Source organism: Planobispora rosea (assembly GCF_014648175.1).
GTDB classification, from domain to species: Bacteria; Actinomycetota; Actinomycetes; order Streptosporangiales; family Streptosporangiaceae; genus Planobispora; species Planobispora rosea.
Genome location: NZ_BMQP01000025.1, coordinates 55,882 through 113,552, shown reverse-complemented (window position 1 = coordinate 113,552; position 57,671 = coordinate 55,882). Strand labels below are relative to the sequence as shown.

The following is a 57,671-nucleotide window of genomic DNA, read 5'->3' as shown; positions in this document are numbered from 1 at the left end:
GAGCGCGTCCAGCAGGATCGCGGGCGGGTGGTCGCTCGGCAGGCGCTCCACGAGCGTCGAGCGGGTCAGCAGCAGGGTGGCGCCCGAGTCGGCGAGCATGAAGCGGAGCCGTTCGGCCGGGTAGTCCGGGTCCAGCGGCACGTAGCAGCCCCCGGCCTTCAGCACCGCCAGCAGGGCCACGATCAGGTCGGGGTCCCTCGGCAGGCACACCGCCACCGGCGTCTGCGCGCGGACCCCGCGCTGGCGCAGCCGGCGGGCCAGGGCGTCGGCCCGCTCCTCCAGCCGGGCGTAGGTCAGCGTCACCGTCCCGGACGCTCCGCCCGCCACGACCGCGGGGGCGTCCGGCGTCCGCGCCGCCTGCTCGGCGACCAGCTCGTGCAGCGGGCGCCGCGGGTACGGTGTCGCCGGGCCGTGCCCCGCGGCCAGCGCCAGGGCGCGCTCCTCCTCCCGCATCAGGGGAAGCCGGGAGACCGGCAGGCCGGGGTCGCCGAGGGCCGCCTCCAGGAGGGTCAGGAAGCCGGAGACGAGGCGGCGGACGGTCGCCTCCTCGAACAGGTCGGTGCTGTACTCGACCCAGCCGCTCAGGCTGCCGCCGCCGGGGTTCTGCACCTCCAGGGTGAGATCGGTCTTGGCCGTCCCGGTGGCCAGCTGGCGGCCGTGCGCCTCGATCGGCAGCTGGTTGAACCCGATCTGGTAGAGCGGGGTCCGGCCGGGGTCGCGCGGCGGCCGGAGCGCCTCCACCAGCTTGGCGAACGGCACCTCCTGGTGGTCGAGGGCCTCCAGCACGGTGGCGCGCACCCGCTCCAGCGCCTCGCCGAACGCCGGGTCGCCGCCCAGGTCCACGCGGAGCGGCAGGGTGTTGACGAACATGCCGATCAGCGGGTTCAGCTCCGGCAGCTCGCGACCGGCCACCGGGGAGCCCACGACGATGTCGGACCGGCCCGTCCAGCGGGCCACCAGCGCCGCGAACGCGGTCAGCAGCACCATGAACGGCGTGGTGCCCGTCCGCCTGGCGAGATCGGCGACCCGCTCGGCCGTGCCGTCCGGCACGGAGAATCCGACGGTGGCTCCCGCGTAACCGAGCTCGGCCGGGCGGGGACGGTCCGCGGGAAGCTCCACCGGGACGCTCCCGGCCAGCTGCTTGCGCCAGTAGTCCAGGTCGGCGTCGAGCGTCCCGCCGGTGAGCCGGTCGCGCTGCCAGACGGCGTAGTCGGCGTACTGGATCGTCAGTTCCGGCAGACGCGGCGGCCGCTCCTCGCGCAGCGCCGCGCAGAGCTCGGTCAGCTCCTCGGCGAAGATCTGCGCGGACCAGGCGTCGTAGACCGTGTGGTGGGCGACGAAGAGCAGCCGCCACTCGTCCGGCCCCAGGCGCACCAGCCGGGCCCGCCAGAGCGGGGCACGGTCGAGGGAGAACGGCGCGGACGTCTCCTCGGCGGCGATCCGGTCGAACTCCGCCCCGGGGTCGGCCGCGCCCGAGACGTCGCTGCGGGCGAGGACCACCGGGACGTCGGCGGCGATCACCTGGACGACCTGCCCGTCCCGGAAGGCGAGCGCGGTGCGCAACGGCTCGTGCCGGCGCACCAGCAGGCCGAGCGCCCGTTCCAGCAGCTCCGGGTCCACCGGCCGGATCAGCGGCAGGGAGGAGCAGGTCGCGATGTTGTAGACCGCGAGGCCGGGCTGGAGCGAGGTGAGGAACCAGATCCTCTCCTGCGCGAACGAGGCGGGGAAGACGTCGCCGGTCAACGGCCCTCCTTCACGGGGTCCTTCAGGCATTCGCGGATCTCTCCGGTGATGGGGACCAGCGCGTCGGTCTCACCGATGGTGGCCAGCCAGCCCCACTGGTCCAGCGCGTGGTAGAGCCGGTAGAGGGCGACGCGCTCGGCCCAGTCGGCGGGCAGCTCGCCGTACCCGGCCAGCAGCTCCCGGCGGCGCACCGGGTCGCCCCGGACCGCGAAGTAGTCGGTCTTCGCCAGGTCCATGAGCGGGTCGCCGCCCAGGGCGTTCTCCATGTCGATGACGCCGGTCAGGTGCCACGACCCGTCGCGCTCGGCGACCATCACGTTCCGCTCGTGGAAGTCGTGGTGGCACAGCACGGGGGTGCGGCAGCGGGCGAGCAGGTGCCGCCGGGCCGCGACGTACTCCACGATCTCGGCGTGCAGGGCCGGGTCGCCGCCGAACTCGGCGAGCTGGGCCGTCCGCAGGTCGAGCTGGCCGCCCAGATAGGCCTCGTTGGACGGCTCGCGCACCCCGTCGAGCGGGCCGAACTCCCGCAGCTCCACCCCGTGCAGGGCGCGCAGCGCGGTCCCCATCTCCCGGTACAGGCCGGCGACGGCCGCCTCGGGCAGGGAGCCGGACACCTCCGACAGCGGCCGTCCCTCCACCTTCGTCATGACCAGGTAGGCGCGGGGCAGCTCGCGCCTGGACTCGTCCCACTTCACCACCTCGGGCGCCGGGACGCCGCTGCCGCGCAGCAGGTCGTAGACGAGCATCTCCTTGTGGAGCCTGGCGGTGAACAGATCGGGGTAGATCTTCACGATCAGGTCCGGGTGCGGCAGGCTCCGGTCGGCGCAGCGGACCTCGTAGACCGCGCTGATCTCCCCGCCGGTGCGCAGCACGACCCGCTCGACCTCGGTGTCCAGCAGCTCGGAGGCCTTCTCCGCCGGCAGCGGCATGGTGAGCGCCTTGGCGAACGCGGGCGCGCTCCAGGCCAGGCTGACGCGGTTGCCTGCGCGTTCGCGCAGGGCCTGGGCCCCGACCAGGTCGTCGGGCACGGCCTCGGGGACCTCGTCGTCGAACCGGGCGAGAACCGGGATCCGCATCGAGACGAGCACGTGTACGGCGATGCCGAGGCCGAGCACGATGTACATGAGGGCGATGCCCCGGCCCTCGCCCACGCCGATCACGGCGCCCACGGTCGGGGCCAGCGCGCCCCCCGGGACCAGCAGCGGCTCCAGCAGGCGCTCGCCCAACGGCGCGACCACCGCCATGCCCAGCGGCAGCGTGGACCAGGAGATCATCTGGTTGACCGCCATGACCCGCCCGTGGAAGCGCTGCGGCACCTTCACGTGCACGATCGTCATGAAGATGCCGTTGACGATCGACAGGCTGCACCACAGGCCGAAGGCGCCGACCCCCACGACCAGGGGGGAGGCGTGCAGGCCGGTGACGACCGCGAAGAAGCTCAGCAGCAGCGTGGCCAGGAGCACCCCGCGCATCCGGCGCCGGCGCGGGCCGCCCCACAGCGCGACCACCAGGCCGCCCAGGGTGGCGCCCACGCCGCCGGCGAAGGAGATCTGCCCGGCGGTGGAGAGCGGGGCGAAGGACAGCACCAGCGGCGAGATCGACAGCAGCAGCGCCGCCAGCATCACGTTCAGAGCCGCGAAGTACAGCAGGGCGGCCCGCAGGTGGCGGTTCCCGAACGACATCCGGAAACCGTTGGCGATCTCCGCCGTCAGCGTCTCCCGGCGCACGTGCGCCATCGTGGCGGGGAAGCGGACGAGCGCGAGCACGCCCAGCAGCACCCCGAAACTGGCCACGTCGACGACGAGGATGCCGCTCAGGCCGATCGAGGACAGCAGCGCCACGGCCACCAGCGGCGCGACGAACTGCGAGGTGCCCATCACCATCTGCACGACACCGGCCGCGTGGCCCAGGTACTGCTTGGGCACCAGCTGGGGCAGGGCGGTGGTGAAGGCCAGGCGCTGGAAGATCAGGGCGATCGACAGGCAGGCGGTCAGCGGGTAGAAGTGCCAGATCTGCAGGCTCCCGCTCCACAGCAGCGCGCCCAGGACGAGCTGCACCCCGCCGGCCAGGCAGGCGCCCGTGACCATCATCCGGCGCTTGCCCGCCCGGTCCACCAATGCGCCGATCAGCGGCGCGGCCACCACACCCGGCATGATCGACAGGGCGGTGAACAGCGCGAAGTCCACCAGCGACCCGGTCGTCAGGTAGATCCAGACGGGGATGGCGAAGTCCGTCACCGCGGTCCCCGTCATCGAGACCAGCTGGGCCAGGGCGACGACCATGAACCGCCGCATGCTGGGGTCCGGCGCGGGCCGCCCGCCCGTCCGGCGTTCCCGCGTGCGGGTCTCCGGTGCCGTACGGCCGCCCGCGGGCTCCCCGGCCCAGGACCCCTCGGCCCCGGACTCCGGGGTCCCGCGGGACAGGACGGAGGTCTCCTCGATCCACCAGCCCGCGGCCGGGCCCCGCGAGGTCCGGTCGAGTGTGTGCGCGGCGCCGTAGCCCATCGCGATGTGGGTGTTGGTCAGGATCTCCGCCAGGTCCTCGGCCCGGTACTTCAGGAAGTAGTGCCCGGCCTCGTCGAGGATGACCAGCGCCGTCTCGGGGCTGAGGAAGTGCCACTCCCGGTAGCGCTCGCGGTAGTAGTCCGTCGCGGGGTCCTGCTCTCCCACCACCGAGACGACCGGCGCGCGGAGCGGGGTGATCTCCTCCCGCAGCAGCCGGGTGAAGGTCTCCTCGGCGATCAGGGTGTCCTGGCGCTGGTTGCGGACCATGAACCTGATCTGTTCCTCGTCGAGCCCGGAGACGTCGTTGCCCATCGACTTCATCCGGTTCTCGTAGGCCCGGTCGCCGCGCAGCCGGTCCGTCCGGAGCAGCCGCCCGAGCGGGCCGGCGATGCGGCCCGTGGGCCGGGCGAACGGGAAGATCGCGCCGATGTAGACGGCCTCCAGCTCCCGGCCGCGCGCCTCCAGCCGCCTGGCGACCTCCACGGCGAGCGCGCCGCCGATGCCGCAGTGACCGTAGATCGCCAGCGGGCCGTCGATGCCCTCCAGGATCTCCGTGACGCACTGGTCGGCGATCTCGTCCAGGGGCTTGGTCTCCTCGTCGGGCAGACCGGGGTCGTGCCCGGGGAAGGCCATGGCGTACAGCGCGCACTCCTCGGGCAGCGCGTCCGCCAGCGGCTGGAAGACCATGGCCTGGCCGCCGCCGTACGGGATGCAGACATAAGTGATGCTCCGCTGCGGACCCGGCCGGGTCAGCTCGTACAGCAGGGAGCGGGGCCCCTGCGGCGCGTCGGGCCGCTCCACCAGCTCCGCCAGGGCGCGCACCGTCGGGTTCTTGAACAGGTCCATGACCCCGATGGCGCGCCCTCCCCCCAGATCGGGCAGCGCCTTGCGCAGGCGGGCGACCACCTGGATGGCCACCAGGGAGTGGCCGCCGAGTTCGAAGAAGTCGTCGTCGGCCCCGACGCTCTCCACGTCCAGCAGTTCCCGCCACACCCCGGCGATGGCGCGTTCGGCGGGCGTGGCCGGTTCCGCGCCCCGCCCGCCGGTCTCCCCGGGCCGCGGCGGGGCCGGCAGCGCCGCCCGGTCCAGCTTGCCGTTGGGGCTCAGCGGCAGCGCGTCCAGCACCACGATCGCGGAGGGCACCATGGCGTCGGGCAGGGCGGCTCTGAGCGCCGCCCGCAGCGCGGCCGTGTCGGGCCCCGCGAGCTCCGCGTCCGGGACGACGTAGGCCACCAGCCGCCGGTCGCCGGGCGCGCCGTCCTCCCGGACGACCGCCACCGCCTCGCCCACGCCCGGCTGCTCGCGCAGGACCGACTCGATCTCGCCCAGTTCGATCCGCTGACCACGGATCTTGACCTGGGTGTCGATCCGGCCCAGGAAGAGGATCGACCCGTCCCGGCGGAGCCGTACGAGGTCCCCGGTCTTGTACAGCCGCGCGCCCGCAGGGCCGAACGGGTCGGGAACGAAGCGCTCGGCGGTCAGGCCGGGCCGCCCGTGGTAGCCGGTGGCCAGCTGGACCCCGCCGATGTGCAGCTCGCCCGGGACCCCGAAGGGCACGGGCCGCAGGTGCCGGTCGAGGACGTACAGCTCGGTGTTCTGCACCGGGCGCCCGATGGGCACCGCCGCGTCCCCCGGGACGCAGCGCCACAGGGTGACGTCCACGGCCGCCTCGGTCGGACCGTACAGGTTGTACAGCTCGGTGCCCGGCAGCCGCGCGAAGAACCGCTCGGCCACGTGCGCGGGCAGCTCCTCGCCGCTGCACACGACCCGCCGCAGCGAGGAGCAGCGCTCGATCTCCTCCTCGGCCAGGAACGCCGCCAGCATCGACGGCACGAAGTGCATCGTCGTGACGCCTCGCGAGGCGATCAGATCGCGCAGGTAGGCGGCGTCCCGGTGGCCGCCGGGGCGGGCCAGCAGGAGCCGGGCCCCGGTGATCAGCGGCCAGAAGAACTCCCACACCGACACGTCGAACCCCGCCGGGGTCTTCTGCAGGACGACGTCGCCGGAGGTCAGGCGGTAGGCCCGCTGCATCCAGTCGAGCCGGTTGACGATGCCCGCGTGCGTGTTCGGCACCCCCTTGGGGCGGCCCGTCGAACCCGAGGTGTAGATCATGTAGGCGATGTCACCGGAGGTCGCGGAGCGGGGGAGCGCCGGGGAGGACGACGCCGCGCAGGGGCAGTCCGGCGGATCCTCCTCCAGCGACACGGTGACCGCGTCCGCCGCCGGCAGGCGGTCCCTGACGGCCTCCTGGACGAGCAGGACCGCGGCCCCGGCGTCGGAGAGCATGAAGGCCAGCCGGTCGGCGGGGTAGTCCGGGTCCAGCGGGACGTAGGCCGCGCCCGCCTTCAGCACCGCCAGCAGACCGGTGACCAGCTCGGGGGAGCGTTCGGCGCAGATCGCCACCCGGGAGCCGGGACCTGTGCCCAGCTCGCGCAGCCGGTGGGCGAGCCGGCCGGCCCGCGCGTCGAGCTCGGCGTAGGTCAGCCGCACGTCCTCGAACTCCACGGCCACGGCGTCCGGGGTCCGCGCGGCCTGCGCCTCGAACAGCGCGCCGAGCGTGGCCTCCCGGTCGTACGGCACCCGCGGCCCGGCGGCCCGTGCGAGGATCAGCTCCCGCTCGTCCGGTGAGAGGATCTCCAGCCGGGACAGAGGGATGTCCGGCTCCGCGACGGCCGCGCGCAGCAGCGTCCCGAAGTGCGCGGCCAGGCCCGCGACCGTGTCCGCGGCGAAGAGATCGCGGTTGTAGACGAGGGTCCCGCGCAGCCCCTCCGGCTCCTCCTCCAGGAAGAGTTCGAGGTCGAAGCGGGCGGCGGGGGCGTCGAGGCCGAGCGGCTCGGCGGTCAGGCCCGGCCAGGGCGGGCGCTGCGCGCCGCGGTAGCTCTGGAAGGCGAGGCCGACCTGGAAGACCGGCGGCCGGGACACGTCCCGGGCGATCCCCAGCTCCCCGACCAGCCGTTCGAAGGGCAGTTCCTGGTGGGCGTAGGCGTCCGTGGTGCTCCTGCGGACCCGGTCCAGCAGCTCCCGGAAGGCCGGGTCGCCGCCCAGGTCGGCGCGGACCGCCAGGACGTTGATGAACAGGCCGATCACGCCCTCCAGCTCGCGGCGCGGGCGCCCGCCCACCGGGGAGCCGACCGCGAAGTCGTCCTGACCCGAGTAGCGGCCGAGAAGGGCCTGGAACGCCGCGAGCATCGCCATGTGCAGCGTGGCATCCTCCCGCCTGGCGAGCCCGGCCACCGCGTCCACCAGCTCGCGGTCCAGGAGGAAGACGTGGGAGGCGCCGGCGTAGGTCTGCTCGGCGGCGCGCCTGCCGTCGGCGGGCAGCTCCAGCGGCGGGACACCGGCCAGTCGCTCCCGCCAGTAGTCCAGATCCGTCTCGGCGACCGGGCGCTCACGCTGCCACAGAGCGTAGTCGCCGTACTGGATCTCCGGTTCGGGCAGGTCGGCGCCGCTGTAGAGCGCGCGCAGCTCCTCGGTGAGGATCTCGACGGACCAGCCGTCGGCCACGATGTGGTGGACGGCCACCAGCAGCGCGTGGTCGTCCTCGGCCAGCCGGACGAGCGTCGAGCGGATCGGCGGGCCGGCGGCGAGGTCGAAGGGGCGGGCCATCTCGGCGCTCAGGATCTCCACGGCGGCCGCCTCGCCGTCGGCCGCGGCGCGGCGCAGCTCGATCTCGGCCTCCTCGCCGACGACGACGTACGGGCGGCCGTCCTCGTCGCAGGGGAAGCGCATCCGCAGGCTCTCGTGCCGGGCCACGACGGCGCGCAGGGCGAGCTCCAGCCGGTCGGGGTCGAGGGAGCCGCGCAGCCGGAGGGAGACCGGGATCGTGTAGGCGGCGTTCCCCGGGGCGAACTGGTCCATGAACCACAGCCGCTCCTGCCCGAACGAGAGCGGGACCGGCCGGTCCGGAGGGCGCGCCGGGATGGCGCGGACCGGCGCGGAGGCCCGGCGGCGCAGGCGCTGCTCGAGGAGGGCGCGCTTGGCGCCGGAGAGTTGGACGTTGCTCGATGACAGACCGGGCGACGATGTCACACCAAGTTCACTTTCGGGTGGGTGGCGCGTTACACCTGATGAAGGACATTCATGCATATCCGCCCGTGCTGAGTCGAGATGGGAAGACTGTCACAAATGAATCATTTGTGAATTAGGATGTCCGAAATAGGCAATATTTACGACCGTAATTTATGTTGACGCCGTCTTGGAGCGGTAGATATAAGGGGATTTGTCATATGGATTAACCCCCCCTCTGAGCCTCCTTGCGCTTGAATCCCTCCTGTGAACCTGTCTCTCTCTGAACCCGTCCGATGCAGTACGGCCCCGCAGAGGAGCGCCCGTTAGATGGCGATCGAGCCCCTCTCGATGACGCGACCACTCCCCTCCCCGCCCGCCCCTCCCACGCTGTTCTGCCTTCCCTACGCGGGAGGAGCGGCCGGCGCCTACTACGGCCTCCGCGGTGTTTCGGACACCGTTGAGGTCGTCCCCATCCAGCTCCCCGGCCGGGAGAACCGGATCGCCGAGCCGCCGGAGTTCTCCGTGCCGGAGATCGCGGACGAGATCGCCCCGCGCACGGGGCGGCCGTACGCCCTCTACGGGCACAGCATGGGGGCGCGGATCGCCTTCGAGGTCGCCCGCGAGCTGCGCCGCAGAGGGCTGCCCCCGCCCCTGAGGCTCTACGCCGCGGCCGCCCACCCCCCGGACCGGAGGGTGCCGCTGGCCGCCGCGGCGGACCTGCCCGACGACGCGTTCGTGGACCAGCTCGTACGGCGCGCGGGGGCTCCGGCGGAGCTCAAGGACATACCGGAGCTGCGGGAGCTGCTCCTGCCCGTGCTGCGGGCGGACTTCGCCTGGATCAAGAGGTACCGCTACGTGCCCGGGCCGCCGCTGGAGGTTCCCGTGGTGGCGTTCGCGGGCCTCGACGACGGCGAGGTGCCGCCGGGCGACATGCTGGGCTGGGCCCGGCACACCCGCGCCGGATTCGGGCTGCGGACCCTGCGCGGCGGCCACTTCTTCCTCAGGGACGCGCCCGCGGAGCTCGCCCGGTTGATCGCCGAGGACCTCTCCGGCCCGTCGGATCCCGCCTCGGGACCGCCGTCCGCGGAGGACGACGAGATCCGCATACGCGTGGCCCCCGCCGGGGACCGCTCCGCGCCGCCCCCCAGAGATGAGGACGGGCCCGTGGACGGCTACCCGGGGGTGCCCGGCGGCGGAGCGGGACGGCTCTCCCGCTCCGTGGACCGGGCGGACGGCCTGGTGGCCGAGGCGGTCATCCGGGGCGGCGCCGTCGGGGTGGCCGTGGGACGGCTGGAGACGCGGTCCCCGGACGACGGAGCCGAAGAACTGCGGGAACCCTCTTCCGGCGGCGGGCTCGGGCCGGGGGAGTGGGAGCAGATAGCGGACGCGGCCGAGGAGGACCGGCCCTGGCTGGCGCTCCGCGCCCAGACGGCCAGGCGGGCGCTGCTCCACGCGGGCGCGCGGGACCTGGCCGCGAGCGGGTTCCCGGACCTGGCCGCCCCGGGGCCGTGGCACGTGGGCGGCGACTGGTGGATCACCCATCTGTCCCTGCCCACGCCGCTGGGCGAGGCGGTCGCGGCGATCGCCGCGCCGCGCGGCCGGATGCGGCTGAGAGCCGACATCCGGACCGGGCGATGAGAAGCGGTGACGGAAAGGGTGGGCGGATGACCTCGGGGCAGCTCCTGCACGACCTCGTCGTGGAACAGGCCGCCCGCACCCCGGACGCGACGGCCGTCCGGCAGTGGGACCGTACACTGACCTACCGCGAGCTGACGGACGCCGCGGGCACGCTGGCCGGCCGCCTGCGCGAGGCGGGCGTCGGCCCGGAGACCAGGGTCGGCGTCTGCGGGCGCCGCACGCCCGACCTCCTCGTGTCGGTGCTGGGGATCATGATGGCGGGCGGGGCCTACGTGCCGCTGGACCCGTCGCACCCGCCCGCCAGGCTGCGGACGATCATCGAGGACGCGGGCATCGGCACGGTCGTCGCCGACGCCGCCGGGCACGAGCTGCTCGCCGGGGTCCCGGTACGGCTGCTGGGAGCGCGCGACACCGGCCCGAGCGGCTCGGGTGGCCTGGGCGGTTCAGGCGGTCCGGGCGGCGCGGAGGGTCCGGCGGCATCCGGCGGCCCGGCCGGAGCGCCCGGCGGCCCTCCCCGGACCCTGCCGGGGCACGCCGCCTACGTCCTGTACACCTCCGGGTCCACCGGGCGGCCCAAGGGCGTCGTGGTCTCCCACGCCGCCGCCGTGTCCTTCGTCCGGATGGCCGGCGACCTGTTCGGCCTGGACGCCTCGTGCCGCAGCATCGGCTTCGCCGCGCTCGGGTTCGACGTGTCGGTCCTCGACGTCTTCGCCCCGCTGGCCAGGGGCGGCTCGGTGATGTTCGTCCCCGACGGGGACCGGGTCGATCCGGTCCGCCTCCAGCGGTTCCTGGAACGCCACGAGGTGACCTGGGGGACCGTCCCGCCCGCGCTGCTCCCGCTGCTCGACCCGGACCGCCTGCCCCTGCTGCGCGACCTGCTCACCGCGGGGGAACCGGCGGGCCCCGAGCAGGTGGCCCGCTGGGCGCGGCCGGGACTGCGGCGCTTCCACAACTGGTACGGCCCCACCGAGACCACGGTCTGCGTGGTCGGCGGCGAGCTGACCGGCACCTGGGACCGGCCGCTGCCGATCGGCCACGCGCTGCCCGGTTGCACCGCGCACATCCTCGACGACCGGCTCGCCCCCTGTCCGCCGGGCACCCCCGGCGAGCTGTGCATCGGCGGCCCCCAGCTCGCCCGGGGCTACCTCGACCGGCCCGGCCTGACCGCCGAACGGTTCGTCGCCGACCCCTACGGCCCGCCCGGCTCCCGGCTCTACCGGACCGGCGACCGCGTCGTGCTGGAGCCGGACGGCCGGATCGGATTCCTCGGACGGCTGGACCGGCAGGTCAAGGTGCAGGGCCAGCGGGTGGAGATCGGAGAGATCGAGTCGGTGCTCCGCGCCCACCCGGACGTCCGCCACGCGGTGGTGGACCTGGCCGCGGGCCCCGGCGGGCTGGCCGAGCTGACCGCCTACCTGGCGCCCGAGTCCGCCCCCGGCCTCGACGGCGTCCGCGACCACTGCCTGGCCAGGCTCCCGTCCTACATGGTCCCCACCCGGGTGGTCCGCCTGCCGCTGCTGCCGCTGACCGTGGCGGGCAAGGTGGACCTGGACCGCCTGCGCTCCCGCGACGACGGGGACGGCCCGGTGCGGGCGCCCCGGAGCGAGACCGAGAAGGCGGTCGCCGCGGTCTGGGCGAGGACGTTCGAGACGCGCGAGCCCGGCCTCGACGACGACTTCTTCGCCTCCGGCGGCCACTCCCTACTCGCCATGCACCTGGTGGCCGGGCTCCGGGCCGAGCTGCGCAGGGAGATCGCCGTCGAGGACGTGCTGGCCGGCCGCACGGTCGAGGGCCTCGCCCGCCGGGTGGCGCAGGCCCCGCCGGTCGCGGACATCCCCGCCGGGACCGCTCCCGAGCTGTCCGCCACCCAGCGGCGGATGTGGTTCGTGGAGCGGCTGGCCCCCGGCACCCCGGTGCACAACATCGCGATGGCCCAGCGGCTGACCGGTCCGCTCGACACCGGGGCCCTGCGCGCGGCGCTGACGGCGGTCGCCGCCCGGCACGAGGTGCTCCGCTGGCGGATCGAGGAGTCGGGGGGCGTCCCGCGCGTGGCCGTGGACCCTCCCGGCGAGGTGCCGCTGCCGGTCAGCGACCCGGCCGATCCCTCCCCGGGGGAGGCGCCGCAGGCGGACGGCGGCCCGGGGACGCTCGCCGGGGCGTGGCCGGACGGCGACGTGCCGGAGGAGGTCGCGGCGTGGCTGGAGGCGGAGGCCCGCACGCCCTTCGACCTCGCGGCGGGGCCGCTGTGGCGGGCGCGGCTGCTCCGGCTCGCACCCGACGATCACGTGCTGGCCGTCACGGCCCACCACATCGTGTTCGACGGCTGGTCGCAGGAGGTGCTCCGCGCCGATCTCGCCCGCGCCTACCGGGGCGAGCCCCTGGCCCCGCTCACCACCGCCTTCGGCGACTACGCCGCCTGGCTCGCCGGGCGGGAGGACTCCGCGTCGCTCGACTGGTGGGCGGATCACCTCGCCGGGGCGCCCGCCGTACTGGATCTGCCGCGTGACCTGCCGCGGCCCGCCGTGCAGACCTTCGAGGGCGCGGCGGCCCGGACCGAGGCGGGCGCGGAGACCGGCGCCCGGGTCCGCGAGCTGGCCGCCCGGCTGGGCACGACGCCGTACGCCGTGCTGCTCGCCGCGTTCGCCCAGGTCATGCGGAGGCTCACCGGCCAGGCCGAGATGGTCGTCGGGACGCCGGTCGCCGACCGTCGCGATCCCGCGTTCGAGCAGCTCATCGGCTGCCTCGTGCAGGTGCTCCCGGTACGGCTGGCGGTGCGGGACGACGAGGCGTTCGCCGGCCACGTGGCCGCGTGCCGCCAGGAGCTGTCCGACGTCTTCGCCCACCTGGACCTCCGCCTGGAACGTCTCGTCGACCGGCTGGGGGCGGGGCGCGACCTGTCGCGCAACCCCCTGATCCAGGTCCTGTTCAACATGTACGACCTCACCGGACCCGGCCTGGACCTGGCCGGGACCACCGCCCGCCCGCTCCCGCCCGGACTGCCGGGCTCCCTGTTCGACCTCACGCTCTACGTCGGCGAGCACGGCGGCGGCTACGTGTTCCAGGCCGTGTACAACCCCCGGTTGTTCCGTTCCGAGCGGATCGAGGCGCTGCTGGCCGGATACGTCCACCTGCTCGGTGAACTGGTCGCCGAGCCGGAGGCGCCCGTACGGCTCGCGTCGATGCGCCCGCCGGGCACTCGGCTGCCCGGCGACGGCGCGGTCCACCCGTCCGGCGGTGCGACCGCCCCGTCCGCCGGTTCCGACGCCGGCGTCGAGGGCGTCGAGGGCGTCGTGGAACGTGTCCTGGCGAGGGCGGCTGAGCACCCGGACCGGGTCGCGGTCACCGGAGCGGGCGGCGAGCTGACCTACGGCGAGCTGGCCGCCCTGGTGAGGTGGACCGCCGCCGCGACCGCCGCCGAGGCCGCTCCCGGCCGGGCCGTCGCGGTCCTGGCCGACCGGCGGTGCGAGCTGCCCGCCCTGCTGCTCGGAGTGCTGGCCGCCGGAGCCCGCTGGGCCGTACTCGATCCGGCCCTCCCGCCCGCCCGGCTGGCCGCCCAGGCGGCGGCCGTGGACGCCCGCGCGCTGCTGTGCTGCCCCGGCACGGCTCCGCCCCCCGAACTGGCCGGGCTCCCGCCGGTGCGGGCCCTCCCGCCGGAGGGGACTCCGGTGGCGGGACCCGGGCCGATCGTCCCGGCGCGGGAGCGCGGATACCTGGCCTTCACCTCCGGCAGCACGGGCGACCCCAAGCCCGTGCGGGCGGCGGAGGAACCGCTCGCCCGCTTCCTCCGCTGGTATCCCGGAGCGTACGGCCTGACCCCCCAGGACCGGTTCGCCCTGCTCGCCGGGCTCGCCCACGACCCCCTGCTCCGCGACGTCTTCACCCCGCTCGTCCTGGGCGGCTCGCTCCACGTCCCCCACCAGGACGACATCCGCGACCCCGCCCGCCTGGCCGCGTGGCTGCGCGACCGCGCGGTCACCGTCGCCCACCTCACCCCGCAGCTGGCCATGCTCGTCGCCGCCGCCGGGATCAGGCTGCCGGACCTGCGGCTGGCCGTGTTCGGCGGGGACCGGCTCACCTGGGCGCAGGCCGCCCGGTTCCGGCGGGCCGCACCCGGCGCGCGTCTGGTGAACGCCTACGGCACCACCGAGACACCCCAGATCCAGGCGGTCTTCGAGATCGCGGACGGCGCCCGCGCCGGCCACGGTGATCACGGTGATCACGGTGATCACGGGGATCCCGTCCCGGTCGGACACGGGATCGACGGCGCGGAACTGCTCGTCCTCGGCGGGAACGGGCTGCCGGCCGCCGTCGGGGAGCTGGGCGAGGTGGTGGTCCGCAGCCGCAGGCTGGCCGAGGGCTACCTCGACGAGAGGCTCACCAAGGAGCGCTTCGCCGTGGAGGCGGACGGCGGGACGGGCCGCTACCGGACGGGGGACCTGGGCCGCTACGACCCCGAGGGGCGGGCGGTGCTCGCCGGGAGGGCCGACGGGCAGGTGAAGATCCGCGGCTACCGCGTCGAGCTGGGTGAGATCGAGGGCGCCCTCCTGGAGCATCCGGAGGTCCGGGCCGCCGCCGCGGCCGTCGCCGACCGGCCGGGCGGGCCGGTGCTGCGCGCCTACGCCGTCGCCGCCGGGCCGGGCCTGCGGACGGCCGACCTCCGCCGCCACCTCGGTGAGCGGCTGCCCGCCCACGCCCTGCCCGCCGACGTGATCCTGCTGCCCGCGCTGCCCCTCACCCCGAACGGGAAGGTCGACCGGGCCGCGCTGCCCGAGCCCGCGCCCCGCCCGGCCGGCACCCGCGCCGACGAACCGGCCGGCGCCACCGAACGTCTCGTCGCAGGCGTCTGGCGGGAGGTCCTCGGCCTGCCGAGGATCTCCGCCGGAGAGAACTTCTTCGAGATCGGCGGGCACTCGCTCGCCACCGCCGAGGTCCAGGCCCGTCTGGCCACGTTGCTCGGCCGCACCGTGCCCATCGTGGACCTGTTCCGTTTTCCCACAGTCCGCGCCCTCGCCGCGCACCTCGACGGCGCGGAGCGCACCCAGGGCCCGGAGCGGGCCTCCCGGCGGATCGCCGCGAGGCAGGCCCGGACCCCGTCCCGCAGGGCACCATCCCGCCGGCCGTACCAGGCCGGGAGACAGGAGAATGAGGAATGACCGAGGAATATGCGGTCGAGCCGATCGCGGTCGTCGGGCTCGCCTGCCGTATGCCGGGCGCCCCGGACGTCCCGTCGTTCTGGCGCAACCTCGTCGACGGCGTGGAGTCGGTCAGGTTCTACACCCGGGAGGAGCAGGCCGCGCTCGGCGTGCCCGACTATCTCCTCGACGATCCGAGTTTCGTGCGCGCGGCCTCCATCGCCGACGACTACGGCGCGCTGGACGCCGCCTTCTTCGGCATGTCGCCGCGCGAGGCCCAGCTGCGCGATCCGCAGCAGCGGATGTTCCTGGAGCTGTCCCACAGCGCGCTGGAGGACGCCGGGTACGATCCCGCGCGCTACCCGGGGGCGATCGGCGTCTACGGGGCGATCGGCTCCGACGAGTACCAGTGGATGTTCATCCGCCGGGACCGCAAGACGCACGCCTCCGTCGGCAACCTCGCCATCTACACCGGCAACCATCCCGACTACCTGTCCACCCTCGTCTCCTACAAGCTCGACCTGCGCGGTCCCAGCCTGACCCTGCACACCGCCTGCTCCTCCTCGCTCGTCGCCATCCACGTGGCCTGCGAGGCGCTGCGGTCCGGCGAGTGCGACATGGCGCTCAGCGGCGGCGTGTCGATCGAGATGCCGCCCGAGTGGGGCTACCAGTACCACCAGGACGGCATCTACGCCCCCGACGGGCACTGCCGGGCGTTCGACGCCTCCGCGGCGGGCACGATCTGGGGCGGCGGCGGAGGCATCGCCGTGCTCAAGAGGCTCTCCGACGCCCTCGCCGACGGCGACCACGTCCGGGCCATCGTGATCGGCAACGCCATCAACAACGACGGGGCCACCAAGGTGGGCTTCTCGGCGCCGAGCGTCGAGGGACAGGCCGCCGCGGTCTCCCAGGCCCTCGACCTGGCCGGCGTCGATCCCCGGACCATCACCTACGTGGAGGCGCACGGCACCGGCACCTCCCTGGGCGACCCGATCGAGGTGGCGGCCCTGTCGAGCGTGTTCTCCAGGGAGACCGACGAGGCCGGCTGGTGCGGGATCGGCTCGGTCAAGACCAACATCGGGCACCTCGGCCCCGCCGCGGGCATCGCCGGGTTCATCAAGACGGTCCTGTCGATCGAGCACGGCATGATCCCGCCCAACCTCAACTACGAGAAGCCCAACCCCCGGATCGGCTTCGGCGAGAACCCCTTCCACGTCGTGTCCACCCTCACCAAGTGGGAGACCGGGGACCTCCCGCGCAGGGCGGGCGTCAGCTCCTTCGGCATCGGCGGCACCAACGCGCACGCCGTACTCGAACAGGCCCCGCCTGCGGACCCCGCCCCCCGAGAGGAGCGCCCGGTCCACCTGCTGCAGCTGTCGGCCCGCACCTCCTCCGCGCTGGAGGCCATGGCGGGCAGGCTCGCCGACCGGCTGGCGGGCGCGGCGGACCTGGACCTGGCGGACGTCGCCTTCACCCTGCGCACCGGGCGCAAGCAGATGAAGCACCGCGCCGCGGTGGTCGCCTCCGACGTCGCCGACGCGGCCGCCGCCCTGGCCGACCCCCGCCGCCTGCTCCGGGACACGGCAGGTACGGCCCCGCGCGTGGCGTGGCTCTTCTCCGGCCAGGGCGCGCAGTACGCCGGGATGGGCGCCGGGCTCTACCGCACCGAGCCGGTCTTCCGGGAGGCCGTGGACGAGTGCGCCGCCCTCCTCCGCGACGAACTCGGCCTCGACCTGCGCGAGCTGCTCTTCCCGCCGGACGACGAGCGGGAGGCCGCCGACGAGCGGCTCCGGCAGACCGCCCTCACCCAGCCCGCCCTGTTCACCGTCGAGTACGCGCTGACCCGTCTGTGGCGCTCCTGGGGCGTCGAACCGGACGCGATGATCGGCCACAGCATCGGCGAGTACGTCGCGGCGACCGTGGCCGGGGTCTTCGACCTGCCCGGCGCGCTGCGCCTGGTCGCCGCCCGCGGCAGGCTGATGCAGAGCATGCCGCCGGGCTCGATGCTCGCCGTCCGCCTGGACGAGGCCGAGGTCCGCGGGAACCTCCCCGACGGCCTGTCGATCGCGACCGTCAACGGGCCCGGGACCTGCGTCGTGGCCGGCCCCACCGGCCTGGTCGAGGAGTACGCCGAGCGCCTGGCGGAGCAGGGCGTGGGACGCACGATGCTGCGCACCTCGCACGCCTTCCACTCGGCCATGATGGAGCCCGTCCTCGCCGAGTTCCACCAGATCGTCGCCTCCGTCCCCCGGGCCGTCCCCGCCCTGCCCTTCCTGTCCAACGTCACCGGCGCCTGGATCACCGCCGAGGACGCCGCCGACCCCGCCTACTGGACCCGCCACCTGCGGGAGGCGGTCCGGTTCGGCGACTGCGTGGCGACCCTCCTGGCGGAGGGGGAGTGGCGGCTCGTCGAGTGCGGCCCCGGCCGCCAGCTGGCCGGACTGGCCCGGACCCAGCTGCCGCAGGGGGCGCCCGCGCCGCTGGCGAGCCTGCCCGGCCCGGCCGACCCCAAGACCGACCCGGAGGTGCTCTACGCCGCCGCGGGAGCCCTGTGGGCCGCGGGGGCCCCGCTCGACGCCGACGCCCTGGGCGCCCCCGGGCGGCGCGTCCCGCTGCCCGGCTACCCCTTCGAGCGCTCGCGCCACTGGGTGCCGATCCTTCCCGACCCGCAGCTGGTCTATCCGCTCCCGCCGCGCACCGGGGCGCTCCCCGTGGAGGAGTGGTTCAGCCTCCCGGCCTGGCGGCAGGAGCCCGTCCCGCCCGCCGCCGGCTCCTCTTCGCCGGACCGCTGCCTGGTCTTCGCCGGGCCGTCCGCCGCCCCGCTGGTGGCGGCGCTGCGCGCGGCCGGGACCGAGGCGCTGACCGTCGCCCCCGGCGAGGAGTACGGCCGCGCGGACGGCGGGTTCACGATCCGCCCCGGGGTCCGCGAGGACTACGAGGCCCTGATCGCCGAGACCGGCGTGCCGGAGCGGATCGTCCACGCCTGGACGCTCGACGGCGTGCCCGCCCATGACGCGGCCGGCACCCTGGCCGCCCAGGACCTCGGCTTCTTCAGCCTGCTCACCCTGGTCCAGGCGCTGGCGGCGGCCGAGCGGGAGGCCGGCGTGCACCTGGACGTGCTGACCGCCGGGACGCAGGGGGTGCTCGGCCCCGACCTGACCCGTCCCGAGCACGCGACGGTGGCCGGGATCGCCAAGGTCGTCCCGCTGGAGGCGCCCTGGCTGTCGGTCCGCCACATCGACCTGGAGGCCGGGACCGCGCGCGGTTCGGACGGTCCCGAGGGCGCGGTGCCGTACGCGTTCGGCGCCGTCCTGACCGAACTGGCCCGCGACCCCGCGCTCGACACTCCCGAGGAGGGCACGCCGCCCTCGCCGGTGGTGCTGCGCTCCGGGCGGCGCTGGGTGCGCGGCTACGAGCCGGTGCCGGTGGCCGCCCCGGCCGACGGGGACGGCCCGCCCGCCGGGCTGCGCGAGGGCGGTGTCTACCTCGTCACCGGCGGCCTCGGCGGGATCGGGCTCACCCTGGCCGAGGACCTCGCCCGGCGCGTCCGGGCCAGGCTCGTCCTGCTCGGCAGGTCGGGCCTGCCCCCGCGGGAGGAGTGGGACGCGCTCGGCGGCGGGACGGACCGGACCGCGCGGGCGATCGCGGCGGTGCGCCGGATGGAGGCGGCGGGAGCCGAGGTGCTCGTGCTGGCCACGGACGTGACCGACCCGGCGGACGTGCGCCGTACCCGAGAGGAGGCGCTCGCGCGGTTCGGCCGCATCGACGGGATCGTGCACGCCGCGGGCCTGCCCGGCGGCGGCATGGCCGAGGTCAAGGAACGCGCGGAGGCCGAACGGGTGATGGCGCCCAAGCTGGCCGGCACGATCGCGCTCCGCGAGGCGTTCGGCGACCTGGACCTGGACTTCGTGGCGCTGTGCTCCTCGGTGACCGCGGTGGCGGGCGGTTTCGGCCAGGTCGACTACTGCGCCGCCAACAACTTCCTCGACGCCTACGCCCAGACCTGGCCCGGACGGGTCCTGTCGGTCAACTGGGGCGCCTGGCTGGAGGTCGGCATGGCCGCCGAGGTCGCCGCGCCGGTGGCCTTCCGGGCGCTGCAGCGCGGTGACCGGGTCAGCCCGCTGGACCACCCCGTCCTCACCCACCGGCACGAATCCGACGACCGGCTGCCCTGGACCTCCGGGACGATCTCCCCGGACACCCACTGGCTGCTGGCCGAGCACCGCGTCGCCGGTGAACCGGTGCTGCCCGGCACCGGTTACCTGGAGACGGTCCGCCACGCCTTCGAGGCGACCGTGCCCGCCCCCGGCCCCGACCACGCCGTCGAACTGCGCGACGTCGCCTTCGTGGCGCCGCTGGCGGTCGCCGAGGGCGCCACGGCCGAGCTGCGGGTGCTGTTCTCGCCCGGCGGGGACGGCGTGGACTTCGAGGTGGTGAGCGTCGTCGGCGGGACGACCCGGTCGCACGCCAGGGGCGGCGCGGCGTGGGTGCCGGCGGACGGGCAGGCCGCCGACCTGGCCGAGCTGCGCGAGCGGTGCTCGTACGGCTCCCGCGAGGGGGCGGCGGACCTGTTCGCCTCCGCCTCCGGCCTGGTCACCTTCGGCCCCCGCTGGAGGAGCCTGCGCGCCGTGCACCTCGGGCAGGAGGAGGAACTCGCCCGGCTGGAGGCGGCCCCCGAGGCCGCGGACGAGCTCGGCCGGTTCACGCTCCACCCCGCCCTGCTCGACGAGGCGACCGCGTTCGTCAGCGCCGCGGGCGAGCACAGCTACCTGCCGCTCGGCTACGGCCGGATCACCGTGCACGCGCCGCTCCCGGCCCGGTTCTGGAGCCACGCCCAGCACCGTGACACCGGGGGAGGCGAGGTCATCGCCGTCGACCTCGCCCTCTACGACGACGACGGCCGCGTGCTCGTCGAGATCTCCGACTTCGTGCTCCGCCGGGTCGACAAGGGCGCCGTCGCCGCGACGGTCGGCGAGGGCGCCAGGGAGACGTCCGAGCAGCCCGTCGTGGCCGAGGGGTCCGCCGCGGCCGGGGCGGCGGTGGACCTGGAGGGAACCCAGCGCGGGATCTCGCCCGCCGCCGGGGCCGACGCCTTCCGGCGCCTGCTGGCCGCCGGCTCCGGGGAGTTCGGCACGCAGGTGGTCGTCAACGCCACCGACCTGACGGAGTTCGTGGCGGGTGTGCGCGAGCTGACCCAGGAGACCGTCGCCGAGCAGCTCGACCTGGCGGCCGGTGACGCCGCCGGGAGCGCGGACGGCTACGTCGCGCCCCGCAACGAGACCGAGAGCATGCTCGCCGGTCTCTGGGGCGAGGTGCTCGGCGCGAGCCGGGTCGGCGTGGAGGACGACTTCTTCGAGCTCGGCGGGAACTCGCTCGTCGCGGTCCAGCTCATCGCGCTGCTGCGGAAGAAGGCCGGGGTACGGCTGCCCATGCGCACCCTGTTCCGGGTTCCCACGGTGACGGGGATGGCCGCCCTGGTCGAGGAGATGCGCGGGAAGGCCGCCGCCGGAGACGAGGCTCCGGCAGGCTCGACGACCATCGTCCGCCAGCCCCGCACCACCTCGGCGAACTGAGCCCGGCAAGCCGAGCCCGGCGGGTCCCGCCTCCGGGCTCGGTTCCGGCTTCCGCCGGGTTCCGGGGACGCTCCGCGTGGCGTTCCCCGGGACCCGGAAGCGGCCCGGGAGGCGGAGGCCGGGGCGTGGGTGACAGGAGACGAGCCTGAGACGTGGTCGGTCAGGAGGCGAGCTCCGCCAGCCAGCCGAGCTGTTCGAGGCGGTCGTCCACGGTGGGGGCGTTCAACCCGACGATGAGGGTCGTCGCCCCCGCCTTCCGGTAGGCGTCCAGCCGCTCGCGCACCCGGTCCGGGGTACCGCAGAGCGTCAGGGCGTCCACCATGTCGTCGGGCAGCTCCTCCATCGCCTCGCCCATCCCCCCGTCGAGGTAGGCGTCCTGGACGCGGGCCGCCGCGGCGGCGAACCCCAGGCGGTGCGCCAGCCGGTTGTAGAAGTTGACCTCCCGGCTGCCCATGCCGCCCAGGTACAGCGCGAGCATCGGCCGCACCATGTCCCGGGCGTAGTCGGCGTCGTCGTCCACCATCGCCATCACCATGGGGGAGACGGAGATCTCCGCCGGGTCGCGCCCGGCCAGGCAGGCGCCCGCGCGCAGGTGCTCCAGTGAGTCCGCCACGTGCTCGGGCGGGAAGTGGATCGGCAGCCAGCCGTCGGCGATCTCACCGGCGAGGGCGATCGCCTTGGGGCCCATCGCCGCCAGGTGGATCGGGAGCGGCTGCCGTACCGGCTCGATGGCCAGGCTCAGCGCCTTGCCGCGGCTGTCCGGCAGGGGCAGCTCCAGGGTGGGACCGGCGTGACGCACCGGCTCCCCGGCCAGCGCGGTACGGACGACCCGCACGTAGTCGCGCAGGTGGGTCAGGGGCCGCTCGTAGCGGCGCCCGTGCCACCCTTCCGTCACCTGCGGGCCGGAGACACCGAGGCCCAGCCGGAACCGGCCGCCGGACAGGCGGTCGACGGTCGCCGCGGCCATGGCGGTCGCGACGGCGGTGCGGCCGGAGACCTGGATGATCCCGCTGCCCAGCTCGATGCGTCCGGTCCCGGCCGCCAGCCAGGCCAGCGTCGTCGCCGGGTCGGCGCCGTACCCCTCGGAGGCCCAGGCCGACTCGTATCCCAGCCGTTCCGCCTCGCTGACCAGTCTCAGCTGCTCGTCCGGTCCCGCCGCGACAGGTCCCAAGGTGCCGATGCTGAATCCCAGGCGCACGATGCCTCCTCACGCTTTCTAATGGTGATCGCATCATCTCCGGAAGCAGGCGTCCCGCACAGGGCATATCCCGATAAAGGGTGTGTATATCTATAAGTAGGATTTATCGCGGAATGGCCGTATTTCCTGAAATGTCGTATTTAATGACGTGCGACGGCACGCGTCGCGCCGGCTGCGATGCCGCGGGCGGCGGAGGTCACCCCGATCCCCGACCGGCCAGTTCCTCGGCCTGCTTGCGCAGATGCGGCGGGAGCGCAGGGTTCAGCGCACCGAGCGCCCGCGAGGCCAGCTCCGCAGCCCTGGCATCCCGGCCGAGCAGGGCGTTGACGCGGGCGGCCCGGAGCAGGACCGGCCCGCTGCCGGACTCCGCGGCCAGGGCGTCGAGCATCTCCTGCTCGGCCGCGTCGAACCGTCCCGCCAGGGCGAGCGCCAGCGCCCGGGCCGCGACCGTGCCGGGCTCCTGGCTCTCCCGCACCCGGTTCAGATCCCGCAGGGCCTCCGAGGCCAGGTCCATGTCCGCGTGGATCTCACCGCGCAGCGCGAGCGCCTCGGCCGGCGGCCGGTCCGCGAGCGCCACGGTGCTGTTGAGGAAGGTGAGAGCGGCGCGCGGCTGTCCCGACCACCAGAGGGCCTGACCGAGGGCCAGCCGCGCGGGCAGGCCGTTGGGCGCCCATCCGAGGGCGGACTTCAGCAACTCCACGGCCCGGCCGGGGTCACCCTGCGCCAGGTGGAGCCGGCCGCTCGCGGTCAGCGTCCGGGCCACCGCGTTGAACTGCTGGAGCATGGCGAAGGACTCCGTCGCCTCCTCGAAAAGACGGCCGGCCTCGTCGAGATCCCCGCGCAGGACCGCGGCCTCCCCCAGGATCTCGCACGCCTCGGCCCGGACCCACGCCTCGTCGGGGGAGGACAGGCGCGCCGCCTCCTTGGCGAGCGTGTGCGCCGCCTGGCCATCCCCTCTGGACAGCGCCGCCCGTGCGTCCGCCAGATAGGCACCGGGGTGCCCAGGGCTGCGCACGGCCGCGATCAGGCGGTCGTGCTGCAGTTCGTACCAGCGGATGCCCAGGCGCTGCTCCGCTTTGAGCAGGTGGCAGTCCTCCAGCGCCCTGGCGACGACATTGGGCATCCCCGCCGTCCCCTGGAGGCCCTCGTAGACCAGGTTGCGCGTGCCGTGCTCGGTGACGAGGGCGCTGCGCAACCAGTGCCGGATCTCGCTCGCGGACACGCCGTGCTCTGCCGAGACGCGGGCGAGCACCCGCTCGCAGAAGCCGGTCAGGAACCGGTCGACGTCCACGTGCAGGCTGACGTGTTCCGTACTGATCTCGGTGAGGTGCTCCGGCAGCGACTCCCACAGCGCGGAGCAGACGACCTGGAGCTGGACCGGCTCGACCGCGTCCAGTGCCAGCGTGGTCGTGTGCCCCTCGTCGTCGACGATCGTCACGATACGCAGATCGTCGACGAGCAGTTCGGCGGCGCCGGGGGCGAAGGAGCGGCCGGTGCGCTCCAGCGGCTTGGTGGTGGCGTCGAGCGCGGCGGTACGGCTGAGCGGGCGCAGGTGGAACCTGGCCCGCGAGCCATGGCCGAGGGGGCGCTCGTGCGGCAGCACCGCCGCCAGGTGCTCCTCGCGCAGCGACAGCAGCAGGTGAAGCCCGTCGTGATCCTCCACCGCCCGGGCCAGCTGCTCCAGCAGGGCCTCCCGTTCCTCCTCCTGCTGGACGGGCCCGCTGAACAGCTCCTCGGCCTGGTCGATGGCGGCCAGCACCGGGAGCGGGTCGCCGTAGCGGTCGATCCGCTCGGGACGGCGCCGGAGGAACTCCGTGACCGTCAGGTCCACCAGCGCGGACGGATGATCCCCCGGAGACCAGGCCGACAGCAGCGCCAGGACGTAGGGGTTGCCCGGCACCCGGGGCGAGGACGCCGTGATCCTGCGGGGGGACACGCGCGCGACGGGCAGCACGTCGGCGCGCTCCGCTTCGATGCGCGGCAGGATCCCCGCGTGCAGCAGGGAGGTCTTCCCCACGCCCGACGTGCCGTACAGCACGGTGAGCCCGGTGGCCTGCCAGATGGTGGCGATGTCGCGCGACTCCCGCTCGCGTCCGAAGAACAGCCCGTGCTCGCTCTCGCGGTAGGGGCGCAGCCCGACGTACGGCCGGACATCCCCTGCTGTGCCCGCGGTCTGATGTGTCACGTGCTCACCCCATTCTCCGCCGGAGCTCGTCACAGAAGTCCGACGCGGTGCCGAGGTAGATCGAGATATTCCAACCGTTGAGGTAGTGGGTGAGGTACTGCCGCGCCTTGGCCTCCGCGTCCCCTGCCAGATCACTGATTCTGGGCATCAGCTGCACGCTCACGTGCCTGCGCTTGTTGCTGCGCGGGATGTTCCGCGCCAGGCCGTGGAAGAGCACGCGGAAGGTCCAGTCCTGCAGGCTGTAGCCGATGAAGAGCAGAGGCTGGGAGGTCATGGCCCGCAGGACCGGCATCGGGATCAGGCGCCACGCCTCGGAGGCCGCCGTGTCCACCAGGTTGACGAGGTAGGTCAGGTAGTCGTGCTCGGTCAGCACCAGCGACGAGGGGCGGGTCCACGCACCGTGCAGGTGGTAGACGAGGGGTTTGTCCGGGGTGGGCTCCGGAACGACGAGGGCGCCGGTCGGATCCCTGTCCCAGGGGGAGATGGCGCTGTACGGCTCCTTGCCCGTCGCGCGCAACGCCCTGAGGAGGAAGTCGTCGTAGTTCGTGGTGAGGAAGGTCCGCATCGGGAAACCCGCCAGCAGCGCGTGCGGGTCGGCGGGGTCGCCCGGAGGCGGGCGCCTGCACGAGCGGAGCCGCCGGCAGACCTCCTCCTTGAGGTCCACCGGATCCTTGACGACCGACTCGGCGTATTGCATGACCCGGGCGAGGTTGTGGCCGTCGGTGAACGGGTAACCGTAGCGGGTGGCGAACTCCTCGCTCAGCTCGGAGCCGGTGGGGAGCGTCAGGCAGGCCCCCGCGCCGAGGAAGGGTGTGCAGTCGCCTCTGCGGAGCTGGTTGATCAACCTCTGCCAGTCGGCGTTGTCCACTACGCCATCCCGAGTGCCGGGGAACAAATCCCTTGAACACTCTATGTGGCACGCCGATGATGCCAAGTCAAGGCGTTTTTCGCATATACGTGTTCAAACGGTCGCGGAGAAACCCGCCACTGGGCCGGCGTTTTCCTCGCCGAGCATTCTGTGTAGTGCGGCACCGACGTCGATGGTGTCGAGGTCTCTTAGGCTGAGGTCGGAAACGTCGACCAAGCCGTGATACTCGTCGGCCGGTGCGAGAGACTCCCCGTTCATGCATTCCCCCGCGCTATCCTGGTATGGCATCGATGCCGACGTGCGGTGACTCCGCGCGCGTAAGCATACCCACCTTCTTTCCGCGCCGCCATCTTTTCTAACCTTCGAACGTGCTTCCGGTCTCGTTGACGGTCGTCCGAATTGGCGAAATAAGGATGATTCAGCGGATTTAGGGTTCGCGGGGCCTCGCCATGGGACTCTGGCCTCCTGAACAATGCCTTGAGCGGGGCCATCAGCCTAGTCTGATCGCAGTCAGTGAGCGGAGGCGGTCGCATGTCGGTTTCCCAGTCCCACGAGGCGTCGCGAGCCGCGGAGCGCCAGCCGCAGGTTTGGGGCAGGGTACCTCAGCGGAACAAGAACTTCACCGGCCGGGAAGAGCTTCTGGAGAAGTTGCACGCCGGTGTCACATCCAAGGTGACGGCGGTTGTGCCGCACGCCCTGCACGGGTTCGGTGGGGTCGGCAAGACCCACGTGGCCATCGAGTACGCCTATCGGTACCGGCACGAGTACGACGTGGTCTGGTGGATTCCGGCTGACCAGCCGATGCTGGTGGGCTCGGCCCTGGCGGGCCTGGCACCGCGGTTGGGCCTGTCCTCCTCCGTAGCCGGTATCGAGGACACCGTGGAAGCTGTGCTGGACGCGTTGCGGAGAGGCGAGCCGTACTCCCGATGGCTTCTCGTCTTCGACAACGCCGAGAACCCGGAGGAGATCAACGAGGTCGTTCCCAGGGGGCCGGGGCACGTTCTGATCACCTCCCGCAACCAAGCCTGGCAGGGAGTGGTCGACACCCTGTCCGTCGACGTCTTCGACCGGGCGGAGAGCGTCGAGTTCCTCAAAAGGCGCGTGCCCAGAGGCATCACCGATGAGGACGCCGACCGGCTGGCCGATCATCTAGGCGACCTTCCGCTGGCGCTGGAGCAGGCGGGCGCTTTGCAGGCCGAGACCGGCATGTCGGTGGAGGATTACCTCCGGCTGCTGGAAGACCACACGGCTCAGCTCCTCGACGCCAACAAGGCGCCGGACTATCCGCTGTCCATGACGGCGGCGTGGTCGTTGTCGGTGTCGCAGCTGGAGACGAAACTGCCCGAGGCGGTGGAGCTCCTGCGCTGCTGCGCGTTCTTCGGTCCCGAACCCATTCCGCGCGACGTGTTCGGGGCCATGAGCGAGGAGCTCATGGCCCGTTCCCGGCTGAGCGGCCTGCTCGCCAGCCCCATTCTGCTCAGCAAGGCCATCAAGGAACTGGGACGCTACGCGCTCGCCCTGATCGACTCGGAGAGCCGGACCATCCAGGTGCACCGGCTGGTGCAGGCCCTGCTCCGCAACGAGGTGCCCCCAGAGGAGTGCAAAGCGTTTCAGAACGAGGTGCACCTCCTCCTCGCGGCGGCGGCGCCCGGCATGCCCGACGCGACCAGCCGCTGGCCTCGTTACGCGGAACTGCTCCCCCACGTGACCCCGGCTCGTCTGAAGCTCTCACGGGACCCGCTCGTCCGGAAGTTCGCCATCGACATGGTGCGTTACCTGTTCTCCTCGGGTGACTACGAGACGGCCCGGGAGCTTGCCGGGGAGCTCATCGACGAATGGCGGACCTCCACCGGGGACGACGATCCGGACGTGCTCTCCGCTCAGGGACATCTCGGAATCGTCCTGCGAGAGCTGGGTGATCACCAGGCAGCCTTCGAGCTCAACCGGGCGACCCTCGCGCGGATGCGGGAGGTCCTCGGAACCGACCACGAGGAGACCCTGCGCGTCACCAACATCCACGGCGCGGACTTCCGGACCCTGGGAGATTTCACCACCGCCTTGGAGCACGACCAGGAGTCACTGCGGCTGCACCGGGAGGTGTTCGGAAACGACCATGTGCAGACCCTGCGCGCCGTGAACAACCTTGCCGTCGACTACATGCTGGTGGGTGATTACGCTCGGGCCTTCGAGTTCCAGCAGGAGGCCTACATCCAGCACCGCCGCAATCCGGGGTCGGGCAGGCAGGAGGTACTCATCGCATGGAACGGCCTGGCCCGCATCGTGCGTCTGCGGGGTGACTACTTCGAGGCCTGCGACGTCGGCGAGGAGGCGTACGAGTACGGGGTCCAGTGGCTGGGTCCCGATCATCCCTGGACCCTGCGGACGGCCAAGGATCTATCCATCGCCAAACGCCGGGCCGGGTTGATCGACGAGGCGTTCGACCTTGCTCAGCTGACGCTCGAACGGGAGGAGCGCCTGTTCGGCCGCGGCCATCCCGACACCCTCGCCGCCGCCCTGTGCCTGGCGAACGTCCTCCGTACCAGGGGGGAGGTCGCCGAGGCGCTCGAACTGCTCCGGGACACCGCCGACCGATATCCGGAGGTGTTCCCCGACGATCATCCCTTCAAGTACGGCTGCGACATGAACCTCGCACTGCTCCTGCGGGTCAGCGGCGACGTGGAGGGGGCTCGCAGGCTCGACCGGAAGTCCCTCGACGGTCTCGACGACAGGCTTGGCAGGTCGCACCACTACTCCCTCACCTGCGCCATCAACCTGGCCAACGACCTGGCCGCGTTGGGAGACTCCGACGCCGCCCGGCGGCTGGGCGAGGACACCCTGGCCAGGCTGCGGTTGCTGCTGGGAGAGAACCACCCGCTGACCCTGGCCGCGGGGAGCAACCTGATCGTGGACCTGCGCGCCGCGGGCGCGGAAGAGGAGGCCGACACGCTGGCGGCCGACACCTTCAACCGCTACCGGGAGGTGCTGGGCGACGACCACCCCGATGTCCGGGTGGCCGTGCAGGGAGAGCGACTCGACTTCGACTTCGACCCGCCCGCCCTCTGACCACCCGGCGGGACGCCTGATGCCGCTGGCTGCCGGTCGTCAGCTGTTGGTCGCGTGCCAGACGGCCAGATGGTGCTCCGCGCGTTCGCGGGCCAGGGCCCTGGAGGCGGCGGGGACCGGCTCGTCGGCCCAGCGGTCCAGCTGGTCGGCCATCTCCGCGACGAACGCCGTCCCCGGCTCGGTCAGGAGCCCGCTGCCGAGTATGGTCTCGGTGACCATGCGGGCGCCCGCCCGCCAACGGGCGAACTCGGCGCCGGCCTCCACCGCCGCCTCACCGGTCTCCAGGTGGCGCTGGCGCCGCCAGAAGTCGGCCACCCCCAGGTAAGCGTAGGCCCCCTGAAGCAGGCCGGGAACCGGCCGGGGGTCCGGGCGCCAGGGAGCGTAGTGACGGGAGCCGTCGTCGGGCTTGGTCAGGGGCACGATGTCCAGCAGGGCCGAGAGCTTGGCATGCTGTGTCTCGTGGGCCAGCGTGACCGCGAGGGTTGTGGCGTCCGGAGGGGTTGACAGGGCCACGCAGCCGAACGTCTCGCGGGAGGTCGCGCTCGACTGCCCCTGCTCGGGCGGGACCAGAGGGGTGAACACAGTGATCGCGGCGGCCACCTCCCCGGCCACGACCGGATGGTGCCGCACGAGGAGGCTCCACGCCCCATCCAGTGTGGACTGCCAGCGCCGCACCTCGGCCGGGGTGAGCCGTCCGCCCATGTTCGCCGTCCCGGGCATGCGGTAGGGATCGAGGTCGTCGATCACGACGCGCAGCGGAGTCTCCTCCGCCTCGGCGGACAAGGTACGTAGGCCTCTCCAGCCGGGGGCATCCTGTCGCGGGTCGCGCGGGACGCGCACGACCGTGCCGTCGGCCATGACGTCTGCCCCGTCCGCGAAGCAGTGCGCGGTCGCCCCGGAGAGGGTCGGCGCCAGGACCGCCTGGCCCAGTGAGGGCAGGGTCACCACGCCCTCCACCGCGGGGACGTCGATCTCGCAGACCGTTCCGGACCGGATCGCCGCGGCGGCGGCCAGCCCGGCGAGCTGCTCCGGCGCCGCGTCCTCGCGCCCGGTTACGAGCGCGGTAACCGTGTGCCGTGCCCAGGCTCCCACCGAGGGATGGCGCAGGACGGCGTCGACCGCCTCGGGATGGTCGCGCTGGACGGCGGCCAGGAGATCGTAGGCGCGGCGGACGGACGCCGCGCGCGGGTGACCGACCTGCCGTGCGGTCTCCAGAACGCCTCGGACAAGCAGGATGTGTTTGCTGCGCTGCGCGGCGGCGAGCTGGGCGACGGCGGAGGCGCCGCCCTGTCCGGCGGCCAGTTCCGAGAACGTCCTCGCGGGGATGCGGTGCTCACCTAGGTGCATCGGTGCTCCTCGGCCGGGGCCTGTGGATCGGCTGCGGCGTTCCTCGCCACGGGCTCGGGGACGAGCCTCGACGGCGTGCTTGATGTGGGTGACGAGCGTGAACAGGTCGGGGCAGTAGACGGATGGGTTGGCGAACCCGTGGCCCTCCCGGTAGCGGTGCGCGTACAGTCCGCCCCCGCACACCTTCGCGATGGGGCAGCGCCGGCAGGTGGCGGAGAGCGCCCGTTCGCCGATCTGCCGCGCGACGATCGCGGGGTGCCGCAGGACATCGTCGAAAGAGCTGCGTGTCACGTGCAGTCCGGTCTCGGCCGCCCCCTGGTAGGCGGACTTCAGGAAGTCCGACTGCTCGATGCTCCCATCGGTCTCCACGACCACCATGGCGGCGGGAGAGAGGCCGACCTGCTCGGTCGCGGACGAGCCGCCGAGGAGAAGGCGGATGATCTCGCTGAAGAACCGGATGCGGGTGGGACGGTGGGCCGCGTCGTACCAGCGGTCGAAGATCGGGATCAGCCAGTCGGCATACGGCGTCGCGCCGGACTCCGGATCTCGGCCGGGCGGGGGTGCCGACCAGTTGCCGTGCGGGAGCAGGAAGTCGATCGCGGGAGGGCCGAACGCCAGAAGGGCCTCGTAGGCGCCGAGGGGATCGTTCCTGAGGTCGATCGTGCACAGCAGCCCACCGAAGAGGTGCCGGTAGGCGGGTGAGGTCAGCAGGCCGAGCGCCGTCATGACGGCGGAGTGACTGCCCTGGCCGTTGGCCCGGCGGCGGCTGCGATCGTGCATCGCCGCGTCGCCGTCGAGACTCACTCCGACGTGGACGTCCAGCTCGTCGAAGAGCCGGAGATACGGAAGATCGAGCAGCGTGGCGTTGGTCTGCAGGCTGACCTTTACACGCGTGCCGCCGACGGCCGAACGGACCCCGGTGACGATGTCCCGGATCGCCTCCCGGCCGGCCAATAGCGGCTCTCCGCCGTGCAGGATGACCTCGATCGCGTCGATGCTGTGGGAATGGACGTGCTCCGCGATCCGCGTGACCGTGGCGGAGGCGGTTTCCGGCGCCATCTGTTTCGGCCGGGTCCGCCAGCTGGAGTCGGCCATCTCGTACATGTAGCAGTAAGTGCACGCCAGGTCGCACCGACTGTGAATCTTCAGGATGAACTGCCGGAACGGGGTCGGTCGCCAGCCGCCGTCCACCAGTTCCCCGACGTCGAGGTTCGACGGCCACTCGCGCACCATCAGCCTCCATATGGACCGCGTTATGTCACGTCCGAAAGTGCATCCCAGAATAGGGGAGAAACACCGGCGGGCCTAGATTTGCGGACGTGCCGGAAGGACGCGTCGCACGCTGGCGTACCGCGATGATGCTGAAACTTGACTATCGGTGCAAAATGGTGCGATATAGGGGATGGCGCAAGAGAGGTGTGCCGCTTTTGTCGGAGAATCCGGAACCTTCAGATCTGCCACCCGAAAATGCCTTTCCGGCCACGCTCGATGTGGATGGTCTCCTGGCCTCGGGATGGCAGCCCCTGGCTTTCCAGCAGTTCATCCTGAAGATTCACAGCCGCTGCGATCTGGCCTGCACCTACTGCTACATGTACGAGATGGCTGACCAGTCATGGCGTGCCCGGCCACGCCGCATGTCCGAGGTGGTCGTGAACCGCACGGCGCAGCGCATCGCCGAGCACGCCGCCGCGCACGAGTTGGCCGAGGTGGAGGTGGTCCTGCACGGCGGGGAACCGCTGCTGGCGGGTCCGGACTTCATCTCCCACGCCGTACGCGTGATCAGGGCGGCGGCGGCCGACGCCGGCACGCGTGTCCGCGTGGGCATGCAGACCAACGGCCTCCGCCTCGACGACGACTTCCTGAGGCTCTTCGACCGGCTGGAGATCCGGGTCGGGGTGAGCCTGGACGGTGATGAGCAGGCGCAGGACCGGCACCGGCGGTTCCGCGACGGGAAGGGGAGTCACGCGACGGTCTCGGCCTCGCTGCGCCGCCTGGCCTTCGGCCCGTTCCACCACCTGTTCAGCGGGCTGCTGTGCACGATCGACATCCGCAACGACCCGCTGGCGACCTACGAGGCGCTCACCGCCTTCGATCCCCCGGCGATCGATTTCCTGCTCCCGCACGGCAACTGGGTCACGCCCCCGCCCTTCCGCGAGCCGGACTCGCCCGCCACGCCGTACGCCGACTGGCTCATCCCGGTCTTCGACCGCTGGTACGGCTCGCCGTCGCAGGAACCGGAGATCAGGCTTTTCGCCGAGATCCTGCGCCTGCTGATGGGAGGCCCCTCCCGCAGCGAAGTCGTCGGGCTGTCACCCGCGCGCATGGTCGTCGTCGAGACCGACGGCGGCATCGAGCAGTCGGACATCCTGAAATCTAGTTACCACGGGGCCGGCGCGACCCGGATGCACGTTCTGAGCGACCCGTTCGATGCCGTGCTCCGCCATCCCGCGATCGCGGCCCGCCAGATCGGGGAACTCGCGCTCGCTCCGACCTGCCATGCCTGTGATCTCGTCTCCGTCTGCGGCGGCGGGCTGTACGCGCACCGCTACAACCTCACCGACGGGTTCATGGGTCCCTCGGTCTACTGCCCGGATCTTTACCGGCTCATCACCCACATCCATGCAAAGGTCGCTCGTGATGTCGCACGCCTGAAGGGACGCCGATGACGCTCCTGTCGCACCGGATCTCCGGCAGGGTCTTCACTGAGCTGGCGACCGGAGGAGGGGGGAGTGAGGCGGCGGCCGAGCTGTGCGCCGTACAGCGGGTCAGGAACAGGCTGCTGGTCCGAGGCGTGGTGGAGGAGGCCAGGACCGCAGGTCACCCGCATGCCGGTGTGGCGGCCGACGCCTACGGCCTGCTTGCGGACCTGGAGGAACGCGCGGCCGGCGCGGTCGACACCGTGCTGCGGTACCCGGCGGCGGGGGCGTGGGCATGGCGGACCTACCGGTCGCTGGCGGAGAAGGGCGACGGCGCCCCGGAGAGGTTGGGCCTGCTGGCCGCGGCGGCCGCGATCAGGGCGGGGGTCGCCTGTGAGATGCGGCTGCCCGCCGCCGAGGGGACGCTCATGATCCCGTCGCTGGGGGAGGCGACGCTCCCCGCCGGGCCGGGCGGAATGACGGACGTCTCCGTACGGCCGGACGGGACAGGGGCCGAACTCGTCGCCGGGGGGAGCGTCGTCCGGGTGGACCCGTCCGCTGACGGGCCGGGATGGCGGGTCCTGCACCGTCTCCCGGTGGCTCCGGGCTTCGCACCGGTCATCGACGATCTCGACCCTTACCGGTGGTCGTCGGACGACGATCTGGAACCGAGGCTGACAACCGATCGACGCCGGATCTGGCGGTCGCGTCTGGATGAGGCGTGGCACCTCCTGGCTGCGCATCACCAGGTGGTCGCAGAGGAGGTCTCCTCGATGATCTCTGTGCTCACCCCCATCAAGGCGCCCACCCGCGGACACAACAGTGCGACAGGACAGGAGACCTTCGGAACCGTCGCACTCTCCGACCCCCCCAGCGGCGTCAGACTCGCCGAAACGCTGGCCCACGAGACACAACACGCCAAGCTCACGGCGCTGTTGGACGTGATAGGCCTGACTCTGCCGGACGACGGGTGGCGGGGATATGCCCCATGGCGGCCGGATCCCCGGCCGGTCTCCGGCTTGCTGCAGGGCGCCTACGCCTTCCTCGGGGTGGCGGCCTTCTGGGACCGGCAGCACGGCTTCGAACAGGACGACGGAGCCGTCCGGGCGCAGACGGAATTCGTCCGCTGGCGGGAAGGCGCCTACGCGGTCACCGGCACACTGCTGGGAAGCGGGCGGCTGACGGAACGCGGAGAGGAGTTCGTCACCGGCATGCGGCGCACCCTGGAGTCCCTGCTGGCGCGGCCGGTCGATCCGACCGCGACGGAGCAGGCCCGGCAGGAGGCCGCCGCGCACCGTGAAGCGTGGGTCAGGCGCAATCCGGAGTGGGTGCGGCGCGGCGCCTGACCCGGCTTCCGCACGGGGCGGTCAGATCGGCGGCGGGTCGAAGTCGGCGTTCACCCGCCGCCCTTCGTAGATGGCGACGAAGTCAGGCGGATCCGTCGCCGACACGCCGGGCTGCTCGAAGCGACTGAGCGTGTCGGCGCGCAGCAGGTCGGCTTCCTTGTCCGCGCCCACGGCCCGCAGGTCGAGAGCGAGGTTGGCGGCGCAGGCCAGGGTCAGGTGGTGCTCCTCGCCGAGAACCTTGCGGAGCTGGTCGAGGGTCTCCTCACCCAGTTTCCTGGCGCGGGCGGGCTCTTCCAGGACGGCGAGGTCATTGGCCAGGTTGACGGCGCAGGCCAGAGAGTAGTGGTGGTTGCGTCCGATCGTCTCGTCCAGGCCCGCCAGCGCGGCCTCATCGAGCGCCCTGGCCTTGTCGGCGTTCCCGCGCAGCCGGTGCAGGATCGCGAGGTTGCTCCGGCAGGCGTGGGTGAAGGGATGCCTCTCGCCGAACACGAGGGGGTATCGGGGCACGACCTCCTGCGCGATCTCGAACGCCTGGTCGGTCTCTCCGACGGTGCGCAGGGTGTTGGAGAGGTTGACGGCCGCGGCCATGGTGTCGGGGTGACCGTCACCGAAGATGCGCTGGAACCGGGCATGCGTTCCCCGCGCGAGGTCCAGCGCCTCGGCGAGGTCACCGGCTCTGCGGTGGGCGATGGACAGGTCCTTGGCGGCCAGCAGCGTCGCCAGGTGGTCGAGGGAGAGCTGCTGCATGCCGTACTCGAACGCCTCCTGCCCGAAGTCGCACGCCTCGGCGTAGTAACCGGAGAGCCGCAACGCCCGGGCCAGACCGGTCCACGACAGCAGCAGGGCGTTCCTGCCGACCCCCTCGTTCGCGGCGCTCTGCTCCCTGAACGTCTTCTGGTGCAGCTCGCGCGCTCTGGTGTAGTTGCTGGTGAGAGCGTAGTCATGGGAGAGGTTGTGCATGGCTCGCAGTGTGTCCGGGTGCGCCGGGCCGCGAGTCTTCTGATAGGCGGCCATGGTGCTCTCGTCGAGCTCCCGGGCGGCGCGGAAGTCACCGCGGGCACGGAGCGCGCCCCCGTGGCCGTTGGCCGCCCAGAGGGTGTCGGGATGTTCCCAGCCGAGTGATTCCCGCATCTTCCCGAGGGTGTCCCTGCCGGTCTCGTAGTCCTCGGTGTAGCGGCCGAGCGCGCGGAGGATGTTGCAGCGGTGGGTCTGGGCCACCAGGACGTCCTTGTGCAGCGGTCCGTCGGCGGTGCTCCACATCTCGATGAAGCCGTCGACGAAGTCCAGGGCGGGTTGGTAGTTGCCCCGCTCGTAGAGGTAGCGGACACAGTTGAGGGCGAACTCCCGGACCTGGGAGGCGGAGCACTCGGCCAGTCCCGAGGGCACGATGTGGGCCACCAGTTCTTCGAACTCCTCCCACCGGCCTGTGAGCTCGGGCCTGGGCGGGACCGCGCCCGCCAGCAGCAGGTGGACCTCGTGGCGGGTCCTCTGCTTGTCCGCCTCCGTCAGGTCGTCGCGGAGAAGGGCCTGGACGAGACGGTGGACCTGGATCGTGCGGCTCTGCGGGTCGATGCGTGCCAGCGCGAAACGCCGCAACTCGCCCAGGGCCTTGCTCAGGGTGATGGGGTCGGACAGGATCGCGCTCAGGGGGAGGTCGGTGGTGTTCTCGTCCTGAGGCAGGATCCTGCTGCCCTTGCGGAAGACGTCGCGGGGGATCGGCTCAGGACCGAAGAAGGCGCAGCACCGCAGGACTTTGATCGCCTCAGGGAGACGGTCCTCCAGTTGCGTGACCGAGACCCGCCAGGCGGCGGTCATCGACATCGGATACGCCGAGGCCCGGTTCACGTTCAGCAGGCGTCTGGTCTCCTGCTCCAGCTGCTCGATGTACTCGTCGACGGACATTCCAGTCTCGTACTGCAGCGCCCCCGCCTGTTCCAGCGCCAGGGGGAGGTCACCGAGTTTGTCGGCGAGCAGGGAGGCGTCCCGCTCGGGGAGCTCGCGGTTCAGCCGCTTCCTGAGGAAGTCCACGCTCTCTTCGCGGCTGAAGACGTCGACCTGGAGCGTCTCGAAGTGATTCTCCCACTGGGGGTTGCGCGAGGTGATCAGGACGTGGCCGGGACCGCGGGGGATGAACGCCTCGATGTCGCCGGGCTCCTCGGCGTTGTCGAAGATCAGCAACCAGCGGTGGTACGGTTCACCGCTCTGCAGTGCCCTGCGCACGGCCTCGGCCGCCTCCTCGACACCCGTGGCCGAGGCCGGGGGCAGGCCGAGGACCGGTGCCATCATCGCGAGCGCGGGCGGCACGAGGACGCGCTGGTCGGAGGGGATCCACCAGACGAGGTCGTAGTGCGAGCGGTAGCGGTGGGCGTACTCGACCGCGAGCTGGGTCTTGCCGACGCCACCCAGTCCCTGCAGGGCCTGCGGCTGGGGGACGACGGCGGTTACGGTGCTGATGCCCTGACGCAGCTTGACGAGGAGGTCTTCACGGCCGGTGAAGTTTCTGTTGCGGGCCGGCACCCTCTCCCACACGTCGGGCTGCCGGTCCGGCACCGCGTGTGCCGTGCGTGAAAGCTCCGCCAATGTGGCCTCCCCCGGTGGGTCCGGAAAGCTCTTCTGGTCATCCTAGAGGTTGATTCCATAGACGTGGCACCTCAAAATCGCTGATGAAGGGATTTTCGTGTCGTATCGGAAGGCTGCCGCGTGTTTTCGAGTTTAGGGAAGACCGGAAACCGCAGCCGGCATGACCGTTACCGGGAGCACCGTCATTCAGGGAGCGCCAATGCATGAAAACGAGTTCGGGTTCGCCCCGCACATCGATGTCGGTGGGCTGTCGATGAGAGATCTCGCGAAAGTCGACAGCGCGCCGTTCCGCAGGATACTGGAGGAGCTGTTCCCCGGGACCGGCGGGAACCCGATGACGTCTGCGGGCTTCTCGTCGACCCTCTGAGCGCCGTTCATGTCCTCCGGGGCGTCATGAGAGAAAGGTGGAGCTGCGGTGTCCACGCCCCCTTTCCTCCCGGACGGTCCGTATAGCGCGTTCTCTCGGCAAGAGATTGGTTTGTTTAATAGTGTCGTACGGCACCGGGTGCGTGCTCCGTCACAGCCCGGAGGCGAGGAGGCGGTGCCGTACGTGGGCTACATGGACGATGCTGGTTGGGAGCGACTAATCAACCAGTTGACGGCTGGTGACTGCACCCCTTTCCTGGGGGCCGGTGCGTGCGCGGGCACGCTGCCCACGGGGCGGGCGCTCAGCCGGCGGATGGCGGAGAAGTGGGGCTACCCCTATGACGACGGTCGGGAACTGCCGCGGGTGGCGCAGTTCGGGGCGATGAAGTACGGCGAGGCCGTATACATCAAGGAGCAGATCTGCAGTGAGCTCGGAACCGTGGGCCCGCCGGATTTCCGTGATCCGCTGGAGCCGCACGGTCTGCTCGCGAGTTTCCGGCTCCCGGTGTATTTGACGACTAACTACGACGACTTCATCGTCAGATCACTGAAAGCGGTGGGGAAGCGCCCCAACGTGGCGCTGTGCCCGTGGAACGACGGCATGGAGTACGACGGTAAGCTGTTCGGCAGCGAGGCCGGATGGAACCCCCAGCCGGAGACCCCTCTCGTCTATCACCTGCACGGCAGTCTTCAGGACCCCCGGTCCCTCGTTCTGACCGAGGACGACTACCTGGAGTTCCTCACGAGCCTGGCTCTGGAGGGAGGGGCGGCCGACCCGCGGATGCTGCCCCCGACGATTCTGGCGGCGCTCACCAAACGTCCGTTGCTCTTCATCGGGTACAGCCTTCAGGACTGGACATTCCGGGTTCTGTTCGGCGCCCTGATCAGGGCGGTGCCGGGGATCAACCGGCGTAGGCACGTGAGCGTCCAGCTCCCCCCGTCGGTCGGCCTCTCGCGGGCGGATGCGCGGGAGATGCAGCGGCAGATCGCGCGATATTACGAAGAGTGGCGGATCTCCATTTTCTGGGGGACCGCCCGGGAGTTCTGCGCCGAACTGCGGCGGCGGATGGGGACGGTGTCATGATGAGCCAGGACGGCGGTCGTCCGGATCCGCAGGTACAGCCCTATGTCGGACTCCGGGCGTTCCGGCGTGAGGACAGTGCGAAGTTCTTCGGCCGGGACAGGGAGTCTCACGAGCTCGCAGATCTCTGGCAGGCCAACCGCCTGACCATTCTCTACGGGCCGTCGGGGGCGGGAAAGACCTCGCTCATCCACGCCGGCGTGCTCCCGCTGCTGAATCCCGGCATGACCGATGTCCTGCCGGTCGGCCGTGTGTCCCACGGGTCGGCCTTCCCCTCCGCCGCGCTCTCCCAGCACAACCCCCACGTGTTCGCCCTGTTGTCGTCGTGGGCCCCCGACGAGACGCCCACCCGGCTTGCCGGCCTGACGCTCCGCGGATATCTGCGCAGACGCCCGCCCCGATACGACCCGTACGGTGATCCCGTCCTCCGCCTGGTCGCGATCGACCAGGCGGAGGAGTTGTTCGGAGGTCTCGCCCACCGCCAGCCGTACCGTGAGTGGTTCATCGGGCAGCTGGTCGACGCCCTGGACGATGACCCCAACCTGCGCCTGCTGGTGGCGATCAGGGAGGACCACCTGGCTGCGATCCTGCCCCACGAGCCCAAGCTGGCCGGTATGTCCAGAAGCCGGGTCCTCCTCGGATTCCTGGACACGGCTGCCGCGGTGCGCGCGACCGAGGGCCCGCTGGAGGCGACGGGACGCTCGTTCGTCCCCGGAGCGGCGGACAGACTGGTCGAGGGCCTGCGGATGGTCAAAGTGGGCCGGATGCTCGACCAGGAGGTCGTCGCTGACGTCAAGGTGGTCGAGCCCGTCCAGCTCCAGGTGGTGTGCTCGGCGATGTGGAACTCCCTCCCCGCCGGCGTCCGGCTCATCACGCTCGACCACGTACGGCGCTTCGCCAACGCGGACCGGTCCCTCAGCGACTTCTCGGAGCGGATGATCGCGGAGGTGGCCCGCGACCACTACGACGGGGACACCGACAGACTGAGGGCGTGGCTGCGCCGCAACTTCATCACCGAGCTCGGCACGCGGGAGATCGTCTACCAGGGGGAGATGCTCACGGCCGGAGAACCCAACTACGTGGTCAGGGCACTGGTGGAGCGCCACATCCTCCGCGAGGAGATCAAAGCGGGTACGCGGTGGTGCGAGCTGTCCCATGACCGTCTCATCCAGCCGATCCTGCAGAACGACCGCACCGTCGGGCGGGAGGACCGCCGCATCGCCTCCGAGGAGTACCTGCGCGCGGCCGAGCTCGCCTTGCGGGACGGGGAGTTCGGGCTGGCGGGCAAACAGGCGCAGGAAGCCCTGGAGCAGTGCGGCGACAACACGCGGCTCCGCGCGGAGATCGAGTCTTTCCTCGGGAACGTGGCCCACCGGGGAGAGAACTACGAGAAGGCCATCTCTCACTACCGCAGCGCCGCGGTCCTGTTCCAGACGCTGGGGGCGACCGCGGCCGTCGGCCGTCTGCTCGCCGCGATCGGCCGTCTCGAACTGGCGCAAGGGCGCCCTGCGGCCGCGGTCCGGGAACTGCACTCCGCGGTCCGCCGGCTTCCCCATGACGCGGCCATCCAGACCGAGCTCGCCTGGGCACTCTGGTACAACGGTCATCCACATGCGGCGGGGGACGTGCTCGACGATGTGCTGGCCCGGGAGGGGAACGCCACCGAGGCGTTACGGGCCCGCGGCGAGATCCTGGTGGACCTCGGCCGGACGTCCGCCGCGTTGCGAGATCTGGAGAGGATCCGGCCGTTGCAGTGGCCGTCGACCAGAGCTGCGTACGCCCTCGCTCTGGCGGCCATGGGGCAGATCTCCGAGGCGGAGCAGGAGATCACGGAGGTTCTGCCGGAAGCGGAGGACCACGGTCCCGCACTGCTGTACGCGGCGAAGGTCAGGAAACTCGCGGGCGACGACGCCTCGGCGACCAGCCTGGCTCGCCGGGCGAAGGCCGGGCGGCTCCCGGCGCTCCCGACGCACCTGGTCGCGGAGGCGGATCTGCTGGCCGGAGAGGAGTGATCACGCGTCTTCCGGATGGCGGGTGAGCTTCTTCCACGTATACCGGAGAAGCCATCCGAGCGAGAACAGCAGTGCCAGGACGGCCATGGTGGAGAACAGGCTCATGGGCGCCGCCGTCACCCCGTTCACGGACGCGAGGAAGCCGCCGAGCGGGGCCGCGAGGCAGACGGCGCCGTGCACCGCGAGCCGGTGCACGCTGACGACGCGGGCGAGTTTCCCCTCGCCGACCTCGTTGATCTCATAGGCCCGGATGGTCACGTTGCTGAGTGCCCCGGCGCAGCCCGTCAGGAGGGTGGCGACCCCGACGAAGGCCAGGTGCGGGCCGAAGGCGGCGACGGACAGAGCGAGCACCGAGATCCACATCTGAGCGAACAGCATGAGCTTCCCCGATCTCACCCGGGCGAGCCGGGGCGACCTCCGGAGCCCGGGTGCCAGGCTTGAGCCCAGCACGCCTCCGATCCCTCCGGCCGCCAGCACCAGCCCGACGGTCACCGGTTCGAAGGCCGAGGATCCCGAGATGAAGACCACGATGAGAGCGTTGACCATGAGATTGGTGGTCGCGGTCAGTGCCATGGCCATGCAGAGGAACGGATGCCGTCTCAGCTCCCGGATTCCGTCGACGATCTCGCCGCGAGAGGAACTGCCGAACATCGCCCTGGCGGTATCGGCCACCTCGCTGCGCCCGGGTAACCTCCAGGCCCGGTCCCCCTCCTTTCCCGTGAGTGCGGCCATGGAACGGAACGACACGGCGAACATGAGGGAATTCGCCAGGAACGGCAGGAACGGTATCCCGGGTATCATCCCGAACAGCAGGCCGCCGACGGGTCTGGCTGTCATCACCGCGATGTGGGAGCCGGTCTCGCTCATGGCGAGCATTTCCGTGAGGTCGTTCTGGGGGGCGAGAGAACGGATCAGGGCCATCTCTGCCAGGGAGTAGACGACCCACAACGTCCCCTCGACGAAGGCGGTCAGCAGGATGTACGGCATGCCGGCCACCTCGAAGATCACCGCAAGGGCCACGCTGAACGCTGCCAGTGCTCGCCCGGCTTCCGTGACGAGCATGAGCGGACGCGGAGCGACGCGGTCGACCAGGACGCCCGCCGGGATGTAGAAGAGCAGGGTCGGCAGAGTGAGCGCGAAGCCGACCCAGCCGACCTCGACCGGCGAGCCGGTCAGGAAGAGCGCGAGAAGGGGATAGGTGATGCCCAGCATCCGAGCCGCCACCGTCGAAAGCGTCAGACTCGTGTAGACGTGGAGGAGACCCTGCCCGGACCGCTCGCGCGATCCGCCCGTTCCCGAGGGAGACGCCGTGTCGGCTTTCGCCGACGCCGCGCCGCCGGCGCGCGGTGAACCGCCGGCGATCGATGGTGCGGCGGTCCCCGTCTGGGTGGCCGGTGGCGTCATCACCCCGTCTCCTGGAGGGCCCACCCGCTCCTGCGGAGAGCGGTGAGCCCCCTGCCCTTCTCCTGGCCCTGGTCGCACGTCCCGCCCGTCCCCCGCCCCCCGCTGAGGCCTTTTAACGGGAAGCCCACCTCAACGGTGAGAGGGCAGGACACAACGACGCTCCTTGCTGACGAACTGTTAACAATTCAGCGAGAAAATACGGGCAAAATTCCATCAGAGAATGAAACGTCTGCCCGGTGATTACTCGAAGTGAACTGAGGACAGAGCATAGCGGTGGCAAGCCTGCTTAGTGCAAGACCTCAACTGCATGGAGCGTTAGGGAAAATTACGCTTTAGGGCTTTTGTGGGCCTATTGAGGTAATTGAGAGTATTTGATGTCACAGGCCGTAGGTCTCCAGCAGGCGGAGCCAGATCTCGCTCACCGTCGGGAACGACGGGACCGCGTGCCACAGCCGCTCCAGCGGCACCTCGGCGGTGACCGCGATCGTCGCCGCGTGCAGCAGCTCGGCCGCCCCCGGGCCGGCGAAGGTCACCCCCAGCAGCACCTTGCGGTCCTCGTCCACCACGGCCTTGGCCCGGCCCCGGTAGTCGTCGCCGAGAAGGTAGGCGCCGGTCACCGAGCCCAGGTCGTATTCGACCGCGCGCACATTGAAGCCCTCCGACCGGGCCTGGGCCTCGGTACGGCCGACCGCGCACACCTGCGGGTCGGTGAAGACCACCTGCGGCGCGCCGTACCCGCCGGCCACGTCGCGCAGCCCGGGGCGGTCGTCCTTCTCACCCCTGGCCCGTGCCGCGATGACGTCCCCGCAGACCCGCGCCTGGTACTTGCCCATGTGGGTGATCAGGTCGCGGCCGTTGACATCGCCCACAGCGTACAGCCAGCCGTCCTCCACGCCGGTCGCGCGCATGCTGTCGTCGACCCGCACGGGCTCACCGGCGGGCAATCCGACCGACTCCAGGCCCAGTCCGTCGGTGGCGGGGCGGCGGCCGGTGGCCACCAGCAGCTCGTCGGCCTCGACCGGCGCTCCCTCGGACAGGTGCACGGTGACCGGCCCGCCCGGCTCGGAACGCTCCACCCGGACCACCTCGACACCGGTGCGCACGGTGATCCCGGAGGCGGCGAACGACTCGGCCACCAGCCGCCCGGCGAACGGCTCCACCCGCTCCAGCAGCCCCTCGCCGCGTACCAGGACCGTGGTCTCGGCCGCGCCGAGACCGTGCATGGCCTGGGCCATCTCGCAGGCCACCACGCCACCGCCGATCACCACGAGCCTCCCGGGCACGGCCTCGGCGGCGGTCACCTCGCGGCTGGTCCACGGCCCGGCCTCGGCCAGGCCCGGGACCGGTGGGACGACCGCGCGGCTCCCGGTGGCCAGCACGACGGCGTGCCGGGCCGTCAGCAGCCGCTCGGAACCGTCCGGCAGGGATACCCGGACCCGCTTGGGGCCGTCGAGCCGCCCGCGCCCGCGGACGAACTCCGCGGGCAGTCCGGTGATCCACTCCACCTGGCCGGCGTCGTCCATGTGGGAGACGGCCTCGTCGCGCCGGACCAGCACCGCGGCGGTGTCGATCGGGCCGAGACTCATCCCGGGCACCCGCCCGACCTCACCGGCCAGGTCGATCGGGCGCAGCAGCGCCTTGCTGGGCACGCACGCCCAGTAGGAGCACTCGCCGCCCGCCAGGTTCTCCTCCACGACGACGGCGCTCAGCCCGCCCCGTACGGCCCTGCCCGCGACGTTCTCCCCGGCGGGACCGGCGCCGATCACGATCACGTCGAACTCGTCCGACACCACTGCCTCCCGGGAAAGCCCGCTCGCTCGTCGAAGATCCTGAAAACCGCAGGGTCCGATCCTGCCGCCCCGGACATCCCACCGCAACGCGGTGCGAAAACGCATGTCGAGCATAATTCGGTGAGAGCCGAAGGATGCCGCGCCTAGGGTTGCCGCTCATGGACCAGAACACTTTGGTGGAATCCCGTCCCGACCGCCGGGCACTCGCCGCGGCGGGGGTCACGGTGGTGCTGTGGGCCTCGGCCTTCGTCTCCATCCGCGCCGCCGCGCCGTACTTCTCTCCCGGCGCCCTGGCCCTGGGGCGGCTGCTGGCGGGCTCGGCCGTGCTCTGCGCGATCCTGCTGGCACGGCGGGAGGGGTGGCCGCCGCGGGGAGCGTGGCCGGGGATCGCCGGGGCGGGGGTGCTCTGGTTCGGCCTCTACATGGTCGTCCTGAACTGGGGCGAGCGGGAGGTGGACGCGGGGACCGCGGCGATGGTCGTGAACGTCGGGCCGGTGCTGATCGCGCTCCTGGGCGGCTGGCTGCTGAAGGAGGGCTTCCCGCGCAACCTGATGGCGGGGATGGCGGTGTCGTTCGCGGGCGCCGTGGTGGTGGGGATCTCCATGTCGGACGGCGGCCGGTCGTCGATCCTGGGCGTGCTGCTGTGCCTGGTGGCGGCCGTGTCGTACGCCGCGGGCGTCATCTGCCAGAAGCCCGCGCTCCGGCACGCCTCGGCGCTGCAGGTCACCGCCTTCAGCTGCTTCATCGGTACGGCGGCCTGCCTGCCGTTCGCCGGGCGACTGGTCCAGGAGGCGGCCGCCGCCCCGCTGCCCGCGCTGCTGAACGTCGTCTACCTGGGCGTCTTCCCGACCGCGCTGGCCTTCACCACCTGGGCCTACGCGCTCGCCCGCACGACCGCGGGGAAGATGGGCGCCACCACCTACATCGTCCCGGCCCTGGTGGTGCTGATGTCCTGGACGGTGCTGGGCGAGGTCCCCGGCTGGCTGACCTTCGCCGGAGGCCTGCTCTGCCTGGCCGGGGTGGCCGTCTCCCGCAGGAAGTGAGCGGATCCACCCCTCGTGGCCCCGGTGTGAGCGGCGCCCGCCCTCGTGGCCTCCGGACAGCGGCCGATACGGGAAACTTGAGCGCATGAGCTATCGGGTGACCTTTGTATGCACGGGGAACATCTGCCGATCGCCGATGGCGGAGCACATCCTCCGGCGGCACGTCGAGGACGAGGGCCTGGACGTCGAGGTGGACAGCTCGGGGACCGGCGGGTGGCACGTCGGCGACCCGGCCGACCACCGCACGGTCGCGACCCTCCGCCGGTACGGCTACACCTCCGCGCACGCCGCCCAGCAGTTCCAGGCGCTGTGGTTCGACCGCTACGACCTGATCATCGCCCTCGACCGGGGCCACTACCGGGACCTGCGCGGGATGGCGCCCGACGGGGAGGCGAGGGAGAAGGTCCGGCTGCTCCGCGAGTTCGACCCGGACGCCGACGCCGACGACCTGGACGTGCCCGACCCGTACTACGGCGGCAAGACCGACTTCGAGGAGGTCCGCGACCTGATCGAGGCCGCCGTCCCCGGCCTGCTGGCGGAGATCCGCAAGAACCTGGCGGCACCCGGCACGTCGTGATCCGCACCGGTCACGGGCCGCGGCGGAGCTCCCCGGGAGGCACCGGCCGCAGGTCCCGGCGCAGCGGCCGTCCGGAGGTCGGGTCCGTGGCGGTGATCACGACCTGCCTGGACTACGGCCCGAGGGCGCAGAGCGCGCCGGCTGCGCTCTCGGGCCGCGGCGTGCTGGGGGGTCAGGCGCCGTGGGCGAAGACCTTCCACACCTGCGACAGGCTCGGGCCGCCCCACATGCGGGTCAGGCCGAGGAGCTGGTCGTTGGCCTGCAGGTGGGAGGCGATGGACAGGGCGTAGCTGGGGTGGACGACCGAGGCGATGACGTAGCTGTCGCCGCTGACGTCGGCGGGCTCGAAGCGCCAGTTCTGGTGCAGGCTGTCGTTGCTCTCCTTCAGGGTCACCACGTCGGCGGGGTTGGCGCCGACGCTCAGGGCGCGGCCGTGGGCGGCGGAGCGGATGACGACGGTGCCGTCGGGGTTGCGTGTCAGGGTCCAGCGGTGGCTGGTGGTGTCGGCGAAGGGGTCCTGAGCCCAGGTCTGGACGTGGTTGCCGACGTTGTCGTGGAAGTCGTTGCACATGAAGTAGGTGCCGGTGACGTGGTGGACCATCATCACCGATCCGGTGGGCAGGGCGCTGACGAGCGGCATGACCGGCTCCTTTCGCGGGGGGAAGCGGGGCGTGGGGGTGGCGCCTCAGGCTGCGTCCGTGTCTGCCCGGGGGCGGTCGGCGGCCGTGAACGCAAGCGGGCCCGTTTCGTCCGCGGCCGGACGGAAGGCTTAGAAAAGATAACCGTTTTCCGTCTTAGTCACTAACAGTAAAAGATCAATCACTGTCAGTCAACATATGGTCAATGGGTAAGTTGATTCCCTCTGCCCGGAGCCGCCGGGGCCGGGTCCCGGACCCGCTCCGGGGTCAGCCGTCCGCGGGGTTGCGCCGGACGATCGCGGTGTTGAGGGCGGTGGCGAACAACGTCCACGCGCCGTAGGGGAGCAGGATCGCCCCCGCGGCCCTGTCGGTCCGCCACGCCTGCCGGATCAGCGCCGCGTTCGAGGCGTTGAGCAGGAAGATCTCGGCGAGCGCCAGCCGGGGGGAGCGGGCGCCGAAGAAGGCCAGGCTCCATCCGGCGTTGAGGACGAGGTTGGTCGCGAACCGGCCGGCGAACGCCGTACGGTCACCGCCCTCCCGGCGGTCCAGCGCGCGGGCCGCGCCCACGGCGATCAGGCCGTACAGCGGGGTCCACACGAGGCCGAACACCGGGGACGGGGGCTGCCAGGACGGCTTGCGCAGGTTCCGGTACCAGGGGGAGGAGACGCTCCTGGTCGCCAGGCTCCCGGTGACGGCCGTCGCGGTCACGGCGAGCAGGGTCGCGGCGAGGGTCTTCGAGCGGGTCTTCCGGCGGGTCCGCGCCGTGTTCCCCGTACGGGCATCCGCGCGGGAGGCGGCGGAGGTCGTGGTTTCCATGGCCCCGCCCCTACCCCGGCCGGTGAAGATCAGCCCGCCGCGGACCGCGGGTTCCCTTCCTCCCCCTCCCCATGGATGATCGCTCCAATGGGCGGATCCATGGAGACGGACGGGTCTGAGGAGAGGAGTCCCACGTGGCTGGAACAACCGCTGGAAAGGGAACCGGAGCGGCGGACCCCGGCCGCTGGCAGGCCAGGCTGGCCGAGCTGATCACCCGGTTCGAGGTCCCCGGAGCGAACCTCGCCTTCCTCCACGAGGGGCGGGTGCACGAGTTCGCCGCCGGGGTGCTCAGCAGCGCGACGGGGGTCGAGGCCACCCCGGACTCGCTGTTCCAGATCGGATCGATCACCAAGGTGTGGACCGCGACCCAGATCATGATCCTGGTGGAGCAGGGGAGGCTCACCCTGGACACCCGGGTCGCCGAGATCCTGCCGGAGTTCCGCGTCGCCGACGCCGGGCTGACCCGGGAGGTCACGCTCCGGCACCTGCTGTCGCACACCTCAGGGATCGACGGCGACCTGTTCCTCGACACCGGCCGCGGCGACGACTGCCTGGAGAAGTACGTCGCGGCCTGCGCGGATCTCGCCCGCAACCATCCGCTCGGCGTCACCCAGTCGTACGGCAACTCCGGGTTCGTCATCGCCGGGCGCGTCATCGAGCGCCTGACCGGGAAGGTATGGGACGCCGCGTTGCGCGAGCAGATCATCGAACCGCTCGGCCTGACCCACACCTGGACCCTGCCGGAGGACGTGATCCGCTTCCGCGCCGCCACCGGCCACTTCGACGGCGAGCCCAGCCCGATGTGGGGGCTGATGCGCTCCGTCGGCCCGGCCGGGCTGATCTGCTCGCGCCCCGCCGACGTCGTCGCCTTCGCCCGCGCCCACTTCGGTACGGCCCTGCTCGCCGACCCGAAGGCGATGTGGGAACCGCAGGTGGACATCCCCAACCCGCACGCCGTGGGCAGGCAGTGGGGGATCGGATGGATCCTGGACGAGTGGGGAGGCCGCCGGATCCTCTCCCACGGCGGCAACACCATCGGCCAGGCCGCCATGCTCTGGGCGGTGCCGGACGCCGAGACCGCCGTGTGCGTGCTGGCCAACGGCGGGCACACCGCGGCCTTCCAGCGCGCCCTGGCCACCGAGCTCTTCGCCGAGCTGCTCGGCCTGGAGGTCCCGCCGCCGCTGGGCCCGCCCGCCACGCCCGCCGAGGTGGACGTCGCGCGGTACGCCGGCGTCTACGAGCGGACCGGGAACCGGGTGACGCTGACGGTCCGGGGCGGGCGGCTCCGGCTGCACAGCGAGGCCACGGGATCGCTCGCCGGACTGCGCCCGCCGATGGAGTTCGACCTCGTCCCGGTGGACGAGACGACCTTCGTGGGCCGCCCCGAGGACGAGCCGAGCTGGATCCCGGTGGTCTTCTACGAGCTGGCCGACGGCTCGCCGTACGTCCACTTCGGCGTCCGGGCCACCCCGAAGGTCGCATGACCGGCGGACCGCGCGCCCGTCCGGCGGGCCCTTGAGGGCCCGGAGCCGAGGCCGGGCACGGTCATGGGGACGGACCCGCCGGTCGGCGCGTGAGCCGGATCACACACCGCGACTGTCACGGAGGCCCAGGCCCTGTGCGTCCGGATGCGTGAAACGACTCGACGACCATGACCGAGGATGACCATGACCCGCCTTGACGACATTCCCCGGACCTCCGCCCGGCAGCCGGTACGCAAGGGGCGGCGCCGGCTCCGCCGGTCGGCTGCCGTGATCGTCCCGCTGGTGGCCGCGGTGCTGTTCGGCGCGTACGGCTGGCAGCCGCCCGAGGACGGCCGCGCTTTCCGCTCGCCGTACCTGGCCCAGGCCGGATCCCGCTACGCCGAGACCCCGATCGCCCGCTTCCACTACGTCAAGGCCGGCTCCGGCAGCCCGGTGATCCTGCTCTCACCCGGCGGCACCTCCGTCATCGGCTGGAAGGAACAGGTGCCGGTACTGGCCCGCGACCACACCGTGTACGTGGTCGACCTTCCCGGCCAGGGCTACACCCGGCTCAAGGATCCCGCCTTCGCCTTCGACCTGGACGCCATGACCACCGCCGTCGGGGCGTTCATGGACGCCGTCGGCGTACGGCGGGCAGCCCTGGCGGGCAACTCCTGGAGCGGCGGCTGGGCCCTGGCCTTCGCCCAGCGCCACCCCGACCGTGTCACCAGGCTCGCCCTGCTCGACGCCACCGGACTGGACCTGCCCGGAACCTGGATGTGGGAATCGCTGAAGATTCCCGTCGTCGGCGAACTGGCGGTCAAGCTGTCCACCGGCAAGTCCACCGTCCGCGGCATGGCCGAGGGCATGATGGTCAACAAGCAGCGTGTCACCGACCAGCTGCTGGACGAGTGGTGGGCTCCGATGACCTTCCACGACAACATCCGCGCCACCTACCTGCTGGAACGCCGCCTGGACTGGGCACAGACCGAACGCGCCCTGCCCACCACCAGGACCCCGGCTCTGGTGCTGTGGGGCAGACAGGACACCGTCCAGCCCGTCGAGCGCGCCCACCGCTTCGCCGAGTTGCTGCCCGACGCCCGGCTCCAGATCCTGGACGGCTGCGGACACGTCCCCCAGCTGGACTGCCCGGAACCGGTCAACCGCCACCTCCAGGCCTTCTTCGCCGACTCACGGTGATCACGCCGGCCCGGCGGTCTCCCGTCCTCCCTCCGTACGGGCCCGGCCGGCGCGGCGTCCCCGGCCGGTGAAGGAGCGACACGCGGGGATATGCTCCCGTCCATGCGAGCGGACACCGAGACCGCGCCGGCGCCTCAGGGCCAGGGTGGCTGGGAGGTGGCGGCCCCAGCCGAGGGGCACGTGATCCCGGGCGTCACGATGGTCGGCTTCCGCGATCGCTCCGGAGGGGTGTTCGAGGAGCGCATTCCGCCCGGTCCGGCGATCGCGATCGTGATCGACTGCGCCCCGGGCAGCCTCGAACCCCTCGGAGGCGGCGCCTTCGAGGGCGGCATCGTCGCCGGTATCTCCCCGCAGGCCGCCCGGATGGCCGGGCGCGCCGTCGACTGCGTCGAACTGCAGGTGGATCTGCCGGCGGCGCCGGGCCTTCTCGGGGTGTCCCCGGCGGAGCTCAACGGCGCGCCGCTGGACCTGGCCGAGATCTGGGGGCGTGACGCCGGCAGGCTGCGCGCGCGGTTGATCGAGGCGCGATCCTGGGACGACCGGTTCGCGCTGATCCGCGAGGCGTTCGCCTGTCCCCGCCGTTCCTCGTTCCGCATCGACCCCGAGGTGGCCGACGCGTGGCGGCGGATCAGGGCCGGGCACGGGCGGGTGCCGATCGGCGACCTGCCCGGCCGGTACGGCTGGAGCCGCACGCGATTCTGGAGCCGGTTCAAGTCGCAGATCGGCGTCACACCGAAACGGGCGGCGATGATCGTCAGATTCGACCGGGCGCTCCGCAGGCTCGGCACGACCGCCAGCGTCGCCGAGGTCGCCGCGGAGATCGGCTACGCCGACCAGTCCCACCTCCACCGTGAGGTGCTCAGGTTCACCGGCCGCACCCCGGGCGCGATCGCCTCCGACCCGCTGTGGACGGTCGACAGCACGGCCTGGACGCTCGCACGCGCCGTCTGAACAGCGCCGTCTGAACAGCACCGCCTGGACATTCGTCCAATACCGGCGACCGCGGTGCCGGGCAGGCTGCCCCCATGACATCGCTTACCGAAGAACCGGCGCACCGGCCGGAAGGCACCGCGGCATGAGCCGCGAGACATGGGCGATCGAGACCCGCGGCCTGGTCAAGGCCTTCGGCGCCGACCGGGCGGTCGACGGCGTCGACCTGGAGGTGCCCGCGGGGTGCGTCTACTCCGTGCTCGGGCCCAACGGGGCGGGGAAGACGACCATGATCCGGATGATCGCCACGCTGATCCGCCCCGACGGCGGCACCGCCCGGGTGCTGGGTCACGACGTCACCGCCGAGGCGGCCCGGGTCAGGGCGCGTCTCGCGCTCACCGGGCAGTTCGCGTCCCTCGACGAGGACCTGACCGGGCTCGAGAACCTCATCCTGCTCGCCCGCCTGCGCGGGCACCGGGGAAAGGCGGCCAGGAGGCGCGCCACCGACCTGCTGGAGGCCTTCGACCTGAGCGCGGCCGCCAGGCGGGAGGTGAAGACCTACTCCGGCGGCATGCGGCGCCGGCTCGACATCGCCGGCTCCCTCGTCGCCCGTCCCGACCTGCTGATGCTCGACGAGCCGACGACCGGCCTGGATCCGCGCAGCCGCGGCCAGGTGTGGGAGAGCGTGCGAGCGCTCGTCGGCGCCGGCACCACCGTCCTGCTGACCACGCAGTACCTCGAAGAGGCCGATCAGCTCGCCGACCGCATCGCCGTCGTCAACCACGGCCGCGTCATCGCCGAGGGCACGAGCGGCCGGCTCAAAGCCCTGGTCGGCGCGGGCGCGCTGCGCGTGCGGGTCGCCGACGGCGCCGACCGCCCGGAGGTCGCCCGGCTCCTCGCGGTCATGCTCGGCGCCGCCCCCGTCCTGGAGCCGGATCCCGTCGCGCTCTCCCTGCGGGTGGACGAACCGGCCGCGGTCGCGGGCGCGCTCGCGGCCATCACCGAACGCGGGCTCGGCGTCAGCGAGTACGCGCTGGCCCAGCCGAGTCTCGACGAGGTGTTCCTGGCCCTCACCGGAGAACCGGCCGACGGCCCCGCGCCGAGCCGCGAGGAGGCATCGACGTGACCATCCACCAGACGACCGGACGCCCGGCGTTCGAACTCGACACCCGGCTGATCTCCGCCGTCGCCGGCGCGCCGCCGCCGGACACGGGCGCCGGCGCGCTGCGCGCGACGCTGACCTTCGCGTGGCGCGCCCTGCTGAAGATCAGGCATGTCCCCGAGCAGCTCCTCGACGCCACGCTGTTCCCGATCATGTTCACGCTGATGTTCACGTACGTGTTCGGCGGGGCGGTGATCGGATCGCCGGAGGCGTATCTGGGCTACGCGCTGCCGGGGATCCTCGCCCAGACGGTCGTCTTCATGACGATGTACACGGCCGTGACCCTCAACACCGACATCGAGCGGGGAGCCTTCGACCGCTTCCGCTCGCAGCCGATCTGGCGTCCGGCGCCGCTCGTCGGCGCGCTGGTGGGCGACACGCTGCGCTACGGCATCGCCTCCGCGTTCGTGTTCGGCATCGCGACGCTGATCGGATACCGGGCGCCCGGCGGCCTCGGGGGCGTCGCCGGGGCCGTCGTGCTGCTCCTGGTCTTCTGCTCCGCGCTGAGCTGGCTCTGGCTGATCATCGGTCTCACCGTACGGACCCCGGCCGCCGTCATGGGGGCGTCCACCATGATCCTCTTCCCGCTGACCTTCGTGAGCCCGGCGTTCGCGCCACCGGAGACCATGCCGGCCTGGGTGCAGGATTTCGTGGCCGTCAACCCCGTGACCCTCCTCGTCGAGGCGGCGCGCGGCCTCCTCGACGGCGTGCCCGACGCCGGGGACCTCGCGCTCGTCCTCGCCCTCTCCGGGGCGATGACGGTCGTGTTCGCCCCGATCGCGCTCAGGCTCTACAACCGCAGAACCTGACCGGCCCCGGGGGCGAGCGGAGCGCGCCAGGCGTCCACCCGGAACACCACCGGTGTCGGGAACGCTGTCCCGACACCGGTGGCCTGGGAAGATTCGTCGCTGAGCCGTGTGCCTCCGGTCCAGCTCCGAAACAAGACGGGCGGTTCCCGCAGGCGGGCGCGTCAGAGTCAGAGGGGGATCCACTCGGTGGTGACGGTGACCTCGTCCAGGATCTCCGGGACGGGGCTCACGCCCAGGCCGGGGCCGGTGGGGACGGTCAGGTGGCCGCCGTCCAGGACGAACGGGGGCGTGATGTCGGTCGCGTAGTAACGGCCGGAGCCGGAGGTGTCGCCGGGCAGGGTGAAGCCGGGCAGGGCGGCCAGGGCGACGTTGGCGGCCCGGCCGAGGCCGGTCTCCAGCATCCCGCCGCACCAGACGGCGACACCGTGGGCCCGGCACAGGTCGTGGATGCGGCGGGCCTCCAGGTAGCCGCCGACCCGGCCGGGCTTGACGTTGACGATGGAGCAGGAGCCCAGGGAGATCGCGGCGGCGGCGTGCGCGGCGGACCCGATCGACTCGTCCAGGCAGATCGGAGTGCGCAGCAGCTTCGCCAGCCGGGCGTGCTGGACCAGGTCGTCGTCCGCCAGGGGCTGCTCGACGAGCAGCAGGCCGAAGGCGTCCAGCCGGGCGAGATGGTGGGCGTCGGCGAGGCCGTAGGCGGCGTTGGCGTCGACCTGGAGCAGCAGGTCGTCGCCGAAGCGCTCGCGCACGGCCCGGACCGGGGCGACGTCCCAGCCCGGCTCGATCTTCAGCTTGATCCGGACGTAGCCCTCCTCGACGTATCCGGCGACGGCGTCGAGGAGCCGGGGGACGGAGTCCATGATGCCGACCGAGACGCCGCAGGGCACGCGGTCCCGTGCGGCGCCGAGGAAGGAGCCGAAGGACTCGCCGCGCGCGCGGAGCCGGGCGTCCAGGACGGCGGTCTCCAGCGCGGCCTTGGCCATCCGGTGGCCCTTGAACGGCTCCATCGCCCGCTCCGCCGCCTGGGCGTCGAACTCCGCGGGCTCCGCGAGCTCCGCGGCGTACCGGGAGAGAGCCGGGATGAGGAAGCGGCGCAGCACGTCGGCGGCGCCGTCGGCGTACTCGGAGGAGTAGCGGGGCTCGGCCATGGCCACGCACTCGCCCCAGCCCTCGGCGTCCGGGGTGACGACCCGGACCAGGACCACCTCACGTGTCGTCTCGGTCCCGAACGAGGTGCGGAACGGTGTGACCAGCGGCATCGCGATCCGCCGCAGCTCGACCCCGGTGATCTTCATCGGCTCTCCTCGGTTCTGCGGATCTCGGCCCTCAGCGGCCCTCAGTGGCCCTCAGCGGCCCTCAGCGGCGGCCACCGGCGTTCACCGGTGCTCAGATGCGCCGTTCCACGACATAACACGATTTCTGGTGAAAACCGATGACTTGCGCGCCCTCGTTCATGAGCCCGCCCAGCACATCCCGTACGGCGTGCCGCCACGCCTTGGCCGCCCCCGGGTCCCGCCGCCGCAGGGTCTCGATGTCGCCCGGCACCGCCACCAGCACGACCCGGGCGTCGGCCCGGCCGGGGGCCGGGTGCCCGTCCCGATCCTCCAGCCCGGCCGCCGCGTCCGGCGGGACCTCGGCCGGGACCGGCTCTCCCCGTACGGCGGCCGTCACCCGCGGTTCCGTCAGGCGCCAGACGGCGAGCACCCGGTCCGACTCGTCACCGGCGTTGATCGCGTCTCCCATGACGCCGTAGAACGACGGCAGGTACTCCTCGGGCAGGGCGCCGAGCTTGACCAGGTTGAAGTGGGCGTTGCGCCGTACCAGGGGGTCGTAGGTCCAGGTGATCCGCTCCAGGCCGCGGGCCAGCGCCCACGCGCGCTGGTGGAGCTTGAGCGCGAGCCCGGCCCCCCGCCCGGGCAGGGCCCCGGTGACGTGGGAGTGCAGGGCCTCGCCCGCGGGGGCGGCCAGGAACCCGACCGACGCGCCGGCCAGCGTCCCGTCCCCGCCGTAGGCGCCGGCCACGTAGTTGCCCGCGTGCGACAGCGCCCGCATCAGCTCGACCGTGACCGGCTCGCCGCCCGGGGCGGGCCGCCAGATGCCGTCGAACAACCGGGCGACCTCCTGGAACTCCGCCAGGGAGTGGAGCTCGCGCACGACGACGTCGCGGGCGGCACCGTTCACCGCGGCACCGCTCCGTCCACGGCGCCGTGCCCGTTCCCGGCCTCGCCCCGCTCCCCGGCCAGCACCGCCCTGATCAGTCCGGCCAGCAGTGCCGTACGGCCCGGCAGCGCGGCCACGACCACGTGCTCGTCGTCGGCGTGGGCGCCGCCCCCGACCGCGCCCAGCCCGTCGAGGGTGGGACAGCCCACCCCGGCGGTGAAGTTGCCGTCGGAGGCCCCGCCCACCCCGACCCCGCCGAGCGGGTCCAGGCCCAGACCGGCGGCGACCCGCTGGGCCAGCGCGAGCAGCCCGGCGGAGGAGGACGCCTCCATCGGAGGCCGGTTCGGACCGCCGAGGATCTCCAGCCGGGTCCCGGAGAGCCGGGGGGACAGGGCGCGGATCAGCGCGTCAACCCGTTCCTGCGCGGCGAGGGTCGGCACCCGGACGTCCACGGCCACACGGGCCAGCGCGGGCACGGTGTTGGGCGCGGTGCCGCCGGTCAGGACGGTGGGGGTGACGGTGGTTTCGGCGTCCGGCTCCGTGAGGACGGCGGTGTCCGGGCCGGCGAGCGCCGGCGAGGCCGTGCCGTCCGCGTCCGCCAGGGCGGCGACGTCCGTGATCGCGAGGACCTGGTGGGCCAGCTCGACCGCGGCGTTCGCACCCTTGCGGGGTTCGAGCCCCGCGTGCGCCGCCCGGCCGTGCACCACCACCTCGTAGTTCGACGTGCCCTTGCGCGCCGTCTTCAGCGCGCCGCCCTCGGCGCTCCCCTCCAGCACGAACGCGGCCGAGCACCGGCGGGCCGCCTCCTCCACCAGGGCGCGCGAGGACGGCGAGCCGACCTCCTCGTCCCCGGTGACCAGCAGGCACACCCCGTCCGGGGACGGCAGCGAGGCCAGCGCGTGGAACGCCTGGACCAGCCCGGCCTTCATGTCGAACACGCCCGGTCCCCGGGCGATCCCGCCGGCCACCGACCAGGGGTGGGTCAGCAGGGAGCCGATCGGCCAGACCGTGTCGTGGTGGCCGAGGACGAGCACCCGGGGGGCGCCGAAGGTCCAGCGCAGGTGGGTGACGCCGTCGATCACGATCGTCTCGGGCGGGACCCCCAGCAGGCGCGTCCCCTGCGCGGCGACGACCCCGGCGCTGCGCGCCACCGCGCCGAGGTCGGCGGAGAAGGACTCGCAGGTGACGAGTTCCTCCAGATCCCGCAGCATGGTGTCCGGGAGGGCGGCGTGATCACGGGGGAGAGCGGACACGGACCGGCCTTTCTGTCGGCGTTCTACCGTGACCGTACGGCAGGCGCGTGCCCGGTGTCGTTCAGTGCGCGCACCCCGCGTACTCGTCGAGCCGCCGGAACATGACGGCCAGCATGAGCGGGAACATGGCCACGTGCGAGACGATCATCAGCACGCCGCCGTCGATGACGCCCAGCCACAGCAGCGGGAAGAGCGGCACGACGGGGACGAACATGGCGGCGCACATCTCCAGGGTGCCCGCCCAGCCGTGACCGCGCAGGCGCATCGCGACGGCCATGCCGACGGACATGTTGAACGCCATCACCAGGTAGGCGAGCTCGGGGTCCCGCGCGTAGGAGAGGCCGAGGCCGACGGCGTCCAGGAGCAGGCCGAGGACGGCCATGCCGGCGAACATCGCGATGACCATCTCGACGTAGTGCCAGGTGAACCGGAGCCACCGGCGCCGGGGCGCGGTGGCCTGAGGCGTCACACCCGGCGTGGCCGGCGTCGCGGTCTGGATGGTTTCCGGGGTTCGGGTCGGAGTCATGACACAAACGGTGCCGTCCCGCCGTCCGGGGGCCAACGGAAGGGACCGGAGAGGTCCGGAAACTTGGGATCCCTGTCTTTCTGACACAGTGCCGCCCGCGTGGAGTCGTCCTCCCTCGGACATCCCGTCCCGGTGGCCTGAGCCGGGCCCGCCGCGATCACGACACGGGGCTCCGCCGCGACGGTGATGAAGAAAAATTACAGAAGCTTCACGCCTCGTGGAAATTATTGACGGAGCTTCCGTGCGCCCGTAGGGTCCGGTCAAAGTCCCGCCTTTCGGCATCGACGAGACCCCCCACCGGAGCGGTTCATGAAGCGTCTAGCAGCGGCAGCGGTGCTGCTCAGCCTTGCCGCCGTCACGGCATGCGGCAGCGGCACCACGGAGAACGGGTCCGCCGGCGGCGGTGGCGGGCTCTTCACCACGATCGACGTCAACAGGCCGGGCATCGACCCGAACGCGCCCGCGAACCCGTACAACCCCAAGGGCAACTCCTTCCTGGGGTACAACGCGATGAAGCTGGCCTGGATCAAGAACCACCTGACCGACCCGAACCAGTTCTATCCGGGCATCGCCGCGAGCTGGGAGATCGCCCCCGACAACTCCTCGATCACCATCAAGCTGCACCCTGGCAACAAGTGGTCCGACGGCAAACCGGTGACCGCCGAGGACGTCCGGCTCTCCATCGGCATCGCCTACACCCAGGGCAGCACCGCCTTCGCGATCACACCGGGCGCGGCGGGCGCGGCGGCGGACGTGCAGGTCGTCGACGACACGACGGTCAAGGTCACGCAGGACATGACCAACCCGAGCGCCAAGTTCGCCCGCGGCGTGCTCGACACCTACGTGGCGCCCGCGCACGTGTGGGGCGGCGTGCTGCCGGCCGACTTCTGGGACAAGCTGAAGCTCTCGCGCGGCACCGGCGGCGACGCCGAGAAGGCCCGTGAGGAGATCACGGCACTGGGCGAGAAGATCATCGCCTTCGCGCCGCCGAAGGACGTCTCCGCCGGCCCGTTCGTGCTGGAGCGGGCGAACCCGGGCGAGGCGCTGCTGCTGAAGAACAAGAACTTCTACAACGCCGCGAACGTCGCCCCCGACCAGGTGAAGTTCCTCAACTACACCGGCAACGAGCAGATCTGGAACTACCTGATCTCCGGCAAGCTCGACCACGCCGGTTTCACCGCGGCTCCCGCCGACGTGATGAACAAGATCAAGCAGGCGCCCGGCAGCAACATCATCAAGGGCTACTCGCCGGTGGCCGTCGGCCTGGCGTTCAACCAGTCCAGGAAGCCCTACGACAACGTGCACGTGCGCCGCGGCCTGGCCTACCTGATCGACCGCGAGCAGGTCGTCAAGGTCGCCTCACCCGAGGGCGGCACCCCGGCCGTGACCACCTCCGGCATCCACCAGAAGCCCGCCCAGGAGTGGCTGGGCGCCGGCCTCGCCGAGCTGGAGCCGTACCGGTACGACGTGGCCAGGGCCGAGGAGGAGTTCAAGGCCGCGGGGCTGCAGAAGAAGGACGGCAGGTGGACGCTGGCCGACGGCACGCCGTGGAAGGTCACCATGCACGCCCCGGCGGGTTTCTCCGACTGGATCTCCGCGCAGGAGAACATCAAGGGCCAGCTCGCCGAGAACGGCGTGGACGCCGAGGTCGTCACCGTCGCCGACTACCCGCTCTACCTGGAGGAGATCGCGGCCGGCAAGTACGACACGGGCTTCTGGCTGATCGCGCTCGGCCCCGCGCCGTACGACATCTACCAGCGCCTGTACGGAGCCTCCAACGGCTGGACCAACGTGGCCGGCGAGATCCGGCACGCGGCCCCGGGCAAGGGCGGCAACTGGATGGGCGGCGCCGAGGAGATCGACGTCGAGGGCGTCGGCAGGATCAACCCCGGCGAGCTGACCGGCAGGCTGAACGCGGCCGACGCCGAGGCGGCCAAGCCGATCATGCTCCAGCTCGCCAAGGCCGCCAACCAGGACCTGCCGGTCATCCAGCTCTGGGACTACGTCAACACCCAGTTCACCAACACCGGCCGGTTCACCGGCTGGCCGGAGCAGGACAGCGACCTGCTGCGCCTGCCCGCCGGGGTGTGGATCCAGCTGGGCATGGTGAAGAAGGCCCAGTAGGAAGGTCCGGCGGGAGAACGCCCGGAAGAAGACCCGGAAGAAGACCCAGGAGAAGACTCGGTAGGCATGACGGTTATCGCACGGCGTCTCGCGGGCCACCTGGCCCGCGGGATCGCCATGGTCCTCGTGGTCGCCACGATCAGTTTCTTCATCATCCGCAACATCCCCGGCGACCCCATCGCGGCGCGCTACCAGAAGCTGGTGGAGCAGGGCATGTCACCGGAGGCGGCCGAGCGTGCCACGGCCGTCATGTACGGATTCCTGCCCAGCGGCACGCTCTGGGAGCAGTACGTCGACTACATGGGCGGCCTGTTCCGCTTCGACCTGGGCGTCTCGGTCACCAACCCCGGCACCCCGGTGACGACGGTGCTGGGCGAGGCGGCCAAGTGGACCGTCCTGCCGGTGCTGACCGGCACGCTGCTGAGCTTCCTGCTCGGCGTGACCATGGGCGTGTACGCCGCCATCAAGCGCTCGGGCGTGCTGGGCGACCTCCTGG

34 protein-coding genes (2 of these 34 only partly in view) are annotated in these 57,671 nt (G+C 72.1%); 18 read left to right on the top strand and 16 right to left on the bottom strand.

The features are described 5' to 3' along the window. Nucleotides 1-1,743, bottom strand: the 5' portion of a protein-coding gene (locus IEZ08_RS23965; RefSeq protein ID WP_176728483.1) for a non-ribosomal peptide synthetase. It extends 1,389 nt beyond the left edge of the window; only the first 1,743 of its 3,132 coding nucleotides appear in the window; it begins with the start codon at nucleotides 1,741-1,743; its stop codon lies beyond the left edge, outside the window. Continuing rightward, entirely contained in the window at nucleotides 1,740-8,276 is a 6,537-nt protein-coding gene (locus IEZ08_RS23960; RefSeq protein WP_229803457.1) for a non-ribosomal peptide synthetase, read from the bottom strand. Before IEZ08_RS23960 ends, IEZ08_RS23965 begins: the two co-directional genes overlap by 4 nt. Nucleotides 8,277-8,582: 306 nt before the next feature. Here IEZ08_RS23960 and IEZ08_RS39750 point away from each other — a divergent pair, with 306 nt between their 5' ends. Genes IEZ08_RS39750 through IEZ08_RS23945 form a run of 3 tightly spaced genes read left to right on the top strand, consistent with a single transcriptional unit; the run spans nucleotide 8,583 to nucleotide 20,598 of the window. Beyond that, nucleotides 8,583-9,893 carry a thioesterase II family protein gene (locus IEZ08_RS39750; protein WP_203863461.1) on the top strand — a complete coding sequence of 437 codons (1,311 nt, stop codon included), beginning with the start codon at nucleotides 8,583-8,585 and terminating at the stop codon, nucleotides 9,891-9,893. Between the two features lie 26 nt (nucleotides 9,894-9,919). After that, a complete protein-coding gene (locus IEZ08_RS23950; protein ID WP_189242931.1) occupies nucleotides 9,920-15,046 on the top strand; it encodes a non-ribosomal peptide synthetase in 5,127 nt (1,708 codons plus the stop codon). Further along, nucleotides 15,043-20,598: a type I polyketide synthase gene (locus IEZ08_RS23945; RefSeq protein WP_189242930.1), complete on the top strand. Its 5,556-nt coding sequence runs from the start codon at nucleotides 15,043-15,045 to the stop codon at nucleotides 20,596-20,598. The genes IEZ08_RS23950 and IEZ08_RS23945 overlap by 4 nt, the downstream gene beginning before the upstream one ends. Before the next feature lie 160 nt (nucleotides 20,599-20,758). Here IEZ08_RS23945 and IEZ08_RS23940 read toward each other — a convergent pair whose 3' ends face one another. The 4 genes from IEZ08_RS23940 to IEZ08_RS23925 all read right to left on the bottom strand — a co-directional run bounded on the left by IEZ08_RS23940 (nucleotide 20,759) and on the right by IEZ08_RS23925 (nucleotide 25,107). Next, the gene (locus IEZ08_RS23940) at nucleotides 20,759-21,796 is read right to left on the bottom strand and encodes an LLM class F420-dependent oxidoreductase (RefSeq protein ID WP_189242929.1); all 1,038 of its coding nucleotides are present in this window, start codon (nucleotides 21,794-21,796) and stop codon (nucleotides 20,759-20,761) included. Between the two features lie 196 nt (nucleotides 21,797-21,992). Continuing rightward, a complete protein-coding gene (locus IEZ08_RS23935) occupies nucleotides 21,993-23,981 on the bottom strand; it encodes a tetratricopeptide repeat protein (RefSeq protein ID WP_068923383.1) in 1,989 nt (662 codons plus the stop codon). A gap of 4 nt (nucleotides 23,982-23,985) precedes the next feature. Continuing rightward, nucleotides 23,986-24,849 carry an SIR2 family NAD-dependent protein deacylase gene (locus IEZ08_RS23930; RefSeq protein WP_068923384.1) on the bottom strand — a complete coding sequence of 288 codons (864 nt, stop codon included), beginning with the start codon at nucleotides 24,847-24,849 and terminating at the stop codon, nucleotides 23,986-23,988. Nucleotides 24,850-24,942: 93 nt separating this feature from the next. After that, nucleotides 24,943-25,107: an FxSxx-COOH-like cyclophane-containing RiPP peptide gene (locus IEZ08_RS23925; RefSeq protein ID WP_189242928.1), complete on the bottom strand. Its 165-nt coding sequence runs from the start codon at nucleotides 25,105-25,107 to the stop codon at nucleotides 24,943-24,945. Nucleotides 25,108-25,380: 273 nt separating this feature from the next. On the opposite strand from IEZ08_RS23925, the gene fxsT (IEZ08_RS23920) reads away from it, so the two are divergent. Further along, nucleotides 25,381-27,912 (top strand): FxSxx-COOH system tetratricopeptide repeat protein, encoded by a 2,532-nt coding sequence (gene fxsT, locus IEZ08_RS23920; protein WP_068923385.1) that lies wholly within the window; start codon nucleotides 25,381-25,383, stop codon nucleotides 27,910-27,912. 39 nt (nucleotides 27,913-27,951) lie between these two features. On the opposite strand, the gene IEZ08_RS23915 is transcribed toward fxsT (IEZ08_RS23920), so the two are convergent. After that, nucleotides 27,952-30,492 (bottom strand): FxsB family cyclophane-forming radical SAM/SPASM peptide maturase, encoded by a 2,541-nt coding sequence (locus IEZ08_RS23915; protein WP_189242927.1) that lies wholly within the window; start codon nucleotides 30,490-30,492, stop codon nucleotides 27,952-27,954. 257 nt (nucleotides 30,493-30,749) lie between these two features. Here IEZ08_RS23915 and IEZ08_RS23910 point away from each other — a divergent pair, with 257 nt between their 5' ends. Together IEZ08_RS23910 and IEZ08_RS23905 are read left to right on the top strand one after the other, a co-directional pair. Then, nucleotides 30,750-31,925, top strand: coding sequence for an FxsB family cyclophane-forming radical SAM/SPASM peptide maturase (locus IEZ08_RS23910; protein WP_229803455.1), 1,176 nt, complete (start codon nucleotides 30,750-30,752; stop codon nucleotides 31,923-31,925). After that, nucleotides 31,922-33,241 (top strand): HEXXH motif domain-containing protein, encoded by a 1,320-nt coding sequence (locus tag IEZ08_RS23905; RefSeq protein WP_189242926.1) that lies wholly within the window; start codon nucleotides 31,922-31,924, stop codon nucleotides 33,239-33,241. The genes IEZ08_RS23910 and IEZ08_RS23905 overlap by 4 nt, the downstream gene beginning before the upstream one ends. 21 nt (nucleotides 33,242-33,262) lie before the next feature. Here the strand turns inward: IEZ08_RS23905 and fxsT (IEZ08_RS23900) are convergent, their stop codons facing one another. Then, on the bottom strand, nucleotides 33,263-35,821 hold the full coding sequence (gene fxsT, locus IEZ08_RS23900; RefSeq protein ID WP_229803454.1) for an FxSxx-COOH system tetratricopeptide repeat protein: 2,559 nt from the start codon (nucleotides 35,819-35,821) through the stop codon (nucleotides 33,263-33,265). A gap of 199 nt (nucleotides 35,822-36,020) precedes the next feature. Between fxsT (IEZ08_RS23900) and IEZ08_RS23895 the strand changes: the two genes are divergently transcribed. The 3 genes from IEZ08_RS23895 (at nucleotide 36,021) to IEZ08_RS23885 (ending at nucleotide 39,280) form a co-directional block, all read left to right on the top strand. After that, entirely contained in the window at nucleotides 36,021-36,188 is a 168-nt protein-coding gene (locus tag IEZ08_RS23895) for a hypothetical protein (RefSeq protein ID WP_176728485.1), read from the top strand. A 192-nt stretch (nucleotides 36,189-36,380) separates the two neighbouring features. Then, nucleotides 36,381-37,271: an SIR2 family NAD-dependent protein deacylase gene (locus tag IEZ08_RS23890; RefSeq protein ID WP_229803459.1), complete on the top strand. Its 891-nt coding sequence runs from the start codon at nucleotides 36,381-36,383 to the stop codon at nucleotides 37,269-37,271. Next, nucleotides 37,268-39,280, top strand: coding sequence for a tetratricopeptide repeat protein (locus IEZ08_RS23885; protein ID WP_141703945.1), 2,013 nt, complete (start codon nucleotides 37,268-37,270; stop codon nucleotides 39,278-39,280). The genes IEZ08_RS23890 and IEZ08_RS23885 overlap by 4 nt, the downstream gene beginning before the upstream one ends. Here IEZ08_RS23885 and IEZ08_RS23880 read toward each other — a convergent pair whose 3' ends face one another. Both IEZ08_RS23880 and IEZ08_RS23875 read right to left on the bottom strand, forming a co-directional pair. Continuing rightward, the gene (locus IEZ08_RS23880; protein ID WP_268249358.1) at nucleotides 39,281-40,684 is read right to left on the bottom strand and encodes an MFS transporter; all 1,404 of its coding nucleotides are present in this window, start codon (nucleotides 40,682-40,684) and stop codon (nucleotides 39,281-39,283) included. It abuts the gene before it with no gap. A 377-nt stretch (nucleotides 40,685-41,061) separates the two neighbouring features. Beyond that, a complete protein-coding gene (locus tag IEZ08_RS23875) occupies nucleotides 41,062-42,474 on the bottom strand; it encodes a dihydrolipoyl dehydrogenase family protein (RefSeq protein WP_068928769.1) in 1,413 nt (470 codons plus the stop codon). Nucleotides 42,475-42,632: 158 nt separating this feature from the next. Between IEZ08_RS23875 and IEZ08_RS23870 the strand changes: the two genes are divergently transcribed. After that, nucleotides 42,633-43,517 (top strand): DMT family transporter, encoded by an 885-nt coding sequence (locus IEZ08_RS23870; protein WP_068923392.1) that lies wholly within the window; start codon nucleotides 42,633-42,635, stop codon nucleotides 43,515-43,517. Between the two features lie 85 nt (nucleotides 43,518-43,602). Next, nucleotides 43,603-44,094, top strand: coding sequence for a low molecular weight protein-tyrosine-phosphatase (locus IEZ08_RS23865; RefSeq protein WP_068923393.1), 492 nt, complete (start codon nucleotides 43,603-43,605; stop codon nucleotides 44,092-44,094). Nucleotides 44,095-44,266: 172 nt separating this feature from the next. Here the strand turns inward: IEZ08_RS23865 and IEZ08_RS23860 are convergent, their stop codons facing one another. After that, on the bottom strand, nucleotides 44,267-44,734 hold the full coding sequence (locus tag IEZ08_RS23860) for an RICIN domain-containing protein (protein ID WP_068923394.1): 468 nt from the start codon (nucleotides 44,732-44,734) through the stop codon (nucleotides 44,267-44,269). 265 nt (nucleotides 44,735-44,999) lie between these two features. After that, the gene (locus IEZ08_RS23855) at nucleotides 45,000-45,548 is read right to left on the bottom strand and encodes a TspO/MBR family protein (RefSeq protein WP_084780066.1); all 549 of its coding nucleotides are present in this window, start codon (nucleotides 45,546-45,548) and stop codon (nucleotides 45,000-45,002) included. Between the two features lie 134 nt (nucleotides 45,549-45,682). Here IEZ08_RS23855 and IEZ08_RS23850 point away from each other — a divergent pair, with 134 nt between their 5' ends. The 5 genes from IEZ08_RS23850 to IEZ08_RS23830 all read left to right on the top strand — a co-directional run bounded on the left by IEZ08_RS23850 (nucleotide 45,683) and on the right by IEZ08_RS23830 (nucleotide 51,112). Beyond that, nucleotides 45,683-47,032: a serine hydrolase domain-containing protein gene (locus IEZ08_RS23850; protein WP_068923395.1), complete on the top strand. Its 1,350-nt coding sequence runs from the start codon at nucleotides 45,683-45,685 to the stop codon at nucleotides 47,030-47,032. Nucleotides 47,033-47,215: 183 nt separating this feature from the next. After that, nucleotides 47,216-48,211 carry an alpha/beta fold hydrolase gene (locus IEZ08_RS23845; RefSeq protein ID WP_189242924.1) on the top strand — a complete coding sequence of 332 codons (996 nt, stop codon included), beginning with the start codon at nucleotides 47,216-47,218 and terminating at the stop codon, nucleotides 48,209-48,211. A 102-nt stretch (nucleotides 48,212-48,313) separates the two neighbouring features. Further along, complete coding sequence (locus IEZ08_RS23840) at nucleotides 48,314-49,162, top strand: helix-turn-helix domain-containing protein (protein ID WP_189242923.1); 849 nt, start codon at nucleotides 48,314-48,316, stop codon at nucleotides 49,160-49,162. A 124-nt stretch (nucleotides 49,163-49,286) separates the two neighbouring features. Next, nucleotides 49,287-50,267 (top strand): ATP-binding cassette domain-containing protein, encoded by a 981-nt coding sequence (locus tag IEZ08_RS23835; RefSeq protein ID WP_189242922.1) that lies wholly within the window; start codon nucleotides 49,287-49,289, stop codon nucleotides 50,265-50,267. Then, the gene (locus IEZ08_RS23830) at nucleotides 50,264-51,112 is read left to right on the top strand and encodes an ABC transporter permease (RefSeq protein ID WP_203863462.1); all 849 of its coding nucleotides are present in this window, start codon (nucleotides 50,264-50,266) and stop codon (nucleotides 51,110-51,112) included. Before IEZ08_RS23835 ends, IEZ08_RS23830 begins: the two co-directional genes overlap by 4 nt. A gap of 167 nt (nucleotides 51,113-51,279) precedes the next feature. Here the strand turns inward: IEZ08_RS23830 and menC are convergent, their stop codons facing one another. The 4 genes from menC to IEZ08_RS23810 all read right to left on the bottom strand — a co-directional run bounded on the left by menC (nucleotide 51,280) and on the right by IEZ08_RS23810 (nucleotide 55,051). After that, nucleotides 51,280-52,407, bottom strand: coding sequence for an o-succinylbenzoate synthase (gene menC / locus IEZ08_RS23825; RefSeq protein ID WP_189242921.1), 1,128 nt, complete (start codon nucleotides 52,405-52,407; stop codon nucleotides 51,280-51,282). 91 nt (nucleotides 52,408-52,498) lie between these two features. Then, complete coding sequence (locus IEZ08_RS23820; RefSeq protein ID WP_068923399.1) at nucleotides 52,499-53,293, bottom strand: GNAT family N-acetyltransferase; 795 nt, start codon at nucleotides 53,291-53,293, stop codon at nucleotides 52,499-52,501. After that, nucleotides 53,290-54,525 (bottom strand): M20 family metallopeptidase, encoded by a 1,236-nt coding sequence (locus IEZ08_RS23815; RefSeq protein WP_229803453.1) that lies wholly within the window; start codon nucleotides 54,523-54,525, stop codon nucleotides 53,290-53,292. The genes IEZ08_RS23820 and IEZ08_RS23815 overlap by 4 nt, the downstream gene beginning before the upstream one ends. A 61-nt stretch (nucleotides 54,526-54,586) precedes the next feature. Beyond that, the gene (locus tag IEZ08_RS23810) at nucleotides 54,587-55,051 is read right to left on the bottom strand and encodes a hypothetical protein (protein WP_229803451.1); all 465 of its coding nucleotides are present in this window, start codon (nucleotides 55,049-55,051) and stop codon (nucleotides 54,587-54,589) included. 309 nt (nucleotides 55,052-55,360) lie between these two features. On the opposite strand from IEZ08_RS23810, the gene IEZ08_RS23805 reads away from it, so the two are divergent. Beyond that, the gene (locus IEZ08_RS23805) at nucleotides 55,361-57,175 is read left to right on the top strand and encodes an ABC transporter substrate-binding protein (RefSeq protein WP_068923400.1); all 1,815 of its coding nucleotides are present in this window, start codon (nucleotides 55,361-55,363) and stop codon (nucleotides 57,173-57,175) included. Between the two features lie 66 nt (nucleotides 57,176-57,241). After that, nucleotides 57,242-57,671 carry the 5' end (the start) of an ABC transporter permease gene (locus IEZ08_RS23800; protein ID WP_068923401.1) on the top strand. It continues 581 nt past the right edge of the window, so only the first 430 of its 1,011 coding nucleotides appear in the window; it begins with the start codon at nucleotides 57,242-57,244; the stop codon falls past the right edge of the window.

What these genes read in the sequence shown, in the direction of transcription:
- IEZ08_RS39750 (WP_203863461.1), top strand. Translation starts at nt 8,583, where the DNA reads ATGGCGATCGAGCCCCTCTCGATGACGCGACCACTCCCCTCCCCGCCC.
- IEZ08_RS23950 (WP_189242931.1), top strand. Translation starts at nt 9,920, where the DNA reads ATGACCTCGGGGCAGCTCCTGCACGACCTCGTCGTGGAACAGGCCGCC.
- IEZ08_RS23945 (WP_189242930.1), top strand. Translation starts at nt 15,043, where the DNA reads ATGACCGAGGAATATGCGGTCGAGCCGATCGCGGTCGTCGGGCTCGCC.
- IEZ08_RS23925 (WP_189242928.1), bottom strand. Translation starts at nt 25,107, where the DNA reads ATGAACGGGGAGTCTCTCGCACCGGCCGACGAGTATCACGGCTTGGTC.
- fxsT (WP_068923385.1), top strand. Translation starts at nt 25,381, where the DNA reads ATGTCGGTTTCCCAGTCCCACGAGGCGTCGCGAGCCGCGGAGCGCCAG.
- IEZ08_RS23915 (WP_189242927.1), bottom strand. Translation starts at nt 30,492, where the DNA reads ATGGTGCGCGAGTGGCCGTCGAACCTCGACGTCGGGGAACTGGTGGAC.
- IEZ08_RS23905 (WP_189242926.1), top strand. Translation starts at nt 31,922, where the DNA reads ATGACGCTCCTGTCGCACCGGATCTCCGGCAGGGTCTTCACTGAGCTG.
- IEZ08_RS23895 (WP_176728485.1), top strand. Translation starts at nt 36,021, where the DNA reads ATGCATGAAAACGAGTTCGGGTTCGCCCCGCACATCGATGTCGGTGGG.
- IEZ08_RS23890 (WP_229803459.1), top strand. Translation starts at nt 36,381, where the DNA reads ATGGACGATGCTGGTTGGGAGCGACTAATCAACCAGTTGACGGCTGGT.
- IEZ08_RS23885 (WP_141703945.1), top strand. Translation starts at nt 37,268, where the DNA reads ATGATGAGCCAGGACGGCGGTCGTCCGGATCCGCAGGTACAGCCCTAT.
- IEZ08_RS23880 (WP_268249358.1), bottom strand. Translation starts at nt 40,684, where the DNA reads ATGACGCCACCGGCCACCCAGACGGGGACCGCCGCACCATCGATCGCC.
- IEZ08_RS23870 (WP_068923392.1), top strand. Translation starts at nt 42,633, where the DNA reads ATGGACCAGAACACTTTGGTGGAATCCCGTCCCGACCGCCGGGCACTC.
- IEZ08_RS23865 (WP_068923393.1), top strand. Translation starts at nt 43,603, where the DNA reads ATGAGCTATCGGGTGACCTTTGTATGCACGGGGAACATCTGCCGATCG.
- IEZ08_RS23860 (WP_068923394.1), bottom strand. Translation starts at nt 44,734, where the DNA reads ATGCCGCTCGTCAGCGCCCTGCCCACCGGATCGGTGATGATGGTCCAC.
- IEZ08_RS23855 (WP_084780066.1), bottom strand. Translation starts at nt 45,548, where the DNA reads ATGGAAACCACGACCTCCGCCGCCTCCCGCGCGGATGCCCGTACGGGG.
- IEZ08_RS23845 (WP_189242924.1), top strand. Translation starts at nt 47,216, where the DNA reads ATGACCCGCCTTGACGACATTCCCCGGACCTCCGCCCGGCAGCCGGTA.
- IEZ08_RS23840 (WP_189242923.1), top strand. Translation starts at nt 48,314, where the DNA reads ATGCGAGCGGACACCGAGACCGCGCCGGCGCCTCAGGGCCAGGGTGGC.
- IEZ08_RS23835 (WP_189242922.1), top strand. Translation starts at nt 49,287, where the DNA reads ATGAGCCGCGAGACATGGGCGATCGAGACCCGCGGCCTGGTCAAGGCC.
- menC (WP_189242921.1), bottom strand. Translation starts at nt 52,407, where the DNA reads ATGAAGATCACCGGGGTCGAGCTGCGGCGGATCGCGATGCCGCTGGTC.
- IEZ08_RS23810 (WP_229803451.1), bottom strand. Translation starts at nt 55,051, where the DNA reads ATGACTCCGACCCGAACCCCGGAAACCATCCAGACCGCGACGCCGGCC.
- IEZ08_RS23805 (WP_068923400.1), top strand. Translation starts at nt 55,361, where the DNA reads ATGAAGCGTCTAGCAGCGGCAGCGGTGCTGCTCAGCCTTGCCGCCGTC.